The sequence below is a fragment of the Delftia sp. PE138 genome, from assembly GCF_018320755.1.
Classification (GTDB): domain Bacteria; phylum Pseudomonadota; class Gammaproteobacteria; order Burkholderiales; family Burkholderiaceae_C; genus Comamonas; species Comamonas tsuruhatensis.
This window is the reverse complement of sequence record NZ_JABEPN010000004.1, coordinates 504,911-551,270: the sequence shown is the minus strand read 5'-3', so window position 1 is coordinate 551,270 and position 46,360 is coordinate 504,911. Positions and strand designations below refer to the sequence as shown.

General features: G+C 61.0%; 49 protein-coding genes and 3 pseudogenes (1 of these 52 only partly in view). 19 read left to right on the top strand and 33 right to left on the bottom strand.

The genetic code is table 11. The features are described 5' to 3' along the window. On the top strand, window positions 1-393 hold a 393-nt coding region (locus HFGMBDPB_RS17485; RefSeq protein WP_212645893.1), incomplete at its 5' end, for an IS30 family transposase. 128 nt (window positions 394-521) lie between these two features. Here HFGMBDPB_RS17485 and HFGMBDPB_RS30075 read toward each other — a convergent pair. Together HFGMBDPB_RS30075 and HFGMBDPB_RS17480 are read right to left on the bottom strand one after the other, a co-directional pair. Beyond that, window positions 522-596 (bottom strand): DUF1010 domain-containing protein, encoded by a 75-nt coding sequence (locus HFGMBDPB_RS30075; protein ID WP_442874099.1) that lies wholly within the window; start codon window positions 594-596, stop codon window positions 522-524. A gap of 202 nt (window positions 597-798) precedes the next feature. Beyond that, entirely contained in the window at window positions 799-1,596 is a 798-nt protein-coding gene (locus tag HFGMBDPB_RS17480; protein WP_212645892.1) for a hypothetical protein, read from the bottom strand. 274 nt (window positions 1,597-1,870) lie between these two features. On the opposite strand from HFGMBDPB_RS17480, the gene HFGMBDPB_RS29775 reads away from it, so the two are divergent. Continuing rightward, window positions 1,871-1,972: a hypothetical protein gene (locus HFGMBDPB_RS29775; RefSeq protein WP_237426798.1), complete on the top strand. Its 102-nt coding sequence runs from the start codon at window positions 1,871-1,873 to the stop codon at window positions 1,970-1,972. Between the two features lie 58 nt (window positions 1,973-2,030). On the opposite strand, the gene HFGMBDPB_RS17470 is transcribed toward HFGMBDPB_RS29775, so the two are convergent. Next, window positions 2,031-2,966 (bottom strand): restriction endonuclease, encoded by a 936-nt coding sequence (locus HFGMBDPB_RS17470; RefSeq protein ID WP_212645891.1) that lies wholly within the window; start codon window positions 2,964-2,966, stop codon window positions 2,031-2,033. A 489-nt stretch (window positions 2,967-3,455) separates the two neighbouring features. Between HFGMBDPB_RS17470 and HFGMBDPB_RS17465 the strand changes: the two genes are divergently transcribed. From HFGMBDPB_RS17465 to HFGMBDPB_RS17435, 7 genes are all read left to right on the top strand, one after another. Next, entirely contained in the window at window positions 3,456-4,694 is a 1,239-nt protein-coding gene (locus HFGMBDPB_RS17465; RefSeq protein ID WP_212645890.1) for an alpha-xenorhabdolysin family binary toxin subunit A, read from the top strand. A gap of 106 nt (window positions 4,695-4,800) precedes the next feature. After that, entirely contained in the window at window positions 4,801-6,174 is a 1,374-nt protein-coding gene (locus HFGMBDPB_RS17460) for a hypothetical protein (protein ID WP_249343491.1), read from the top strand. Beyond that, the gene (locus HFGMBDPB_RS17455) at window positions 6,171-7,469 is read left to right on the top strand and encodes an RICIN domain-containing protein (protein ID WP_212645889.1); all 1,299 of its coding nucleotides are present in this window, start codon (window positions 6,171-6,173) and stop codon (window positions 7,467-7,469) included. The genes HFGMBDPB_RS17460 and HFGMBDPB_RS17455 overlap by 4 nt, the downstream gene beginning before the upstream one ends. Before the next feature lie 120 nt (window positions 7,470-7,589). Continuing rightward, on the top strand, window positions 7,590-8,993 hold the full coding sequence (locus HFGMBDPB_RS17450) for an MFS transporter (RefSeq protein ID WP_212645888.1): 1,404 nt from the start codon (window positions 7,590-7,592) through the stop codon (window positions 8,991-8,993). A gap of 240 nt (window positions 8,994-9,233) precedes the next feature. After that, window positions 9,234-9,497: a plasmid stabilization protein gene (locus HFGMBDPB_RS17445; RefSeq protein ID WP_209801772.1), complete on the top strand. Its 264-nt coding sequence runs from the start codon at window positions 9,234-9,236 to the stop codon at window positions 9,495-9,497. After that, on the top strand, window positions 9,487-9,789 hold the full coding sequence (locus HFGMBDPB_RS17440; RefSeq protein ID WP_212645887.1) for a type II toxin-antitoxin system RelE/ParE family toxin: 303 nt from the start codon (window positions 9,487-9,489) through the stop codon (window positions 9,787-9,789). The genes HFGMBDPB_RS17445 and HFGMBDPB_RS17440 overlap by 11 nt, the downstream gene beginning before the upstream one ends. 244 nt (window positions 9,790-10,033) lie before the next feature. Further along, window positions 10,034-10,471 (top strand): OsmC family protein, encoded by a 438-nt coding sequence (locus HFGMBDPB_RS17435; RefSeq protein WP_016447025.1) that lies wholly within the window; start codon window positions 10,034-10,036, stop codon window positions 10,469-10,471. 42 nt (window positions 10,472-10,513) lie between these two features. Here HFGMBDPB_RS17435 and azu read toward each other — a convergent pair whose 3' ends face one another. From azu to HFGMBDPB_RS17410, 5 genes are read right to left on the bottom strand one after another with little or no spacing between them, the layout of a single operon-like run. Beyond that, window positions 10,514-11,005, bottom strand: coding sequence for an azurin (gene azu, locus HFGMBDPB_RS17430; protein ID WP_212645886.1), 492 nt, complete (start codon window positions 11,003-11,005; stop codon window positions 10,514-10,516). 46 nt (window positions 11,006-11,051) lie between these two features. After that, the gene (locus HFGMBDPB_RS17425) at window positions 11,052-11,918 is read right to left on the bottom strand and encodes an ABC transporter ATP-binding protein (protein WP_249343489.1); all 867 of its coding nucleotides are present in this window, start codon (window positions 11,916-11,918) and stop codon (window positions 11,052-11,054) included. Continuing rightward, window positions 11,915-13,003, bottom strand: coding sequence for a FecCD family ABC transporter permease (locus HFGMBDPB_RS17420; protein WP_212645885.1), 1,089 nt, complete (start codon window positions 13,001-13,003; stop codon window positions 11,915-11,917). The genes HFGMBDPB_RS17425 and HFGMBDPB_RS17420 overlap by 4 nt, the downstream gene beginning before the upstream one ends. Next, the gene (locus tag HFGMBDPB_RS17415) at window positions 13,000-14,211 is read right to left on the bottom strand and encodes an ABC transporter substrate-binding protein (RefSeq protein WP_047219738.1); all 1,212 of its coding nucleotides are present in this window, start codon (window positions 14,209-14,211) and stop codon (window positions 13,000-13,002) included. Before HFGMBDPB_RS17415 ends, HFGMBDPB_RS17420 begins: the two co-directional genes overlap by 4 nt. A gap of 14 nt (window positions 14,212-14,225) precedes the next feature. Beyond that, the gene (locus HFGMBDPB_RS17410; protein ID WP_212645884.1) at window positions 14,226-16,541 is read right to left on the bottom strand and encodes a TonB-dependent receptor; all 2,316 of its coding nucleotides are present in this window, start codon (window positions 16,539-16,541) and stop codon (window positions 14,226-14,228) included. A 152-nt stretch (window positions 16,542-16,693) separates the two neighbouring features. Between HFGMBDPB_RS17410 and HFGMBDPB_RS17405 the strand changes: the two genes are divergently transcribed. The 5 genes and pseudogenes from HFGMBDPB_RS17405 to HFGMBDPB_RS30070 all read left to right on the top strand — a co-directional run. Further along, window positions 16,694-17,458 carry a response regulator gene (locus HFGMBDPB_RS17405; protein ID WP_212645883.1) on the top strand — a complete coding sequence of 255 codons (765 nt, stop codon included), beginning with the start codon at window positions 16,694-16,696 and terminating at the stop codon, window positions 17,456-17,458. Further along, window positions 17,458-18,900, top strand: a complete 1,443-nt coding sequence (locus tag HFGMBDPB_RS17400; protein ID WP_212645882.1) for an ATP-binding protein — start codon at window positions 17,458-17,460, stop codon at window positions 18,898-18,900. Before HFGMBDPB_RS17405 ends, HFGMBDPB_RS17400 begins: the two co-directional genes overlap by 1 nt. A gap of 22 nt (window positions 18,901-18,922) precedes the next feature. After that, on the top strand, window positions 18,923-20,515 hold the full coding sequence (locus HFGMBDPB_RS17395; protein ID WP_160855809.1) for a hypothetical protein: 1,593 nt from the start codon (window positions 18,923-18,925) through the stop codon (window positions 20,513-20,515). 130 nt (window positions 20,516-20,645) lie between these two features. Then, on the top strand, window positions 20,646-22,280 hold the full coding sequence (locus tag HFGMBDPB_RS17390; protein WP_212645881.1) for a hypothetical protein: 1,635 nt from the start codon (window positions 20,646-20,648) through the stop codon (window positions 22,278-22,280). A 22-nt stretch (window positions 22,281-22,302) separates the two neighbouring features. Further along, window positions 22,303-22,533, top strand: a pseudogene (locus HFGMBDPB_RS30070) (integrase core domain-containing protein); the annotation flags it as partial. 258 nt (window positions 22,534-22,791) lie between these two features. Here the strand turns inward: HFGMBDPB_RS30070 and HFGMBDPB_RS17385 are convergent. Further along, complete coding sequence (locus HFGMBDPB_RS17385) at window positions 22,792-23,589, bottom strand: SprT-like domain-containing protein (protein WP_212645880.1); 798 nt, start codon at window positions 23,587-23,589, stop codon at window positions 22,792-22,794. A gap of 118 nt (window positions 23,590-23,707) precedes the next feature. Here HFGMBDPB_RS17385 and HFGMBDPB_RS17380 point away from each other — a divergent pair, with 118 nt between their 5' ends. Together HFGMBDPB_RS17380 and HFGMBDPB_RS17375 are read left to right on the top strand one after the other, a co-directional pair. Next, on the top strand, window positions 23,708-24,847 hold the full coding sequence (locus tag HFGMBDPB_RS17380; protein ID WP_154834242.1) for a helix-turn-helix transcriptional regulator: 1,140 nt from the start codon (window positions 23,708-23,710) through the stop codon (window positions 24,845-24,847). Window positions 24,848-24,851: 4 nt separating this feature from the next. Further along, window positions 24,852-25,973 carry a helix-turn-helix transcriptional regulator gene (locus HFGMBDPB_RS17375; protein ID WP_212645879.1) on the top strand — a complete coding sequence of 374 codons (1,122 nt, stop codon included), beginning with the start codon at window positions 24,852-24,854 and terminating at the stop codon, window positions 25,971-25,973. A gap of 72 nt (window positions 25,974-26,045) precedes the next feature. Here the strand turns inward: HFGMBDPB_RS17375 and HFGMBDPB_RS17370 are convergent, their stop codons facing one another. From HFGMBDPB_RS17370 to HFGMBDPB_RS17340, 7 genes are all read right to left on the bottom strand, one after another. Then, the gene (locus HFGMBDPB_RS17370; RefSeq protein ID WP_212645878.1) at window positions 26,046-27,542 is read right to left on the bottom strand and encodes a hypothetical protein; all 1,497 of its coding nucleotides are present in this window, start codon (window positions 27,540-27,542) and stop codon (window positions 26,046-26,048) included. 320 nt (window positions 27,543-27,862) lie between these two features. After that, window positions 27,863-28,630 carry a hypothetical protein gene (locus HFGMBDPB_RS17365; RefSeq protein ID WP_154834245.1) on the bottom strand — a complete coding sequence of 256 codons (768 nt, stop codon included), beginning with the start codon at window positions 28,628-28,630 and terminating at the stop codon, window positions 27,863-27,865. Window positions 28,631-28,788: 158 nt separating this feature from the next. Next, the gene (locus HFGMBDPB_RS17360) at window positions 28,789-29,373 is read right to left on the bottom strand and encodes a flavin reductase family protein (protein WP_047327288.1); all 585 of its coding nucleotides are present in this window, start codon (window positions 29,371-29,373) and stop codon (window positions 28,789-28,791) included. 47 nt (window positions 29,374-29,420) lie between these two features. After that, complete coding sequence (locus HFGMBDPB_RS17355) at window positions 29,421-30,053, bottom strand: Rossmann-fold NAD(P)-binding domain-containing protein (protein ID WP_154834246.1); 633 nt, start codon at window positions 30,051-30,053, stop codon at window positions 29,421-29,423. A gap of 78 nt (window positions 30,054-30,131) precedes the next feature. Beyond that, a complete protein-coding gene (locus HFGMBDPB_RS17350; protein ID WP_212645877.1) occupies window positions 30,132-31,232 on the bottom strand; it encodes an alkene reductase in 1,101 nt (366 codons plus the stop codon). A gap of 115 nt (window positions 31,233-31,347) precedes the next feature. Next, complete coding sequence (locus tag HFGMBDPB_RS17345) at window positions 31,348-31,929, bottom strand: TetR/AcrR family transcriptional regulator (protein WP_016447017.1); 582 nt, start codon at window positions 31,927-31,929, stop codon at window positions 31,348-31,350. A gap of 35 nt (window positions 31,930-31,964) precedes the next feature. Further along, window positions 31,965-32,933 (bottom strand): LysR family transcriptional regulator, encoded by a 969-nt coding sequence (locus HFGMBDPB_RS17340; RefSeq protein WP_070080423.1) that lies wholly within the window; start codon window positions 32,931-32,933, stop codon window positions 31,965-31,967. A 123-nt stretch (window positions 32,934-33,056) separates the two neighbouring features. Between HFGMBDPB_RS17340 and HFGMBDPB_RS17335 the strand changes: the two genes are divergently transcribed. From HFGMBDPB_RS17335 to HFGMBDPB_RS17325, 3 genes are all read left to right on the top strand, one after another. Continuing rightward, the gene (locus HFGMBDPB_RS17335) at window positions 33,057-34,073 is read left to right on the top strand and encodes a Bug family tripartite tricarboxylate transporter substrate binding protein (protein WP_212645876.1); all 1,017 of its coding nucleotides are present in this window, start codon (window positions 33,057-33,059) and stop codon (window positions 34,071-34,073) included. Window positions 34,074-34,077: 4 nt separating this feature from the next. After that, window positions 34,078-35,994, top strand: a complete 1,917-nt coding sequence (locus HFGMBDPB_RS17330; protein ID WP_212645875.1) for an AMP-binding protein — start codon at window positions 34,078-34,080, stop codon at window positions 35,992-35,994. A gap of 194 nt (window positions 35,995-36,188) precedes the next feature. Beyond that, on the top strand, window positions 36,189-36,917 hold the full coding sequence (locus tag HFGMBDPB_RS17325; protein ID WP_046239311.1) for a DUF4198 domain-containing protein: 729 nt from the start codon (window positions 36,189-36,191) through the stop codon (window positions 36,915-36,917). A 116-nt stretch (window positions 36,918-37,033) separates the two neighbouring features. Here HFGMBDPB_RS17325 and HFGMBDPB_RS17320 read toward each other — a convergent pair whose 3' ends face one another. From HFGMBDPB_RS17320 to HFGMBDPB_RS17245, 17 genes and pseudogenes are all read right to left on the bottom strand, one after another. Further along, the gene (locus HFGMBDPB_RS17320) at window positions 37,034-37,747 is read right to left on the bottom strand and encodes a PA4824 family protein (RefSeq protein ID WP_047327284.1); all 714 of its coding nucleotides are present in this window, start codon (window positions 37,745-37,747) and stop codon (window positions 37,034-37,036) included. Window positions 37,748-38,054: 307 nt separating this feature from the next. Beyond that, window positions 38,055-38,372 (bottom strand): DUF7716 domain-containing protein, encoded by a 318-nt coding sequence (locus HFGMBDPB_RS17315; protein WP_212645874.1) that lies wholly within the window; start codon window positions 38,370-38,372, stop codon window positions 38,055-38,057. A 118-nt stretch (window positions 38,373-38,490) separates the two neighbouring features. Beyond that, a complete protein-coding gene (locus HFGMBDPB_RS17310; protein WP_212645873.1) occupies window positions 38,491-38,850 on the bottom strand; it encodes a hypothetical protein in 360 nt (119 codons plus the stop codon). Between the two features lie 488 nt (window positions 38,851-39,338). Further along, window positions 39,339-39,998 carry a hypothetical protein gene (locus HFGMBDPB_RS17305; RefSeq protein WP_212645872.1) on the bottom strand — a complete coding sequence of 220 codons (660 nt, stop codon included), beginning with the start codon at window positions 39,996-39,998 and terminating at the stop codon, window positions 39,339-39,341. A gap of 101 nt (window positions 39,999-40,099) precedes the next feature. Continuing rightward, the gene (locus tag HFGMBDPB_RS17300; RefSeq protein ID WP_183021430.1) at window positions 40,100-40,261 is read right to left on the bottom strand and encodes a hypothetical protein; all 162 of its coding nucleotides are present in this window, start codon (window positions 40,259-40,261) and stop codon (window positions 40,100-40,102) included. A gap of 77 nt (window positions 40,262-40,338) precedes the next feature. After that, the gene (locus tag HFGMBDPB_RS17295; protein WP_183021429.1) at window positions 40,339-40,806 is read right to left on the bottom strand and encodes a hypothetical protein; all 468 of its coding nucleotides are present in this window, start codon (window positions 40,804-40,806) and stop codon (window positions 40,339-40,341) included. Between the two features lie 261 nt (window positions 40,807-41,067). Beyond that, complete coding sequence (locus tag HFGMBDPB_RS17290; RefSeq protein WP_212645907.1) at window positions 41,068-41,244, bottom strand: hypothetical protein; 177 nt, start codon at window positions 41,242-41,244, stop codon at window positions 41,068-41,070. Next, entirely contained in the window at window positions 41,171-41,419 is a 249-nt protein-coding gene (locus HFGMBDPB_RS30065) for an RHS domain-containing protein (protein ID WP_212645871.1), read from the bottom strand. The genes HFGMBDPB_RS17290 and HFGMBDPB_RS30065 overlap by 74 nt, the downstream gene beginning before the upstream one ends. Window positions 41,420-41,497: 78 nt before the next feature. Further along, the gene (locus HFGMBDPB_RS17280) at window positions 41,498-41,866 is read right to left on the bottom strand and encodes a DUF7668 domain-containing protein (RefSeq protein ID WP_197956190.1); all 369 of its coding nucleotides are present in this window, start codon (window positions 41,864-41,866) and stop codon (window positions 41,498-41,500) included. A gap of 15 nt (window positions 41,867-41,881) precedes the next feature. Next, window positions 41,882-42,655 (bottom strand): annotated as a pseudogene (locus HFGMBDPB_RS17275) (integrase core domain-containing protein). 62 nt (window positions 42,656-42,717) lie between these two features. Further along, window positions 42,718-43,083 (bottom strand): hypothetical protein, encoded by a 366-nt coding sequence (locus HFGMBDPB_RS17270; protein ID WP_212645870.1) that lies wholly within the window; start codon window positions 43,081-43,083, stop codon window positions 42,718-42,720. 106 nt (window positions 43,084-43,189) lie between these two features. Continuing rightward, window positions 43,190-43,726: a hypothetical protein gene (locus HFGMBDPB_RS17265; RefSeq protein WP_249343487.1), complete on the bottom strand. Its 537-nt coding sequence runs from the start codon at window positions 43,724-43,726 to the stop codon at window positions 43,190-43,192. Between the two features lie 287 nt (window positions 43,727-44,013). After that, window positions 44,014-44,427: a hypothetical protein gene (locus HFGMBDPB_RS17260; protein WP_209669179.1), complete on the bottom strand. Its 414-nt coding sequence runs from the start codon at window positions 44,425-44,427 to the stop codon at window positions 44,014-44,016. Window positions 44,428-44,541: 114 nt separating this feature from the next. Then, window positions 44,542-44,748, bottom strand: coding sequence for an RHS repeat-associated core domain-containing protein (locus tag HFGMBDPB_RS29770; RefSeq protein WP_209669393.1), 207 nt, complete (start codon window positions 44,746-44,748; stop codon window positions 44,542-44,544). 137 nt (window positions 44,749-44,885) lie between these two features. Then, window positions 44,886-45,443: pseudogene (locus HFGMBDPB_RS29765) on the bottom strand (RHS repeat-associated core domain-containing protein); the annotation flags it as partial. A gap of 478 nt (window positions 45,444-45,921) precedes the next feature. Next, on the bottom strand, window positions 45,922-46,341 hold the full coding sequence (locus HFGMBDPB_RS30060; protein WP_160856197.1) for a DUF4259 domain-containing protein: 420 nt from the start codon (window positions 46,339-46,341) through the stop codon (window positions 45,922-45,924). 5 nt (window positions 46,342-46,346) lie between these two features. Further along, window positions 46,347-46,360: the 3' portion of a hypothetical protein gene (locus tag HFGMBDPB_RS17245; RefSeq protein ID WP_212645869.1), read on the bottom strand. 352 nt of this gene lie beyond the right edge of the window; only the last 14 of its 366 coding nucleotides appear in the window; its start codon lies off the right edge, out of view; it ends in the stop codon at window positions 46,347-46,349.

The window sequence follows — 46,360 nt, the reverse complement described above, 5'->3', positions numbered from 1 at the left end:
CACACGCGCTATGTGATGCTGGTCAAGCTGGTGGACAAAGACTCGTACACCGTGGCTGCGGCCCTAGCCAGACATGCCAGGAGCCTGCCGCATGAGCTCTACCGCTCCTTGACCTGGGATCGCGGCTCGGAAATGGCGGGGCACAAGCGCTTCACGTTGGCGACCGACATCCAGGTCTACTTCTGCGACCCGCACCATCCATGGCAACGGGGCACCAACGAGAACACGAACGGGTTACTCAGGCAGTACCTTCCCAAAGGCCTGGATCTGTCGGGCTACTCACAGGAGAGCTTGGATGCNATTGCAAGGCAGTTGAACCAGCGTCCCAGGAAGACGCTGGGGTTCAGAACACCTGCTGAAATGTTTGATGAGTGTGTTGCGTTGACCGGTTGAATCCACCGCCAGGAGCGGCCAATGGCCCCAGATGAAAACAGACGCTCAACGTTTGAATTCAGCGGCAGCCGAAGGCTGTCCGCTGGAATTAGTAACGACACCAGCGCGTCCATCGGCTTCTGTGAGGTTCAACGGCCAAAGTAAGCGGCTTGCCTTAGGCAAGTCCGCTTGACTGCTGAGTTATACCCGAAGGCCGGAAGCAAACCAGTGCTACCACAACGATAGTTGGTGGTGCTTGCTGGTAAAGCGCTAGAAACAAAAATGGCTTGAAACCGGCGAAGAGAATGCAGGATCTGTCATTTTTGGACTTCAAATTCTTCAAGTGTCATAGTAATTAGGCCTAACGAAAAAGCTAAGCCGACCGCCGAAGGATGCTCGGCTTGAGCGCCATGTTAGAGCCGGTGGTCACTTGATCTGCGACTTGATTTTGATAAGCAAATCGCTTGGAGCTCCCCAAGACCACTTGCTAACAATGTTGCGCAAGAGAGCCTGCTTTTCCGTCTCATCGACCTTGCCGTCGGCAAGAGCACCTTTCAGAGCATTTCGAATCTCAAAGGCATTGTGGTAGCCTGGGTACAGGTCTTCTACGTTTGAAAAATCAGTCAATGCGGCCGAGAAATTTCCATTTGCGATGTTCTCGAATCCACTACGCTCTGTGTCTTTTGCAGTCACAAATGCATTACTGTTGGGAGAATGCGACGTTATTGACTTGATGACAGCTTCCGTAGTTGCGGCTGATTTCGCTGCATCCGCTTCCGCATATTGAGTTATTGCAATAATAACTTTGTTGAAAGCGTTCATTAAATCTGATGCAGGGATGTCAGGTCGATTGATGGATAATTCGCACAAGCGATAGAGAGATTCCCGGAGGCTAAGGACGTTGGAACTGCGCCCTGGGAGAATAATGACGCTTTGCCCTGCCTGTGCTGATGCTTCACCAACGGCATCCTTTTTCAAAGTACCCTGAAGCTCAAAGTTGTTGCTTGTATCTGGCGCTGGCTCCGCACATACCTTGATTGAGCCAGAATCTGTAGCATCATTCGATGTTCGTACTATGGCTCCTCGTCTGTCTGAACTGTAATTGAGCCAGTACGTACCAGTTTCTTTGATCTGCTCCATCTGGGCAGGTGGAGTAAAGGTACTACAACCTGTCTGCATAGAAATTGCAGCGATCAAGAACAAGAACCCGGTCAGTGTGCGCATTGTGTTCCTCCTTGGTGTGGTAAGGCGCTAACGTAATCTAGACCGCACCAAGCCGCCGGCCATCTCTGGCGTTTGCGGTCTAAATTGGCACGAAAAAACGCGGGAATGGGCTTATAGCCTAGCTTGACGGTGCATATTATGTATGGAAGCACAGTACTAAATTCAACCATGAGACAAGCCTCCTCTCCTGTATTGCGCGCAACACGGTTGCTGAGACCAGGTCCGTGAGCAAATTCGTTACAAACAGTATGACCTACTCACCGAGCAGGCCTATATGCAATGGGTGCGCATGTTCGTGAAATGGCACGGTTTGCGGCATCCACGCGACATGGGGCAGATGGAGATTGGAGGTTTTCTGGCCATCATGGCTGGATGACGCCTTTGGAGCTTCTAGCTGGACGGCAGCTCAGGGTCGAAAACAGGCCATCTCCAAACTAAACTCCATTCCCAGCCATCTCCCGAGTCCCCCGACACCCCGCACCAAACGCCGAACACCCCCAAAACGCCTTCCCAGCCGCAGGCCCTCGCTTGGCAACACGCTGAACCATGGCTTTCCCGCATTGAGGACAGCCGGGTATTGGGGAAGCGGCCGGTCGCATTGTGTGAAAAGTGGGTTCCGTCTTGATGGGCCCGGATACAGGCACGGGGCTCGCCAAAGGGCCAGAAGTCCGGGCCTTGATGGTTGAAGCCGCTCCTGTCTGGGCCTTTGCCTCCTTGAGCAATTTCATGAGCGCGGCGCCGTCCATGAGGTGGATATTCCTCCCTGCAGCAAACGCCACAGCCTCCTGAGTAAATCGGCCAGAAGTCACCACAAAGCCGGCAGCGGCCCCATCAGCCGCCATGACTCCATATAGCTCGCGCACCGTGCAAACGCCCACCTTGAAGGCTTTCCACTGCTTGCATTGCACCAGTGTCTTTTCGCCATCCTTCGAGAGGACCAGGTCCACGCCACCATCGGGACCGTCGCCACCGGTTTCCCTGACGCTGTAGCCGCGCCGCCGAAATTCCTCACCCACCAGCGTTTCAAATTCCCGCCAGGACATGTTCTGCAGCGCATCCGCACTGGAACTGGCCGAGGTGGTTTCGACCAACTGGCTGCGGCGGCGCTTGCGCACGGCGGAAATGGCCGCGCCGCTCAAGCAGATGATGGGCAGGATGTACTGACCACCGGTAGCCAGGCCCTGCCATATGGCTGTTGTGGCCAATTGGCCGATTTGCTGCGGGCTTTGTGCTGCAGGCAGGGGGCGGATGGCAATGGAGCGCAACACCATGTAGCAGGAAACTGCCAATGCAATGCCGACCCACCAGGGCAGCATGGTGATCAGATCCATGAGGTCTTCTGCCGTGCTGGACTTGCTTTTTCTTGCCACTCCTGCGCCTCCCTTGCTTCAATTGCAAAGCATTTTGCGACATTTGAGGACTGAATGCATTCTCTAGTCAATGGGTGTGATGAAATCCATAGAAATTGACAATGGCAATTTTTTCTGAAATAGCAGTCAATTCTTGCTATTTGCTATTGATTGAGTAGCGGGCAATGCAAGCCTGGCCTATGCAACTGCGGAGTCTTGCCGTTTGAGGCAATGGCGCGACCGTGCTCATTGCCGTGAGTCGCGCAGGGGACAGGCTCCTCGGGGTGTGAGGTGGCAATCCGGCGCTGTCCTTATTCCCAGTGCTGTATGAATTTGTGTCACTTGTTTGGGGGACATACAGGGCCATGGCGGCTACCTAGCATCCGGTCGACTGGAGCGCAAAAAGGGGGGCGGGCGATGACTGCGGTGCGGTCATTTCTTCAACGCCGCCGCTTGTTTGCACACCGATTCGAGGCCGAATCCGGCCTTTCACCATCAGGAGCCTTCGCCATGTCCAACCCCGCAAATTCAACGAATGCCTTTACCCCGTCTGCCGATATCTACAAGGGAATCTCCATTCTCAGTTCAGAGGACTGGATCGGGCTGACGACGTTCTTCGAGTCTGCAGTCACCGACAACCCGACCACCACGGAGCTGATGCGCGCCATGCTGGGCATGCAGAAGCAGGATGCTTTCAGGCCGGAGTTTTCCGAAGCGGTGGAGCTGTTCGGCACGCTCAAGGGTGTCGGCCAGAAGTTCAAGGCCGATGTGCAGGACAAGATGCTGACCCTTGCCGACGATATCGTTCAGTACAACGATGTGGCGGCAACCACCTATGAACGGCTGATCGAGCTGGTGGACCGTTTTGATCTGGAGGGGGCACCCACCCCATCGGCGGAGCCGGCAGTGGAAGCGAAATGGAAGGCCCTGGTCAAGGTTTGGGAAAGCGATACGCCCAGCGGGCGTTCGGAGCAGATCAAGCGCAATTTCAGCAGCGCGCTGGAGCAGTTGATTGAAGACGCCAATGCGCGTTCGGTACGTGCCTTCGCGCTGCAGAACTCCATTCTTGACAACGGCAACGGAATACTGATGCGCCTGAATGCCTGCAAGACCGCATTCAATGGACAAAAGCAGAAGTTCACGACCACTCTGGGCGCCGAGGGTGCTGCCAACCAGAAGCTGAAGGCCGCCGTGGAGAAGCTGGAGAACGACTTGAAGGCCCTGCGCCGCAAGGAAAAGGATGAAGTCATCGTGCTGTCCACGTCTCCGGCCTATCTGGCGATTCCGCTTTTCGGGCCGCTGATTCTGGCGGGGGTGGATATCGGTGTGGGTGCGGACCTTGCGGTCACGCGCAGGAAGATTGCCGAGAAGGTGGATGAGGTGAGAACCATCCAGGCCACGATGGCCACGAACGAGCGATTCATCGGCTACTACAACCGAAGCAATGATCGCTTTGACAGCATCAGCAAGAGCATCGAAGACCTGGGTCCCAAGCTCAAGACGCTGGGCGAGGCATGGCGCGCGATTTCTGCCGATCTGGGCAACCTACACAAGGTCTTGAGCACCACCGGACGCAAGTCCCTGCAAGGGGAAAACTGGTTCAGCCTGACGGTGGTGCTGGGCACGGCCAAGAAGGGCTGGGCGCGTGTCGCCGGACAGGCAGACCATTTCCGCCGCTTTGGCGGCACGCCGAAGAAGGCGCAGAGCGTGGACCAACTGGTGGAGCTTGCCAGCAAGAAGGCAGCCTGAGCGATCTGCTCCGGCCTTTGTCCAACCGCTGCACAGGTGCAGTGCCTTACCTGGAATCACCCGCCATGACTTCAGCAATGACTCCCGCGCTCACTGCCGCGACGCCATGCGGCTGAAGCTGGCGAGCGACGTTGCCCAGATCGTGCGCACCGTGAAGATGAGCCTGGAAATCGCCTTTGGCGTCATCGCAGTCGCGGGCAGTGTGGCCGCCCTGTGCGTGGGCGTGCCGCCCGACCCGAAGGCGCTGACCGAGACCGGTCAGAAAGGCGTGCTCGGCCTGAAGGACTTGTACGGGCAGGCCAAGACGCTTGGCGGCAGCATAGACGGCCCGCTCAAGGCGCTGAAGGCCCTGGGCCAGTCGTTTGCCATTCCGCTGCAATGGGCCAGACACAACTCCAGCACGCTCAAGAATCTGGTGGATCCCGCCAAGGGCGCATTGAATGCGGTGCTGCCGGTGATCCGCGGGCCGCTGGGCGGGCTGGATGTCGAGGGGATTTCCCGGGAGCTGGGCGACACCATGCGTGCACTTGCGCTCATGCCGGATGCCAATGAAGCCAAGGCCGCCTGGACGGTGCTGGAGAACGATGCAGTCAACCGGCTGGATCTGGTGCTTGCCACGGAAGGCACCGAGGCGGCCGTGCGCAACGCTGCCAACACCCTCAAGACACAGGTGCAGAAAGTGGCCGTCTATGGCCGCCTGCTGGCTGAGCAAAGCGCATCCAAGAATGCCATTGCCCGTGAGCTTGCCACGCTCAAGCTGGAGTACGTTGCGGTGATCGGCAAGCGCAAGCGCCTGCAGGCGCTGGAGCAGCAGGCGCTGACAGAGCTGGAGCGCAGCTCGCGGCTGCAGGGGGAAATCACCCTCAGGGCAGAAAGTGCGCGCCGCGGCTTCTTCGTGGACTGCTTCGGGGTCCGTGCCGCACAGGCCTACGAGACAGGCAAGCAGCCCGGCCACCGTCTGTCGATGCCGGGCACGGCCGCCGCCATGGCAGATGCACACGCCACCCTGCTGGCAGACCACGCCAGCGCGCAGGCGGCCGATGCCAGGACCCAAGGGGATCTGCGGCGGGAATTGCGGGTCACTGACGCCGCGCTGCTGCAGCAGCTGGCGCATGGGCAGCCCATCAGCCTGTCCATTGCCACCAGCCATCCGGCACTGGCCAGCTACCGCCGCATCCGCCTTTCGTCGGTGCAGGCCTGGCTGGAGTTTGCCGATGCCTCGGCCCAGCGCATCGATATCGACATGGTGACCGGCAGCGACTTTCACGACAGCACGGGCAACGGAGACGAGAGGCTTTTCTGCTCGCCCCTGAAGATCAACTTCACCTACGCCGGCGACCAGATCGAGTTCTCGCAGCATCTGGGAGATGTCTGCCCGACGCCGTTCACGACGTGGCTGATCGAAGTGCTGGAGCCCCGACAGATGCCGGCAGCGCCTCGGGCCCTGCGCCTGTTGATGGCCGGCACTGCCGCCAGATGAGCCGGCTTTTGTGGCTGCCCGCCGCTGCCACGGCGCTGTGCTGCGGTGGCGCCATGGCAGCGAGCTGCCGCGTCGAAGCCGAGCCGGCGCGTGAGCCAGTCGCAAGGCAGGTATGGACCGATATCGCCGAGTTCTCGTTCGTGACCGGGCTTGATCTGGACGATGCCAGCGGCCGCATGACGCTGGTAAGGAGCCTGGAGAGCATGCAGTCGTTCCCTTCGCTGAAGGCGGCATCGGCCGCTTGGGGCACGCTGCGTACCCGTATCGACGGGCTGGCCGATACGGTGCAAAAGCTGGGGCAGGCCGTCGGGCGTTTGCAGCAGCTGTGCGACCAGCTGGATGCCGTTTCGCTGGCTCCCGACGCACCGCTGGACGAGGCCCGATGGAATGCGGGTGTCGCAGCCGTCGAGACGGAGATGGATGCGGCCATTGCGGCGGCTGCACCCGTCGTGGCGCAGCTGGAAAGTCATGCCACGCTGCTTCGCGTGGCCGCCGCGCACCATGCCAGGCAGCCGCCACCGGCAAACGCGGTGGTCCGCCTTGGGCCCGCGCCGCAGGCGATGGCAACGGAATTCAGCACCCTGGCATTGCGCTGGCGGGCCGTGGCCTCCGACCTTGCAAATGCTCGCCGCATCTTGCCGGTGAGGCCGGTGCGTGGTTCATCCGCGCCCTTGATCGCCATGACGGCCGCCATGCGGGAACTGGAACGGATCTCCGCCGAGGCGCACGCACTCTCGGCCCAGCGGCTCAGCAATGCGGAATTTGGGCGCTACGAGACGGGCGACTACCTGTACGACCAATGCCCCATGCTCAAGGACCGCCAATGGGTCGGGCTGCAGAACCTGTATTGGAGCGAAAGGCGCAACGCGGTAGCGCTGCTGCAGGGCACGGGCCTTGTGTCGCCCCCGGGGCTGTACAACGTCAAGCCATGGCAGATTTCCTTCCCGGCCATGATTCTGGGCGCCGACAGATGGAGGTTCATGCGCACCGGCAAGGGCTACTGGCTGGTCCAGAATGCGGCGTTCGGACCGGGCACCATGGCGCTCGATGTCACCAGCGTGGCGGGGAAACCGCATCTTGAACTGAAGATGACGGCGTCGGCGGGAGACTCGCCACGCTTCAGCGGCCAGCAATGGCGCTGTGCGCCCAGTGACCTGCCGGGTCAGTTCCATCTCTACAACCGCTTCCTGTCGGATGCCGTCGTGCTGGATACGGCCAATAACAATGGCATTGCCGTCATGCTGCCGGCCACCAGCCGCTCCTCTGGCCAGTATTGGCGTGTGATTGATCGGTAAGAGGCGCTTGGGGGCAGGACCCCCTTGATCTCAACCGCACTTGAGGTTGCATGCTCCAGGCTTCTCGTCGCCATGGCACTGCGCCATGGCCGGCGCAGACCCTGCAACCAAGAAGCATCCATGCCCCATCAAGATTCCCTCACGCTGGACGATCAGGTCCGGCCGACGACCACCGAGAGCTGGTCCATCCTGTCCTCCCCCTACCGCCTGACGACGATCGGCATCGTCTCGCTGGTGGCCTTGATTGCCTTTGAGGCCCTGGCCGTGGCCACCGCCATGCCGGCCGTGGCCCGCGCGCTCGATGGGGTGCCGCTGTATGCGGTTGCGTTTGGCGTGACCCTGGCCACCAGCGTAGTGGGCATGACGGTGGCCGGCGGCTGGTGCGACGCGCGCGGGCCGGCGGCGCCGCTGTGGTCTGGCATGGCGTGTTTTGTGGCGGGGTTGCTGCTGGCGGGCTTTGCGCCTTCCATGCCGGTGTTTCTGGCGGGGCGGCTGGTTCAGGGGCTGGGGGCCGGTGGCATGTCGGTGGCGCTGTACGTGCTGGTGGGCCGGCGGTATCCCGAGGCACTGCGGCGGCGCATTTTTGCGGCGTTTGCCACGGCCTGGGTGGTGCCCGCGCTGGTGGGGCCGGCGTTGAGCGGCCTGGTGGTGGAGCACCTGGGCTGGCGCTGGGTGTTCCTGGGCGTGCCCCTGCTGGCCTTGCCGGCCGGGGCGATGCTGCGCCCGGCGCTCCAGGGCCTGGGCGGCCATGGCCGGGGCATGCAGGGCGGTGTGCGGCGCGGGCTGTGGGCCCTGGGCGCGGCCACGGGCATCTGCCTTCTGTATGTGGGCGGGCAGAGGCAATCGGCGGGCGCCTTGGGGGCGGTGGCGGTGGCCGCGGCCTTGTCACTGGTCTGCACCTGGAAGCTCTTGCCGGCCGGCACGCTGCGCGCCGGGCGCGGGCTGCCCAGCGTGATCGCCTTGCGCGGGCTGGTGTTTGCAGCGTTCTTCGGGGCCGAGGCGTTCCTGCCGCTGGTGCTGGCGCGCGAGCACGGGCTGTCAGCGCCCATGGCGGGGCTGGTGCTGAGCGCGGGTGCGCTGGGCTGGTGTTCCGCTTCCTGGTACCAGGGACACAGCCGCAACGGCTGGAGCCGCCACCGCTTCCTGCGTGTGGGCACCAGCGCGGTGCTGGCGGGCGTGCTGCTGACGGCATCCGTGGCCTGGCCGGCCGTGCCCGTGTGGGTGGCGGTGGTGGGCTGGATCGTGTCGGGGCTGGGCATGGGCCTGCTCTCGGCAAGCCTGTCGGTGCTCACGCTGTCCATGTCCGCGCCCGGCGAGCAGGGCGCCAACAGCTCGGCCCTGCAGCTGTGCGAGGCCATTGCCGTGGCAGCCACCCTGGCGATTGGTGGATCGCTGTTCGCGGCCTTGCTGGAGACTTCGGCCCATGCGGCCTATCTGGCGAATTTTGGGGTTGCGGCCGGGGCGGCGGTGCTGGCGGCGGTGATCGTGGGGCGAACGGGTACGCGGCAGGTGTTTGTGGGGTGAGTTGGCAGGAGGCTGATCCAGCCGCAGGCGGGGGTATCCACAGTCTTTTTAGTGCCATGGGGGCGAGGTCTGGGCTCGGGTTTGGCGCAGGCACCGCTGCGCGGACGGGGTGCCGATTGCTCACGCGATGGAGCGGCAGAAGGAGCGACAAACCGTGGGCTATCATCATCCGTCAGGTCCATCCGCGTAACAGCCGTCTGTTGCGCTGGCAGTGCGGCCTGCAACGTCTGGAGAGCGGCTATGACCACCACTACGCACTATGAGAACGCCAATTTTCTGCGTGAACTTGCGGAGAACCTGCCACGTATCCTCCCCACCAGTGGCTCCGACAAGATGGAGCTGCTGCAGCGCCTGGCGGATGAGGAACTGGCCCAGGCGGAATATGACGATTGGGTGCGCGCGAAGGTGGCAGTCGCCCGTTCGGACAAACAGACCGGGATGAGTACGGATCAGGTGCGGCAACTCCTGCGGGATCGTGCCGAGGAGTTGCGTGGTGGCGCATAGGGTCGACTGGCGTCCGCCTGCAATTGAGGATATGCGGGCGCTTTTTGAATATTTGCTCGAGCATGCTTCGCTGTGGGACGCGGAGAACGTCACGGAGCAAGTGCTGCGCTCCACAGACCGCCTTGCCGAGTTTCCGCGTTTGTATGAAGCTGATCCGCGCTATGGCGATGGTGTCCGCCGCGTCAGTGTTGCCGGTCAGAACCTTTTGTATGAGGTGGAGGACCAAACGCAAACTGTCAATATCCTCGCCGTAGTTGGGCAACGCCAACAACCTCGGCTGAAGAAGTGCTGATCGCCCGAACGGGGTCGGCAATGCACCCGGCCGACTGGATGCCGCATTCCTCCGCCCCGTCTCCTCACCGCAATTTGAAGATGGCTTTGTTCGTGTCGAATAGGGAGGAATGCCCGGGACAGGGTCGTCGATTCTGTCTCTGTAGGACGTGCGCGCAGGGGCTGGCGCGCCACGGGACCACGCCTTGCCCTGTGGCGCCTGTGCTGTGATGGCGGCTTGTCCAACCAACGCACAGGAGAAACACATGTCCGAGAAAACCGCTTCCGTCCATTGGGAAGGTGCAGGCAAGACCGGCCAGGGCCGCATCAGCACGGAGACCGGCGCGCTCAAGGACCATCCCTACGGGTTCGGCAGCCGCTTCGGGGATGACCGCAAGGGAACGAATCCCGAGGAGATCGTGGGCGCCGCACATGCGGCGTGTTTCACGATGGCCTTTGCCTTTGCCTGCGAGAAGGCGGGCATCGCCACCGAGATGCTGGACACCACGGCCAAGGTCCGGCTTGCCAAGGATGGCGAAGGCTTCAAGATCGACCGCATTGCCCTCACGCTGCAGGCCAAGGTGCCCGGCATCGACGATGCGCAGTTCCAGAAAATCGCACAGGAGGCCAAGTCCCAGTGCCCGCTGTCCAAGGCACTGGCAGGCGTGCCCGAGGTGACCCTGGTGGCCACGCTGCTGCATTGAACGCGCAGGCCCTTTGGGCCTTTGCCGCGCGGTGACGCGGCTTCAATCCTCCAGTACCAGCCTTCCCCGCATGGGCAGCGCATGCGAGGGATACGAGCAGAAGTAGGTATAGCTCTCGCCCTTGCGCAGGCGCGCCACGGGGAAGGTGACCGAGGCATGCTCACCGCCCGACAGCATTTGCGTGGCGGCGATGACGCGTGCGTCGGCGTGGTCCACCCAGGCCCGGTCGGGGCCGGCGCGCATGCCGTCGGCGATCACGGCGTCGATGTCGGCGCTGCGGGCCAGCACCCAGTTGTGCCCGGCTTCCTGCCAGGGCTTCCTGCCTGTGTGGACCAGGTGGACGGTGAAGTTCTCGCAGCGCACGCTGACGCGGATTTCGGCCAGGCTGAAGCGTTTGCCGGGCTGGCCTTCAATGGTGGTTTCGCAGGCGGGATGGGCCACGCTGGATGCGGGCGTGGGGTGGGCATGCTGGGCCTGGGCGTTCAGGCAGAAGGCGGCCAGCAAGGCAGCGGCGGCGGTGATGCGGGTATGCATTCGGAATCTCCAAAAAAGCGGATGGATCTGGAATCGGGGACCGGGCTCAGGCCGCAGCCGTCAGCCCGTCTACGATGACCTGGGGAAGGCCCTGGGAGCAGGGCTCCACCCGGGCCTGCACGCCGTAGACGTGGGCCAGCAGGGCGGGGGTGATGGCCTGGGCGGGCGGGCCGTCGGCCAGCAGCTGGCCTTGCTTGAGCACGATGACGCGGTCGGCGTGGCGCAGGGCGGCGCCCAGGTCGTGCAGCACGACCAGGGTGGTCATGCCGTGGCGGCGCGTTTGCTCGCGCACCAGCTGCATGACGTGGAACTGGTGGTTGAGGTCCAGGGCGGACAAGGGTTCGTCCAGCAGCAGCACGCGCGGTTCGCGGATCAGGGCCTGGGCCAGGCCTGCAAGCTGGGACTGGCCGCCAGACAGCTCATCCAGGTGGCGCATGGCCAGGTGGGCGATGCCCAGGTGCTCAAGCAGGGCGGCAGCCTGGGTGACCGCATCCGGGGAGCCGGCCTGCTGCGGGCGCGTGGTGTGTGGCGAGGCCTTGCGCGCGGCCAGCAGTGATTCGATGACGCGCAGGTGCACGGCGGCCGGCAGGGCCTGGGGCAGGTAGACGATGCGGCGCGCGCGCTCGGCCAGGCTGGCGTGCTGCAGTTCCTGGCCTTCCAGCGTGATGCTGCCCTGGGCGCGCACCAGGCCGGCCAGGGCACGCAGCAGGGTGGATTTGCCGCTGCCGTTGGGCCCCAGCACCACGGTGAGCGTGCCGGCGCGCAGCGGGGCGATGTCCAGCGATTCGATGACGCGTCGGCGCCCGTAGGCGACGCTGAGACCCTCGATCTGCAGACCATCTTGCGTGAGAGGTGGCAGATAGGTGGGTGCGAAGTGCGGGGTATTCAGGGAGGTGTTCAGGGTGGTGCTCATGTCTGCCCCCGCGTGCGCAACACGATGGCCAGAAAGAAGGGAATGCCCACCAGCGAGGTGACGATGCCCACCGGGATGATCACGCCCGGGATCAGCGTCTTGGACGCCACCGAGGCCAGCGACAGCACCAGCGCGCCGATGAGGGCGGCGGCGGGCAGGTAGAAGCGGTGGTCATCCCCCACCATGCGGCGCGCGATGTGCGGTGCCACCAGGCCGATGAAGCCGATGCTGCCCACAAAGGCCACGGACAGCGCGGCCAGCAGGCTGATGCGCAGCAGGGCGCCCAGGCGCAGTCGGCGCACGTCCACGCCAAAGCTGGCGGCACGGTCCTCGCCCAGGCGCAAGGCGGTGAGGCGCCAGGCGTTGAGCAGCGAGAACGGCAGCACCAGGGCCAGCGCGGCGGCCAGCCCGGCCACCTTGGGCCAGGTGGCGCGCGAGAGGCTTCCCATGGTCCAGAAGACCAGGCCCTGCAGTGCCTCGGCCGTGGCCACGAACTGGAGCAAAGAGACCAGGGCGTTGAAGCTGAACACCAGGGCAATGCCGAACAGCACCACGCCCGATGCGCTCATGCCGCCCCAGCGCGCCACCAGGTCCAGCAGCAGGGCCGAGGCCATGGCGAACAGGAAGGCGTTGGCAGGCACTGCCCAGGCCGTGGGCACGCCGGGCAGGCTCCAGTCCAGCACGATGGCCAGGGCCGCGCCAAAGGCGGCGGCCGAGGACAGGCCCAGCGTGAACGGGCTGGCCAGCGGGTTGGCCAGCACGGTCTGCATCTCGGCGCCGGCCAGGCCCAGGGACAGGCCCACGGCCACGGCCATCAAGGCGTAGGGCAGGCGAATGTCCCAGACGATGACGCGCAGCGCAGGCGGCGCCTGGTCGGCATGGCCCAGGGTGGCGATCAACTGGTCCAGCGCCAGCCCGGAGGGGCCGGTGGTGAAGTCCAGCAGCAGCGCGCCCACGATGGCCGCAGCCAGCAGGGCCAGCACCAGCACGCGCATGGCGGTCAGGCGCCGGTAGCCCCTGGCCAGCGGTGCTGCATTGGCGGCCGGGCTGGCGAGCTCCACGGGCAGGTCGGCGGCCATGTTCATCGCGCGGCTCCGCTGGCCGCTGTGGCCGCTGCCTTGGCAGGTGCATCGCCCCAGAAGGCGCCGTGCATGGGCAGGACGGGCAGGAAGCGGCGGTTGATCTCGTCCAGTGTGGCCTGGGGATCGATGTCGCCAAAGCGCTCTGGGTAGAACCACTTGGCCATGGCCTCGATGGCCAGGATGTTGGTGGGCGCGTCGTAGAAGTTGTGCCACAGGCCGTGGGCGCGGCCCTGGCGAACGGCGCTCAGCACCTCGAAACCGGGGCGCGCGGTCAGCGTCTGCAGGCTGGCCGAAAGGTCGGCCGGCGCCACGCCGCTGCCGGCCTTGAGCATGAGGCGGTTGCTCTGCGGGCGGCTGCCGGTGGCGATGTAGACCTCGGGGTCGGCGGCGATCAGGGCTTCCTGGTGCATGTCGCCTATGGCGCCGGGCACCTTGCCGGCCGCGACGTTGATGCCGCCGGCCGCCTCGATGAATTCGCCCATGTTGCCCTTGCCCACGGTGTGGCAGCAGCCGTCCCAGACGCCGGCCAGCAGCTCGGCGAAGACGCGCGGGCGCTGGCTGGTGGGAATGCCCTCCACCCGCTGGCGCACCTGCTGCAGGTGCTGCTCGTAGAAGCGCGCATAGGCCTCGGCCTGTTCCTCGCGGTGCACGGCCTTGCCCAGGATGCGCATGCTGGCCAGGGTGTTGCGCACGGGCTGGGCGCGAAAGTCGATGAAGACCACGGGCACGCCGGCCTTCTTGAGATCGTTGACCAGGCCGCTCTGGCGCCCCGGACCATGTCCGCCCAGGCCGAAGATGGCGATGTCGGGCCGGGTGGAGACCGATTGCTCGGCGCTGACGCTGTCTTCCGAGGTGCGGCCGATGACCGGGATGCGGTCTATGGCCGGGAAGCGGCGCCGGTAGTCGGCATAGCCGTTGGGGTCGGCGAAGGGCAGCTCGCCCTGCCACCCGGCGATGCGGGCCAGCGGCTGGTCACCCTCGATCAGGGCCAGGGCGTAGAGGAAGCGGCCCTCGCCCAGCAGGATGCGCTCCACCTTGGCGGGGATTTCGACCGTGCGGCCGACGATGTCGACCACGGTGGCGGCCGGTGCATTGGCAGCGGTGCCGGCAGGCGAGGCCGCAAGCGCGGAGGCGGACAGCAGGGCGGCGGCGCAGGCTGCGGCCAGCGCCAGCAGGGCGCGGCGTGTGGTGAGACGTTGGATGGATGTCATGGTGTGGCCCCTGCTCAGAAGGACAGGTCCAGGCCCGCCGTGTAGGTGCGGCCCGCGCCCGGCACGCCGTAGAGCTGGAAGCCGTCCAGCGAGGCGCCGATGCGGCTCCAGTAGAAGCGGTTGGTGAGGTTGTTGATGTTGAAGCGGGCCGTGAGCTGGCGGTTGATGCGCCAGCTCAGCGCCAGGTTCTGCACGAAGTAGCTGGGCGCTTTCTCGTGGTCGGCCACATAGATGAGGTGCACGCCGTTGGGACCGTTGACGGTGCTGGACGTATTGTTCTGGCCGCCCACCATGACGTTGTCCGTATAGCGGCGCTCGCCCACGTACTGCGCGCCCCAGCTCAGGGTGACGGCGGGCGTGACCAGGAAGGAGGTCCAGACGCTGCCGCTCCAGTCGGGCACGTTCCTGGCCTCGGCACCTTCGTTCGCGCCCTTGGTGAGGCGGCTCTTCAAGTGGGACAGGCCGGCGTACACCGACCAGCGCGGCGTGATCTCGCTCTGGGCGCCCAGCTCGAAACCCTGCACCCGCTTGGCGGGCAGGGCGCGCACGGGCGAGACGCTGTCGGGGCTGTACTCCCACGATTCGCTCAGCTCGGTGCGGAACACGGCGCCGGTCAGCGACAGGCGCCCGCCCAGCACGTCCCACTTGCTGCCTGCCTCCCAGGTTCGTGACAGGGCCGGCGCATAGGCCAGCTGGGCGGCCGTGCCGTAGACGCCGTTGTTCGTGGTCACGCCCATGGCCGAGGGCTGGGCCGCGCGGCTGTAGGAGACATAGATGGAGCCCTCGCTGGCCGGCTTGTAGACCAGGCCCAGGCGGCCGCTGAGCGCGCCGTCCGTGCGGCTGGCGCCGCCGTTGTTCGCCTGCCAGCGGTCGTAGCGCAGCGCCGTCTGGGCCTGCCAGCGCGGCGAGAAGGTGATGGTGTCGTTCACATACACGCCCGCGTTCTGCACCGTGGCGCGCGCGCTGCCCGCGCCCACCACCGTGGGCGTGCCCGGGAAGATGGTGGCCGGGTCGGCCATGTCGAAGCCCAGCGTCCCGGTGGGCAGGTCCATGCTGCGCTCGCGGTCGCCATAGGTCTCGCGGTACAGCTCCAGCCCTGCCGTGAGGTCGTGCTTGAAACCTGCCGTCTCGAAACTGGTGCGCACATCGGTCTGGTTGTTGGCGATGGTGTAGCGCTTGGACACGGACACCGAGGCCAGGCGCAGCGAGGCATTGGCGCCCGTGGTGTCCACCAGGCCGTAGTCGCCATAGGACAGGATGCCGCCCGGCGCCGTCACCAGCCCGCCCAGGCCCACATAGCCCAGCGAGTTCTTGCTGCTGCCGCTGTTGAAGCGCGCGGGCGCCAGCACGCTCCAGTTGTCCGAGCGCTCGTAGCGGAACTGGTTGCGCACCGTGGTCGTGGGCGAGAGGTCATGCTCCACGCGGGCCGTCGCCATATCCGTGCGCGACTGCTGGGTGTAGAGGTTGGAGGCGCCGTACCAGGCATTGCGCGGCACGCCCGGCATCAACTGGCCGCCCGTGCCGCGCTGAATGGGCAGGCCGCCATCGGGCATGTTGTCGTCCACCTGGTGGAAGACGTTGACCACGGTGCGCGTGGAAGTGCCCAGGCCGTGGGCGAACGAGGCTGCCACGCCGTAGCGGTCATAGTCCACCACGTTGCGGCCGGCCACGTCGTTCTGATGCTTCATGAGGTTCAGGCGCACGGCGCCGGTCTCGCCCACGCTGCGGTTCAGGTCGGCCGTGGCGCGGCGGTAGCCATCGCTGCCCACGCCCACCGAGCTGTTGTAGAACGTGTCGCGCCTGGCTTCCTTGCTGACCAGGTTGACGCTGCCGCCCACGGCGGACACGCCAGACTCCACCGAGCCTGTGCCCTTGTAGACCTCGGCCTGCTCCAGGTTGAAGGTGTCGGTGCGGCTGGCCATGCCGCCGTCGCGCACGCCGTCGATGGTGATGGCCTGCTCGGCCGAGAAGCCCCGGATGGTGAAGAAATCTCCCCAGCCCAGATTGCCCTCGCCCGAGGTGAAGGTGATGCCGGGCACGTTCTGCAGCACCTCCTGCAGGCTCTGGGCGTTTTGCTCGCGGATCAGCTCGGCCGGCACCACGTTGATGCTTTGCGGCGTGTCGCGCAGCGGCTGGGTGAGCTTGGGCGACTGCACGGCGGCGGGCTGGTAGGCAGGCGCCTCACGCGTGGAGCGGACCTCGACCGTGCCCAGGGGCGATGCCGGAGCGGCCGCAGTCTGGGCCACGGCCAGGGTGGAGAAGGCGCCCAGCGTCAGCGCAAGGTTGGTGGACAGGGCCGGAGGGAAACTGTTGGAGTGCTGAGAAGACATGGCGACGAATCACTAGAATGAAAATCGTTCTTATTGACGAGCAGGACTCTAGTGACGCGACAGCGCAGACAGGGCAGCGACCGCCGGGCAAATGCAATGCTCCATTGCACAGGCTGCCGCCACAACATTCCATTACAAAACGCCGTGCGCCAATGCAATCCATGAGCGCACCAGCCGCCGCATCCCCGGCCGCCCAGGGTCCGCGCATCCTGGTGGTGGACGACGATCCCGACATCCGCGAGCTGCTGTGCGACTACCTGCGCGCCTCGGGCATGCGCCCGGCCGCCGTGGGTGACGGCCAGGCCATGTGGGGCTGGCTGGGCCGGCATGCGGCCGACCTCATCGTGCTGGACCTGATGCTGCCCGGCACCGACGGCCTGGCCCTGTGCCGCAGCCTGCGCGAACGCACCCACATCCCCGTGGTCATGCTCACGGCGCGCGGCGCCTTGCTGGACCGAATCCTGGGCCTGGAGATGGGGGCCGACGACTACCTGCCCAAGCCCTTCGATCCGCGCGAGCTGCTGGCGCGCATCAAGGTGGTGCTGCGCCGCGTGGCCCAGGCACCGGCGCCGGCCAGCGAGCCGGAGCATCTGCCCGTGCTGCGCTTTGCCGGCTGGACGCTGGACATGCGCGCGCGCGAGCTGCGCTCGCCCCAGGCCGTGCTGGTGCCGCTGGCCCAGTCCGACTACCGCGTGCTCTGTGCCCTGGCCAGCAACCCGCACCGCACGCTGAGCCGCGACTACCTGGCCGACCATGTGTTCGGTCGCGAGCGCCAGGCCCAGGACCGCGCCATCGACGTCTGCGTCAGCCGACTGCGCCAGCACCTGGAAGACCCCGCGCGCCAGGCCAGCCTGATCCGCACCGTGCGCAACGCCGGCTACGTGCTGACCTGCGATGTGGTGCCGCAGGCATCGTGATGGCTTGGGCACAGACCGGCGCGCTGCTGCGACGCCTGTGGCCGCAGACGCTGTCGGGGCGCATGGCCCTTATCCTGGTGGCCGGCATGCTGGCCGCCCAGGCGCTCACGGGCACCATCTGGTGGGAAAGCCGGCGCAGCCAGCTCCTGGAAGTGCCGTTGCGCCTGCTGGGCGCGCGCGCCGCTGATTCGCTGCTGCTGCTGTCCTCGCTGCCGCCCGAGGCGCGCGCCGCCGCCGTGGGCACGCTGAGCACGCAGGGCTACCAACTGGCCCTGCTGGACGGCGCCCAGGCGCGGCACCTCATGGACCGCCAGCAGACCGACGCTGCCGATGCAGCCGACGTCATGGCCGGCGAGTTGCTGGCCGATGTGCTGGCGCGGCGCGTGGGCGCTGTCGTGCCTTTTCACCTGCTGGCGCTGGAGCTGCATGGCGGCGCAGAGACCCTGCTCACTGCCCATGAGCCCGAAGCCCATGTGCGCATGCTGCTGGGCCTGGGCAACGGCCAGTGGCTGCAGGTGCAGGCGGTGGAGGGCGAGGCTGGCTACCCCGTCAGGCCCTATTGGGCGTTGGCCGACTATGTGCTGCGCATCTACCTGCTGCGCATCATCGTGGTCGTGGTGGTGGCCCTGCTGGCCGTGCGCCTGGCCATGCGCCCGCTGGCGCGCATGGCCAGCGCGGCCGACGCGCTGGGCAAGGACCTCAAAAGCCCGCCCCTGCCGCTGGACGGCCCGCGCGAGGTGCGCCAGGCGGCCCAGGCCTTCAATGCCATGCAGCAGCGCATCGCCGATGGCGTGGCCGAGCGCACGCGTTTCTTTGCAGCCGTCTCGCACGACCTGCGCACGCCCATCACGCGGCTGCGCCTGCGCTCGGAAATGCTGGAGCCCGAAGCCCTGCGCGACAAATTCCGCCGCGATCTGCAGGAGATGGAAGCCATGGTCACCGCCACGCTGGACATGCTCACCGGCGCCGACGCGCGCGGCGAGCACCAGGCGCTGGACATCAACGCCCTGGTACAGGGCGTGGCCCAGGACCTGGGCGAGGCGCATGGAGTGCACATCCCCATCACGGGCCGCGCCCTGGGCCCGCTCGATTGCTATCCCCACAGCCTGCGCCGCTGCCTGCAGAACCTGCTGGAGAACGCGCTGCGCTATGGCCGCGACGCCGAACTGCGCATCAGCGACAGCGACAGCGACGATTTGCTGCGCATCGACGTGCTGGACCGGGGGCCGGGCATTGCCCAGGAGCAACTGGCCCAGGTGCTGGAGCCGTTCTACCGCATGGAGGCCTCGCGCAACGCGGGCTCTGGCGGGTTTGGCCTGGGCCTGTCCATTGCCGATGCCGTTGCCAAGGCGCACGGCGGGCGCATTGTGCTGGCCAACCGCGAAGGAGGTGGTTTGAAAGCGGTGTTACATTTACCGCGCTCCAATGGGCGGGCGTACTGACCGACACGCAACAAACCTCTTTATGTGCTTCCTGAAACGGGCCTTTTATGGCCTTTTGCTCTTGTGCGCCTGTGCCGGCAACGGCTTTGCGACACCGCTATTCATTCAAAGCGGTACCTGGATTGTGGATTCCGAGCTCAATGGCCTGCCGGGCAGGGGCATGGCTATCGACGTGCAAAACCAGCACTTGGTCATGCAGGTCTACAACTACAACCGCGCGGGTCGGCCCACGTTCCATCTGGCTTCCGGTCCGCTCAATGGTCTGCAATTCAAGGGCCCCCTGAGCCAGTACCGGGGAGGCCGGTTCTTTGGCAGCGGTGAACGCGTAGGCTGGGAGGATGAGGTGGCCGGCGAGGTGCGTATCCGGTTCGAAAGCTCCACCTCGGGCTTTATCCAGTTTCCCGGCGAGCCGGAGGTGGCCATGTCTCGCTTTCGTTTCGACGCCGTGCCCGAGGGATTTGCTCTGAAACCGGGCTCGTTAGAGGGTTGGCTGGCCATGGAGTACGACGAACAGGGTAGCCCGTATGCCGCATGGCATTTGGAACTGAGGCAGGGCGCCGGTCCTGATAAAAAACTGTCGCTGACAGTGGCATCCGCCCCGGTGATCGAAAAATCCATGTCCACCGTCAACCCTTGTACCCTGAAGAAGGACGGCTGGATACGGTGCGATGTCATGTTCGAGCAGGGAGAGTCTTGGCAAAGGCCTGCGGTATTTGAAATCAGAAGATCCGTGAATGGACTGGAGGGTTTCATTACCCGCACTGCATTGCCAAATTTGATCAGAAAGCTGCGCGGGAATAAATATCATTTCTACGATGACGCTAATTCTGTAGACCATCGGCTGGTACATACAAAGAATCTGCATGGCAAGTACACCTATGTGCCGGAGCCCGGCACTTGGATCGTTAGCAGCGAACTCAACGGCAAGCCTGGGCGTGGAATGGCGCTGGACTGGCAAAACGGAGTAATTGTCATGCAGGTCTACAACTATGAAGAAAATGGTGACCCCAGTTTCCATCTGGGGGTTGGCAAGGTTTCCGATAATCCATCATCTGGGACCGGCACTATGGATGTCACGACTCGGCTGAAACGCTACGCCGGTGGGCGTTACTTTGGTAGTGATGGCATGAGCGGTCATGAGGACGCCGATGTGGGCGAAGTACAAATGGTCTTTCTGTCGCCTCTGAAGGGTCGGGTGAAATTTCCTGGGGAGTCTTGGAAGGATATGGAAAAATTTCAGTTTGGCTATGGAGAAAAAAATCCGCAGGCGCTTCTCGGGATATGGGCTTTGCAAAATGTGTTGGACCAAAGATGGTGGCTGGAATTGTTCAAGGTTGAAGGAAAATATGCCTTGGGTCAAAGTGTGATGTGCCATTTTGATGACCCCGATGAGAAAATTTTAGAATATCGTGGAACCGTTCGTTGTGTGACGAATTATCAAAATGAAGATTTTCAGCAAATTTTCACTTTTGATTTTTCACCCGAGTACCGGGCAGTTCCCGCATTCTCGTATCAAAGATCTTATGGAAAAACTCATTTCCCCGAGAAAGGATTTGCTGTGCAGGTTTTCGATAAAAATCGTACTCCCATAGGATTTGACAGTATTCTCCATTGAGAAAATCAGGGCATCTAAAGTCATCTGCGATGCCTGGATTTGGCGGACTTCCGGTCAACCCACCATTTGGTGGACAAAGGCACCAGCTGCCAAAATTTAATGGGCAGATTTAGGCCATAAAAGAATCATCATGAATTTTTTGAAACAGGCATTTTATGGCTTCGTACTTTTGTGCGCCTGTGCCACTAACGGCTTTGCGACCCCCATTTTCATCCAAAGCGGCACCTGGATCGTGGACTCCGAGGTCAATGGCCTGCCGGGCCGAGGCATGGCCATTGACGTGCAGAACCAGCATCTGGTCATGCAGGTCTATAACTACAACCGCGCAGGCCAGCCCACGTTCCACCTAGCCTCCGGTCCTCTCAATGGAGTGCAATTCCAGGGCCGGCTGGTTCAATATCGTGGTGGCCGCTTTTTTGGTAGCGGCGAACGCGTAGGCCGGGAGGATGAGGTGGCCGGCGAGGTGCGTATCCGGTTCGAAAGCTCCACCTCGGGCTTTATCCAGTTTCCCGGCGAGCCGGAGGTGGCCATGTCCCGCTTCCGGTTCGATGGAGTGGCCGATGGGTTTTTGCTCAAGCCAGATTTCCGCGAGAGCTGGGTGGCCATGGAGTTCGATGAGGCCGATCGACCCACATCGGCATGGCATATTGACATGTACCGCGATCCTGCGAACGGGGACGTGGAGTCTCTGCTGCTGGCGTCCTCCCCCTGGTATGAAAGCTCTCTGGCCACCTCCAATCCTTGTACCTCCATGGGCTCCGGCGGATGGGTGCGGTGCAACGTCACCTTCGAGCGCGGCGCATCCGAGCAGCAGCGCGCCGTCTTTGAAATCCGCAAGTCTGTGCACGGCCTTGAAGGTTTTGTTACACGAGCGGCCTCGCCACAGACGCGCACCAGGCTGCGTGGCAGCAAATACGCCAGCTACGACGCCGCCGCTGATGTGAGCTACAGGATGTTGCACCAAAGGTTCCAGGGAATCCGCTTTAGCGAAATGCGCGATTCCGGCATGCACTTTTATGTGCCAGAGCCTGGCACCTGGATCGTCAGCCAGGAGCTCAACGGCAAGCCTGGACGCGGAATGGCCATCGATGTCCAAAATGGCAACTTTGTCATGCAGGTCTACAACTATGAAAGCAATGGAACCCCCAGTTTTCACTTGGCTGTGGGGAAGATGACGTACGACCTCCGAATGGGTGTCGGAACCACGGCCAGTCCCGATGTCAAGGCCCGGCTCAAGCGTTATGCGGGAGGCCGCTATTTTGGGGGCCCTGCCCTGACCGGGCGGGAAGTGGCCGACGTGGGCGAGGTCCAGCTCGCCTTTCAATCCCCTTTGCGGGGCCAGATCAAGTTTCCTGGGGAAGACTGGGTGGCCATCGAGAAATTCCAGTTCGGTTATGGCGCGGCCAACCCGGAGGCGCTTTTGGGACTCTGGGCTTTCCAGGCCATGGGTGAAGGAAATCTGATGTTCGAGCTGAGTCGGGTGGAAGGGGAGTTTGCCAAAGGCGACAGCGCGAGCTGCCACTACTATCAACGTGAGCCTGGCGACTCGGAGTATCCCGGAATCGTGCGCTGCTACCTCCGGTTCCTGGGATCGCCGACCAGCCAGTTCATCTTCAACTTTGATGCATCTGTCGAGAACCGTGCCGTGCCGGCCTTTTCCACCTACCAATCCATGGGGTTCACCTACTATCCCCACAAGGGATTTGCGGTCCAGGTGCGGGACAAAAATGGCACGCCCATAGGATTCGATCGCGTTCGCCATTGAAGGGCGCCCGGGCTGCTGCACCCACCTGGCAATTGCGCTGCGCAAGCAAGTGCATCTATCGCTGGGCGACCTCATGAGGCAGTTCCTGGAGATCGCCCCCAAGCTCAGCCGCAGCGCTCTGCATCGATGCCTGCAGTGGCATGGAATCAGCCGACAGCCGGCAATGCCGATGCTACGAAGGCGCGGAAAGTTCGAAGAAACGACGTTGGGCTCCGCGCATATCGATAGTGCAGGAATGAAGATCTCCAGCGGCAACTGGATCGCCACTGCCAGGCGGCCATCATCGCTGCGCGCGGTGCCATCGCGTTCGCCTGTGGTGCGGATCTTGCCGGGGTAGTGTGCTTGTTAGCCATGAGGACATGGAGATTCCTTGGATCGTGGGTGGAAAGCTAGAGGCTGGTGCGATTGTGGCGACGGCATGCCGGGCCATCGCGGCCTTGCGTGCGGTTTTGTATGGTCTCGGCCGGTATACACCTGCGATACAAATGCCCTGCCGGGCAAGGTGTGCCAGCTATTGCGCGGCGAAGCTTTGCTGGCATTCCCCGCAGATCAGGCTCAGCCCCGGCTTGCCCCAGACATTGACAGGCGCCGCGCAACCGCCGCACCGGTACTTGACGCGCAGGGACTTGTTGACGGGCTGCACGGTGGTCTCGCCGGTGGTGGAGCCCGGCACAGCCACCGAGGTGCCCACGGGCCGCACGGCTTCGGCCAGGGCGGGCACGGATGACATGGGCGGCTGGGTGCCCTGCATGCCCTGGAGCTGCGTGGCCATGCTCCACTGGCCCGTGACCACATGCTCGATGGCCGGGAAGCGGTCGTACCAGCTCAGCTGGAAGCGCGTGGTCAGCAAGGCATCGCAGGCCGCCAGGAAGGGGCCGCCCGCCATGGCGTAGTCGGCCATCATGTCGCCCGTGCGCCGCCCGCCGGGCCGGCCCGTGGAAGAGGGCATGAGGCCCAGCGATTCCAGCTTGTCCGCCCATTCCTCGTTGTGGTAACGCGCACGGCCCGGCTTGCCGAAGTGGTGCTGCCACAGGTGCGTCATCTCATGCACCAGGGTCTGCAGCGTCTCGATGATGGGCACCGCCGCGAAGTAGGCGGGGTTGAGCGCAATCTCGTCGGTGGTGCTGCCGTCCAGCGAGGCAAAGCGCGCGGCAGAGAAATAACCGCAGGTGCGTTTCTCGCGCTGCAGCGTGATCAGGCAATGGGGCAGGGCATCGTCAAAAAGGCGCTGGTTGAAGTGCTCGTAGGCCTGCTGCAGTTCGGAATAGGTTTCGCGCGTGGGTGCGGAGCGGACGGGGGCGGCGGGCATTAATGGATTGTGCAATACAACCGTGTGAACATTGCCCCAAATCGACGTGGCAAGACCGGTATCGAAATTCAGAGCTGTCTGATTGAAAATAGCTATAAAGAATCAATAATTCATTTCCATGAAATTTATTGATCGACAGGGTGCCAGTTGCCATATACCGGGACTGCTGTACGACGGAGTACTTTCCGCTGAGGACTGGCAGTCTGCGCTGGACGCCATGCGGCAGGCGCTGGGCGCGTCCGTTTTCCATTTCTTCACGCTGGGCAGCACTGGTGGCGGGGTGGTCGAGAGCGTGCACAACCACGACCTGGCGGGCATCGATGCCGATAAATTGCGTGAATACGAAACCCACTACGTTGGCGAGGACCTGCGCATGTCCGTCGTGGCGAGCCTGCCCCAGGGCCAGTTCATGCTCGACCATGAGCACTTCAGCGCATGGGAGATGTCGCGCAATGCGGTCTACGTCGATGTGCTGGCGCCCCACGGACTTCGCAACACGCTGGGTGTCAAGGTGCGCGACGAGGGGGGGACGCAGGACTTCCTGGGTTTCATGCGTCCTACGGATCGTGGAATCTATGGCGTACAGGAGCGGGTCTTCATGCAGCAGTGGATGCCCGATCTGGCGCGTGCCGCCCGCCTGCGCATGCACATGGGCGGACTGGCGCGGCAGGCGGCTTTGGGATTCACAGCCCTGGACAACTTGCCGCAAGGCATTGCACTTGTGGATTCAAATTGCCGCATCCACTACTGCAACCCCTCGGCCGACTGCCTGCTGGCAGCTTTTTGCGAAGCCTTGTCTGTGCGCCACGGCCTGCTGCGCTGCGTTGACGGGCAGGCCCAGGCGCAACTGCTACATCTTGTGGCCCAGGCTTGCGGCCATCATGCACAGGGCCTGGCCGGGGCGCTGTGCCTGACGGCAGGCTCTGCGTTGCGGTTGATGGTGACGGTCCTGCCGCTCAAGCCCAGCCATGCCGCTGCGTTCCGCCAGCGGCCCATGGCTTTGCTGGTAATGGCGGATGCCGGTACGCCATTTTCTGGCCCGAGTCCCGGACTCGTGCAGGAAGCGCTGGGTTTGTCGCCCTCGGAAGCGCGTCTGGCGGTGCTGCTTGCCACGGGCAGGACCGTCAAGGACTACGCCCGGATAGAGGGGTGCAGCTGGCATACGGCGCGCACCCACATGAAGAACCTGATGCGCAAGACAGGTTGCCACCGGCAGGTGGAATTGGTGGGGCTGCTGCAATCCCTGCAGCCGAGGTGAGTCCGTGCAACAACGCATCGATGCCATCGCCGGTCAGCTGTATGAGGGGGTGCTCGCTCCCCAGGCCTGGAGCGAGGCGCTCGCGGGAATGTGCGCGCAATTGCAGGCGGGCGTCTTTCACTATTTCACGCTGAATGCTGGCGAGGCAGCCGTTCCGCAAAGCGCAAGCAATCTGGAAAGCTTCGGTCTGCATCACGGCTTGATGCAGGAGTACGAGACACACCACGCGCACAACGACCTGCGGATGGCAACCGTGCAGCGGCTGCCCGTGGCCCAGGTCATGCTGGACCATGAGCACATCAGTGCCAGGCAGGCGTCACAGAACAGCGTCTATACGGATTGGCTGGTTCCGCTGGGACTGCGGCATACCGCCGCTGCCACCGTTCGCGTGGAAGGCAATGCGCGTGATTTCATCAGTTTCATGCGCCCCAGGGATGCCGGCGTCTATGGTGCACAGGACAAGGCATTCCTAGAGCATTTGATGCCGCACATCGAGCGGGCCGGCCGCTTGCGCGCGCGCATGGGCCAGCTATGCGGCCAGGCAGCATGGGGACTCGCGGCACTGGATGCGCTGGCGCAGGCACTGCTCGTCGTGGATGCTCGGTGCCGGCTGCAGCATTCCAATCCGGCGGCAGAGCGCCTGGTCGCAACATTCGGCACGTTGCAATGTGTGCACGGCGGGCTGCGATGCACATCGGGCGAGGCGCATGCACGCTTGCAGAGCTTGGTCTCCGCCGCTTGCGCCAATCCCGCAAAGGCGGCTGCCTTGGTGCTCCAAGGCAGCCGGCCCAGCCAGTCCCTGCTCAGGCTGACTGCGTTGCCTCTGGCGGCCAACCATGCGTTTGCCGCGCCGTGGCAACAGCCCCTGGCCCTGATCTTTCTGACGTTGCCCGGCTCCATGGTTTTGCAGAATCAAGGCCTGGTGGGCGAGATGCTGGGCCTGTCACCCAGCGAGACCCGCCTTCTGTTGCTTCTGGCAGGCGGAAAGACCGTGAAGGACTATGCCTTGATGGAAGGATGCAGTTGGCATACGGCGCGCACCCACATGAAGAACCTGATGCGCAAGACGGGCTGCCATCGGCAGGTGGAATTGGTGCAACTGCTGCAGGGGTGGGGAATGGTGTGAACAGTCCCTGCCCATCGCGCAGCGCCTTGCGGGCTGGGCGATGGATTGGGCGCTGGTCACGCAGCCCTTGCTTCAGGGGGTGTATTGCAGGTTGTAGTACATCTCCCTGCCGTTGCGGTCAGCGTAGACGAGGAGGAACTCGGCATAGTTCGTGGCCGATGCACCGTCCGGCTTGCCTCCAAAAGGTATGGTGGCCGAGGTGGCTCCTTTGGGAACAGGCACGGTCAGGTTGGGCGTGCGTACCGTGGGCAGGCCGGAGGCAGACCCCGCCGCAGCGCCCTGCCGATAGGAACTGAGTACTGAAAGTGCCATGGGCATGCTGCCCGCTGGCGGTTGCGCAGCCGACCAGACAACCTGCGCGCTGCCGCCGCCGGCCTTGAAGCCGGCCACGATCTCGCCCTCTGAGGGCGAGATGGTGTTGAACTGGGGATAGGCATTGACAGGTATCTGCGCAAACGCATAAGACCCGCTCTTCAGCGTGACCTGATAGGTGGCGATGGGTGTTTTGCCTTGCTGTCCGTTGACGGCTTTCCAGCCATCGTCGGCATGGATATCGAAGCGCACCTCGGTTCCCGCTGCCAGGCCCAGCGCTGCGAAACGGTTGTCACCGTCTGCCATGGCGGCAGCATCGAACCCGCTGCGCACGGTGGAGCCCCACGAGTCGTTGGCCACACCCAGTTGCGCGTTGGTGCAATCTGCCGTGCCGGCGTTGGCCACGTCGTTGCTGGCGTTCGATCGACACTGCCGGAAGTTGTTGGTGTCCGCATAGCTGGCGTTGCCCCGCACGCCTTGCATTTCGGGTGCATCGCGCATGATGCGTGGCGACAGCAGCTTGAGCGAGTTGCGCGCACCGCCTGCCTGCGCCGACGGCCAACTGACAATGGCGTAAGTTGCCAGCCGAGCAGGATCGGAAATGCCAAACTGCACCTCGCGCCGCAAGTGGAACGGACTGGCGGACGGTTCGCCGTCGGACAGCTGGCGTACCACATTGGCGCGGTTGCGCGACACCAGTCCCACGCTTACCACGCGCTGATTGCCCAGGCTGCGCATCTCGGCTGCATTGCGGGGAGTGGCGCAGGTGCCGCTGCTGCTTCCTGCGATCAGCGTTTCTCGCTGGTCCCTTGTGCTGGTCCCGTCCGTGAATTTTTCGTCGTAGCTGATATCCACCTCATGCCGTGCGGATCCGTCGGCATTGGTGGCTTTGCGCTCTGCCAGGATTTGCAGATTTTCGAAGCTCCGACCAATCTGGTAGGCATTGGAGGTCTGGACCTGGGTCTGGTTTTCGTCCCAATTGGTGATCAGGCGCTCCTTGCTGCTGCCGTTGCCCAGGTAGCAGTCGTCGAGGTGCGCAAAGCGCTCGGCGCCTTTGGCGGGCAACTGGGTGGCGGTCAGAGCCTGTCTGGCATCCATGTACTTCTGCACCAACTCCTGGGTCGTTTGTGTTGGTGGTGCAACCGGTGGCGTCACTTCGTTGTCTCCGCCACCGCCACTGCCACCTCCGCAAGCCGTAAGCGCGAGCACGGCACCGGCGATGAGGGTGGGGCGCAATTTGGGGGTCTGCTTGGTCATTGGGTATCTGCCTTTCAAACGATTGGGAATGGGCGGCGCAAGGATTCGATGGTTTCCCTCATCCGCCTAGACAGCAGTCTTCCCAGCCATGGTGCGCAAGGCCATACCGCATTTGCGGGATGGCTTCGGCACTGGCTCTGGGATGAAATATTTTTTGAGCGGAGTTTTCAGGAGCTGCAGGCACTATTCGCTTTATTTTGCGATTGGCCCTTTGTAAACATCAAAGCCCGCAGGACTGTTGCAGCACCCAGGAGTTCATCGAACGAATTTTCTATTGAGCTGGTCAATATGCGGTCATATCCTCTTCCAGGATGCGAAAACTAATTGACGATGGTGAGTGATCCATAGGAGCCCTGGCCGCCACGCACGCTATAGAGCTGCGTGCGTCCCGCGCCTGTGGCCCCGCTTACCGTCACTTCCCCTGTATTTCGATCCGCATAGGAGCACGCTCCCTTGTTGCCGCTGCCATTGATGGCCCGTATGCCAAGATAGCTGACTCCTGAGCTGACGGGCACCTCAAAACAACTTGGCTGGTTGAAAAGTTCGGAACGAGCAACTTCCCTTTCATTCAATGTGATGGCTAGAATGTCTCCATCCTCGCATTCATTGTCTTTCATGCAGACATCGATATATTTTTGGCCTGCCATATTTGTATTTGCGCTGAAATTCCCCCAATCTGCCAATTGCTGATTGATGGCGTCAGAAACGAACTGGTCCCAGGAAATGGTTTCGTAAGGTGATATCCGATAGCTGCATGACCGGTTGTCCTCGATTTCCTTGTTGACAGTCGTTTTCTTGTCGGGTGTGCCACTATCCCAACGGATGGACTTGAACAGGTATTTGTCAATTTCTCTTTGCAATTCGGCCGGTGCCACGCGTGGTGGACTATCAATGCAGATCATGCGCTGATCGCCCATGACAGGACCGGTGAGCTTGACACGCTTGCCACCATCTCCTGTGGCGACTGCGATGGCATCCAAGACTTCCTCTGCACCACTGCACCCTGTCATCAAGACCGCGATGGGACACGCGATCAAGGAAAAGACAAGCTGACGCGTCCACTGGTTTCTTGTTGAGTTCCATTCCATTTTGATTCCCTTCAGTTGATGTGAAAAATAACAACCACGGGAAGGAATAATGAATTGTTTGTCCCAGTGAAAATATACCGCAGATGCGGTATTGATCTTCAGGACGCAGCAAGCATTGCAGTAGAAGTACTGCCAGATTTCTGAAATGGAAAAAGAAACTATTCCTTGCTTTCCTGCACCCTCAACGCCTGCCCAATCGCATAGAACTGCCCACCCGCCACGTAGTGCAGGCTGCGCAGCGCGGGGTCGGCGCTCTCGAAGTGCCAGTGGCCGTTGCGGAATACGCGGGTGTCGGACCACGCGCCCACGATCTCGCCGATGAACAGGTCGTAGGCCTGCTGGTTGTGGGGTTCCGGGATCAGCCTGCAGGCCAGCCAGCCGGCGCAGCCGTCCACGAAGGGCAGGTCGAACCCGTCCATGCCGAACAACTGAACGCCGCTGGTGGCGAGCTTGCCGGCATCGGTGGACAGGCTGAGCGTGCCGACCTGGTGCGTGAGCTGCAACTGGGCGGCCGTGGGCACCTGGATCACGAACATGCCGCTGTGCTCGACCAAGGCGCGCGTGGCCGTGGCCTTGTCCAGCACCACGGTGAGCTTCGGGGGCGCAAAGTCCAGCGCGCAGCACCAGGCTGCGGCCATGACGTTGTCCACGCCGCCGTGGCGTGCCGAGACCAGGACGGTGGGGCCGTGGTTGATCAGTCGGTAGGACTTGGCGAGATCGACCGGGGCAATATGCGGGTTCATGCAGGGGTTCCTGAATGGTTCTGTTTTTGCGCGTGCGGGCGCCGGGTTCATTCGGCCAGTGCCTCGGAGCCCACGATATGGACGCCGGGTCTGGCGTTGACAGCAGCCTCTATCAAAGCCTGGGCAATGCGGTGCGCGGGGTTGAGCCGCCAGCGCCGGGGCAGCAGCGGGCCCAGGGCGCCAAGAAGGCTGACCATGAAGCGCTCGCCCGCCCGGTGCTCGGTGCGCGGGCCGCTGATCAGGCCGGGGCGCACGAAGGTGAGGGAGGCAAAGCCTTGCGCCTGCAGGTCGCGCTCGAGCTCACCCTTGACGCGGTTGTAGAAGATGCGCGAGCCGGCGTCGGCGCCCATGGCCGAGTTCAGCACATAGGTGGGCGTGCCGTGCCGATGGGCCAGGCGGGCGGCCAGCAGCGGGTAGTCATGGTCCACGCGCCGAAAAGCCGGCTGGCTGCCGGCTGTCTTGATGGTGGTGCCCAGAGTGCAGACCAGGGCATCGGCGCTCCACCAGTTGGCATCTTCGGACAGGTGCTCGAAATCGACGATGGGGGCGAGCAGCCTGGGATGCGCCGGCAGCGCCCGGCGTACCGGGGCCACGACGCGGGTGATGCGGCTGTCGGCCAGGGCCTGTTGCAGCACCTGGCTGCCCACCAGCCCCGTGGCGCCTACGATCAGCAGTTGCATGGCTTGGTCTTTCGCTTGGTCATTCGATGAGGACGCAGATCAGCCAGTGTGCCGCAGATCGTGGGGCGGATGGCCGGCTCAGGCGGCCACTGGCCAGTCCGTGTAGCCCTGGGCGCCGCCGCCGTAGTAGGCCTCGTGCGGGGCCACGGCCAGCTCCTTGCCGTGGCGCAGGCGGGCCACCAGATCGGGGTTGGCGATGAAGGGGCGGCCGATGGCCACGGTATCGACCAAGCCCTTGGCGCGGCGATCCATGGCCAGTTCCAGGTCATAGCCGTTGTTGCCCATGTAGGCGCCGTCAAAGAGCTTGCGCAGCGCGTCCAGGTCCACGCCGGGCGGCAGTTCGCGCGAGCCGCCGGTGGCGCCTTCCACGACGTGCAGGTAGGCCAGGCCGAAGCGGTTGAGCTGGGGGATGAGGTAGCTGTAGAGGGCCATCACGTCGCTGTCCAGCGGCGTGTTGCCGGCGTTGGGCGTGACGGGCGACAGGCGGATGCCCACGCGGTCGGCGCCCCAGACCTTGGCCACGGTGTCGGTGACTTCCAGCGTCAGGCGGGCGCGGTTTTCGATGCTGCCGCCATAGGCGTCGCTGCGGTGGTTGGTGGAGTCGCGCAGGAACTGGTCGAGCAGGTAGCCGTTGGCCGAGTGCACTTCCACGCCGTCAAAGCCTGCACGCTTGGCGCATTCGGCCGCATGGCGGTATTGCTCGACGATGCCGGGGATTTCGCTGGTTTCCAGGGCGCGGGGCATGGACACCTCGGCTACGCCGTTGGGCGTGAAGGTGACGCCTTCGGCCTTGATGGCAGAGGGGGCGACAGGGGCCACGCCACCGGGCTGCAGGTCTACGTGCGAGTAGCGGCCCACGTGCCACAGCTGGGCCACGATCTTGCCGCCGGCCGCATGTACGGCGTCGGTGACCTTCTTCCAGCCGGCGACCTGTTCCTCGGTCCAGATGCCGGGGGTCAGGTTGTAGCCGCGGCCCTGGGCCGAGATGTTGACGGCTTCGCTGATCAGAAGGCCTGCGCTGGCACGCTGGGCGTAGTAGGTGGCGTGCAGTTCGGTGGGCACGCCGTCGTCACCGGCGCGGCTGCGGGTCAGCGGGGCCATGACGAAGCGGTTGGCGAGCGACAGGCCGCCCAGTTGGGTGGGGGAGAACAGATCAGTGTGAAGGCTGTGGTCGGTCATGGTGTGCAGTAGTGGTGGTTGAACAAAAAGGAGGAGGGATGGGCGAAGGGGGAAAGGTTTGAAGTTGACCAGTCGTCTACAAACAAGGCAAATAAAAAGCAGCGGCCAGGCCTGCTCAGCCCAGCAGCCGCTTCGTGGAAACAAGGGCTGCGGCAAAGGGCTCCTCATGCCGGCCCAGCTTGGACAGCAGGGAGGCACCCAGCCACAGCTGGTACAGCGATTCGGCCAGCGTGGGGGCATCCATGGTGGAGGTGATGGAGCCGTCGGCCTGGCCTGCGCGCACGCAGTCGGTCAGGCGGGTGATGATGGCGTCGGTGCCGGTGCGCAGCACCGAGCGCATGTCGTCGGACAGGTCGCAGACCTCGGGACCCAGCTTGACCACCAGGCACTGGCCTCCTGCATGGGCCGAGCATTGTTTCTGTGTCCAATGGCGGAAGTAGGTCATCAGCCGGGAGATGGCCGGATCGGGCGTCTCCATGAGCGCATCGATCTTGGCCAGGTACTCGTCGAAGTACTCCTGCAGCAGGGCCTGGCCGAACTCTTCCTTGGACTTGAAGTAGTAGTAGAAGGAGCCCTTGGGCACGCCCGCGGCCGCGACGACCTCGGCCAGGCCGACGGCCGTGTAGCCTTTCTGGGTCATCAACGCCTTGGCCACATCAAGGATGTGCTGGCGTGTTTCCTGTGCGGGTTTCTTCATGGGATCGAAGTCTAACGCAAAAACCGACCAGTCGTCTACAAACTTTGTTCCAGCGTCATTCCGGCGGTCGCAACGCCTGTGCCGTCGGCCAAGTCACCCGGCCGGATGATGCGCGCAAGGCCCATCCTGTCGCTCAGAAAGTCGATCAAGGCCCGGGCGGCGCCGGACTGGAAGCGGTTGGGCATGTACAGCATGAACATGCGGCCCTGGTTGATGCTGAATTCGTAGTCCTGCATGGCCAGCACGACGCGGCCATCTTCCACCTGGCGGCGCACCATGTAGTCGGGCACCAGCCCCACGCCCAGGCCGCCGGTGATGCAGTCGCACAGGAAAGGGTAGCTGCGCGACATCAGCGTGGGCGTGATGTCCAGCTCCTCCAGCGGCTGGCCGTTCCGCGCAATCTGCAGGCGCACCTTGCCGCTTTCGCCGCCCGATGTGATGAGCGGCGTGCGCGACAGCTCGGACGGGGTCTCCGGCAGGCGGTGGCTGCGCAGCCAGTCGCTGGAGGCGCACAGGCTGTAGCGCACCGGCCCCATGTCGCGCGCCACCAGCATGGGTGGCGGGTCGGACATGACGCGGATCGCGATGTCCACGCTGTCCTTGAGCAGGTTGTCGATGAAGTTCTCCAGGCGGATGTCCAGCACCACCTGCGGATGGGCGCGCTTAAACTCGATCAGCCACGGCGCCATGACCAGGTGGCCGTAGCCGGTGGGCACGCTCAGCCCGATCTTTCCCGAGATGTCGTCCGTGCTGCTTTGGGCCAGCTCGCGCACCAGCTCGGTCTCGTTGAGGATATTGCGTGCATGGCGGTAGATGCGCTGGCCGACCTCGGTGGCCTCCACGCCCTGGGGCGTTCTGCGCAGCAGCGATGCGCCAAGGGACTTCTCCAGCCGGGCCAGGTGGTAGCTCACATTGGCCCGCGACATGTTCAAGAACTTTGCCGCCTGGCTCAGGTTTCCGTGTTCGATGATCTGGACAAGGATGTTGAATGCCAGGAGATCCATGCGCTGCAGTCCAAGGGAGTGTCAATATTGTTTGACATGATGTCAACCGCCGCCGCCATTGTCAAAGAGGGTGCGCTGGGCAGAATGGGCCAGCCAGAACACATAAGCATTCAAGGAGACAAGATGGCAGGCATCACAAAAAGACAGGCGCTGGCCAAGGGCATGGCGCTGGGCGCCATCGGCGTGGCTGCGTTCGCATCGCTGTGCGGCGCGGCGCAGGCCAATACCGATACCGGCGCCTGGCCCGACAGGCCGATTCGCCTGGTCGTTCCCTTCCCGCCGGGCGGACCCACCGATGGCGCGGCGCGCGTCTACGCCGAGGCGCTGGCGCGCCAGCTGGGCCAGCCCGTGGTGATAGAGAACAAGCCCGGCGCATCGGGCGCGGTGGCGGCAGGCCAGTTCCGCACGGCGGCGCCTGACGGCTATACGCTGATGATGATGGTCACCCCCACCATCATGGCGCCGCATTTCTTCAAGAACGTCAAGTTCCACCCGGCCACGGATTTCGCCCCGGTCACCAAGATCTATGACTTGCCCAATGTGATTGCGGTCAATGCGCAGTCCTTGCCCAAGGTGACGGACCTCAAATCGCTGTTCCAGTACGCCAAGGCGCAGCCCGCCACGCTGGACTACACCAGCTCCGGGGCGGGCAGCTCGGGCCACCTGAGCATGGAGCTGATGAAATCCGCCAGGCTGCACACCATGCAGCACGTGGCCTACAAGGGCAGCGCGCCCGCCATGAACGACACGCTGGGCGGCGTGGTGCCGGTGATCTATGCGGACATGGTGTCTGCGCTGCCCCATATCCGCAGCGGTCGGCTGAGGGCCCTGGCGGTGGGCACGCCGCAGCGCGTGAAGGCGCTGGACGGCGTGCAGACCATGGCCGAGCAGGGCTTTGGCGGCTATGAGGCATCGTCCTGGGGCGGCCTGGTGGCACCCAGGGACACACCGCGCGCCATCATCGACAAACTCAGCGCCACCTCGCGCCAGCTGCTGGCCACCGACGAGGTGCGCGACCGTTTCGAGAAGATCGGCGTGACGGCCGCCTACCTCAACCCCCAGGACACCGAGGCCCTGATCCGCAGCGACTACACGCGCTGGGGCGAGGTGGTGCGTACCAACGGCCTGGGCGCGGAGTGAGCCCATGGCCATGAGTCCTATTCCTGCGCAATCCATGTTCCGGCCCCTGCGGGCCGTGCGTTCCCTGGCCGATGTGGAGGCCATCGAAAGCCAACCCATGGCCGGGCTGATCACGGCGCAAACGGTCTACGACCTCTTTTGCAACTCCGCGCGTGAGCACGGCCAGGGCAGGGCGCTGAGCTTTCTGCCCCAGGCCGGCAGCGTGGATGGCGCCCGGCACCTGAGCTATGCCGAACTGCTGGGCAAGATCCACCAGACGGCCAACGCCCTGCATGCGCTGGGCATGGGCGCCAGCGACACGGTGGCCATCCTGCTGCCAGGCTGCATGGAGTACCACTTTGCGCTGTGGGGCGGCGAGGCGGCGGGCATCGTGCAGCCCATCAATCCGCTGCTGAGTGCCGAGAAGATCTCTGCCCTGATGCGGACCACGGGCGCGCGCTTTCTGATCGCCTGGGCGGACGAGGACGATGCCGGCATCCGCGAGAAAGTCACGGCGCTGGATGCGGATCTGGCGCATGTGCTCTGGGTCTCGCATGAAGGCCGGGTTCCCCAGGGGGATGGACAGCGCTGGCCCGCCAGCGATCTGAACGCCGCCCTGGCCGCCCAGCCCTCCGACCGGTTGGTGAGCGGGCGCCAGCCCCAGGCCGGCGACGTGGCGGCCTACTTTCATACCGGGGGCACCACGGGTGCGCCCAAGATCGCCGTGCAAACGCATGGCGCCCAGGTCTACACCGCCTGGGCCAGCGTGCAGATGCAGGGCCTGAACACGGCCGACCGCACCATCAACGGCTACCCGCTGTTCCATGTGGCGGGCGTGCTGCCGGGCTCGCTGGCCTGCTTCTCGGCCGGGGCCCACGTCATCATTCCGACCACGGGGCTGTTTCGCAACAAGGCCGTGATTGCCGGCTTCTGGCGCATGGCGGCACAGTGGAAGCCCACGCTGATGTCGGCCGTGCCCACGGTGCTGGCCGCGCTGGTGGAGGTGCCGCTGCAGGGGGCCGATGTGTCCTCCATCCGCTACTTCCGCACGGGCGCCGCGCCGCTGTCGCCCGAGGTGGCGGCGCGCTTCAAGGCGCACAGCGGCTTCCATGTGCACGAGAGCCTGGGCATGACCGAGATGACGGGCATCTCCACCATCACGCCGCCTGGCCTGCACGCGGCAGCGGGCCATGTGGGCCTGCGCCTGCCGTTTGCGCGCCTGGCCGTGCGCCGCATGGGGCCGGACGGCAGGCCATCGGACCAGGAAGCCGCGCCTGGCGAAACCGGCATGGTGGTGTTCCAGTCGCCCAACCTGTTTTCCGGATACCTGGGCGGCATTGAGCCGTCCAGCTACCTCACCGACGACGGCTGGCTGATCACGGGCGACCTGGGCTCGGTCGGCGACGATGGCCTGCTGCGGCTGCGCGGGCGTTCCAAGGACGTCATCATCCGCAGCGGCCACAACATCGATCCGCAGGTGATAGAGCAGGCGCTGGAGCGCCATCCCGCCGTCAAGGCCTGCGCCGCCGTGGGCGCACCCGATGCCTATGCGGGCGAGGTGCCTGTGGCCTTTGTCGCGCTCCACCCCGGCGCCCAGGCCGATGAGACCGAACTGCTGGCCTTTGCCGCAGCCGGCGTGGACGAAGCGCCTGCGCGCCCGCGCTATGTGCGCATCATCGATGCGCTCCCCACCACCAACGTGGGCAAGGTCTACAAGCCGCGCCTGCGCAGCATGGCTGCGGAAATCTACGCCCGCACCCTGGTGGCCCAGGCGCATGAGCGCATGGGCCTGCCGCTGCCGCCCGCGGCCAGCACCACGCATGCGGAAGGCGAGGGCTTTGTGCTGCGCCCGGCCCGGGCGGCTGACCGGAGCCCTTGGGAGCAGGCCGCCGAGGCGCTGGCCTTCACGGGCGAGCCGGTGCGCATCGAGGATGCCGCCTGAGCGCTGGGCCGAACCCCATTGCAGCCACCTGGTGAACTGCGCCGGGGCGGTGTGCAATGCACATAGAATGCAAACCATTCGCATTCAATAACCAATGCGGCGCCATGCGGCCGCACCCCACTGCCCAAGCACGTTCATGCCGTCGGCCCGTTGTGGCGCCGATGGCTGTTTTTTTGTCCTTTGAGGAAGCTGCAATGAAGAAACACTGGATTCTTGTCTCCGCACTCCTGGCCGCCAGCGGCGCCAGCCAGGCCCACCAGATCTGGCTGGAACAGCCGGCCGGCGAAACCGCCGTGATCCGCTTTGGCGAATTCGGCGACAACCTGCGCGAGACATCGCCGGGCCTGCTCGACAAGTTCGGCAAGCCCGTGGCCACCCTGGTGTCTGCCCAGGGCGAGAAGGCGGCCGATGGCCGAAAGACCGGCACCGGCTTTGCGCTGCCCTTCAAGGCCGGCCAGGGCGACAGCATCGTGGCCGAGGATGCCGGCTACCCGCTGTACACCAGCAAGAAGGGCGAGCAGGAACTGCGCAACTGGTACCACCCGGCCGCGCGCCTGATCACCGGCTTTGCCGCCCAGGCCCCGCGCCTGACGCTGGATGTGGTGCCCTCGGGCAAGGCCGGCGAATTCAAGGTTATCTACAAGGGCCAGCCCCTGCCCAAGGCCAAGGTGGTGCTGACCGTGCAATCGGGCTGGAGCAAGGAAGCCCATGCCGACGAGCAGGGCCTGGTGCAGTTCGACATGCCCTGGAAGGGCACCTACGTGGCCGAAGCCACGCACGACGAGCGCAGCGGCGGCGAGCGCACCGGCCCGAACGGTGCAGAAAAATACGACGGCGTGCACTATGTGACCTCGGTCACCTACGTCAAGCCTGATGGCGTCGCCGCCATCCCGGCCGGCCCTGCAGCCAAGCCCAACAAATAGGCACTGCGGCAGGCACTGCGGTCCTGCACGGTCCGCACCGGCCGGTGCGGGGCACCGGTTTCCATGGCGTCCGGGCCTGCAGGCATACGGGCGCGACGCCAGCCACCAGGCAGTGCTCAGGGCAGGAACGGTGACGACAGCAGCCGCAAGCCGATGGAAAACCACCGCTCCTGCGTGCTGCTGCCCGCGCGGTTGCCGTAGGTGGCATCGACCTGCACATGATTGGGAACCAGCCAGTAGCGCAGGCCCATCTGGTAGAAGGGCTTGCCCTGGTTCTGGCCGAATGTCTCGGCAATCAGCCAGGTGCTCTGGCTCAATTGGGCCTCGGTGGCTAGGCCCCAGGTCATGAGGTTGCGATGCGTCTGCGCCGTGCGCAGCCAGCCCACGTTGGTGTGGAAGAACAGCCGGTCATCGCGCAGCGAGAACGTGACGGGCACATAGGCGTACAGATCCCCCCGGCCCTGGCCCTCGTCATTCGGATGCCGGGCATTGCCCACGGCCAGGCCCCAGCCCCAGCCATTGGGCTGCAGTTCCTTGAACAGGGTCTTGCCCTGGATCACCACATCCGTGGTCCGGCTGCTGCCGTCCTCTCGCGTGCGTGCCGCGCCCAGCGTCAGCTCCAGATTGCCCGTGAAATTGCAGGCCGGCTGGGCCCAGAACTCCGTGCTGTCCTTCTTGGACTTGACCCAGCTTTCCAGCTGGCAGGACTTGGCATCGACGATGCGGGCATCATCCGTGATCATGGGCCGGGCTGCATGGGCCGGGCTGGTGCCGAGACAGGCTGCCAGGCCCAGGGCTGCCGCCGTCCAAAGGGAGTGGGAATTGCGCATGGCCCGCCATCCTAAAGCCGAAAAATGACGCCACCAGAACATTGTTGTGCCAGGAGCGCCACAACAACGGCTGTGCACGGATTGGCCCATATGGCCCTGTCCATCGCCAAACTGGGTCAGGCACACATCCCCGGACGGATCGCGCTGGGGAACCACGTCCCCGCATACATACAGCCGCTCCGTGCCCGCCTTCGCAACGTACTTCCACTCATGGTCCCAAGGCAGGCGATAGCCCGTGGCAGCCAGAAAGCGCTGCGCTTCCTCTTGCTGCCATCACTTGTCATTCCGTGGGGTTTTTTGCTCATTTTTACATAACGATAAATGCATCATGCTTTTTATAAAACCGTATCGCATTTATATAGTCAACGATGGTGGGGGATTCCACTTGCTGTTCCAGATTTTCGATTATATCCTCCACATCTTCTTTTGAAAGATAGGGGGAAAATCCTGCCCTGAAAAATAATTCTCTAACTTGTAATTCATCCTGGGGACTCTGATTTAAATCCGCGCTATAGAAAAATACCTTGGCATCATCTTCTATATCGATATCAGTCTTTGCGTAGAGCCATCCTTCATTAATGGAAATTTCCTCAATGACTTTCTTGAGATTGATGAGATTTTTCATGGATGAATAATGAGTTGATTAATGAGGGGCGCTGTCATCTTGCTCATGAAAATCAAATTTCGAATAATGCGATCGCAAAAGTATGCGGCACATTTTCCTGTGTTGTACGATTGAATATCTATAATACCTTCAAGTCATAAAGCAATACAGTGGATTCACCAGTGCATGCCGATGTTTTTATTCTGAATACAACAGTTAAATCAGATGGCTCTCCATCAATCCAGAGATCAATGTCTGAAAGCTTGTCAAATGGCCCCAATCCTTCCCGTGTTTCCATTTCTGCCACACTTGATTCTGGAGGCATCGTGTACCTCTGCCTCTTGTGCTTTGGGTTGGAAATGTAGTTTTCTAAGACACGTGAAATTTCGAATGAGTTATCTTCGTCCAAAATTTGCTTGTTTTGGGTAATTTGATGATTGCAGATGATCTTCAATAGATCCATGATCTGTATTTTTGCATTTGGAATATCTTTGACCATTGACATAGATTCCGTGACAACACTTCAAATAGCAGAACGTCATTGATGTCGATAGTTATTTCGCATAGACAACAAAATCTCCACTTCTCCAGTTATTACCACCAGTCCAGGCACAGGGATGGCCTTATCGATGATATACGCTGAGCATTTTTTCAAAATAAGAATGTGAATCCTGCACTGGCAGTCTTGCTTCTGCACACAGCATAAGATCTTCATATATGGACTCGGAAAGATCCATGATTTCTTGAGGATCAAGAAGGGTGCTGATCTTGTGCTTGGAAAAATACTCAACAAGACAATCGAAGTAATTAATGTGCCGCATAGCTCAATGAGTTTGCTTCTTCTTTCGTCGAAAGGTGGTGATTCTATTCTTTCTATGGGGTGTTGGTTTCTTCAAATCCTGTGCATATTTTCAAAAGAAATTTTAGACGAGCCAATGCTCATATCGATACTCTACTTTAATCAAATAGCCAGCGAAAATTGAATTTTCATACCGGATCATAAAATCCAACGGGTTTGTATAGCTCACTCATATGCGATTGCATGCTTGCGTTTATATCACTTATGGGTATGTATTTCACACATCGTATGCCATGATCTTCGAATATCTTTTTTGCCTTCTCTGAACAAATTAGACTTGCCTGACTGGACGAGATATTCACAATGTCGAAAATGTCAAAATCCAAGTCCTCCTTGAAATGGAGGCTTTCATATTCAACGCCTCTTGGGGATATTTGTTTGCTCTTTGTAATATCCAAGCAGTTTTCGGCTTTGAACTTCTTTGGTATTGCAATAAAAACATCCCTGGTATTTCTAGCAATACCTTTGCTATCGACGCAATCAACACGCTTGATTTCGGAAAAATTATGTTTGATTTCTGGAAGGCATCTTGCGAATCCAGCACTTATGACATAAAAGTAATCTGCACCCTTGCGAACATCATAGTTATATTCATTTTTCTCCATCAAAATAAGTTTCTCAGGAAGCAATGGTAGTGTTCCTCCGTATCTTTTGGGGCCAGCATACCAGGGGTTATAACCATAGTCCGCTTTTACCTCTTCAAAATCTTTAGCAAGTACGGAATGATAAAATCCAGCAGGACATCCAAATTCCTCGTTGATGGCCATGATGTAATATTTTTTATTCATTCAAATATTCCTTGTAAGTGGCTAATATCACTTTGTTGAGTTGCTCCAGTTCGTTCAGCGACCAGAACGTCAGGTATAGGTCGCCAAAATTTCCTGCGCCTTCATTGGACCGGCGCATCCAATTCGCGTTCATCTGCCTCAGAGAATTTTCTGCCGATGGATGAAATTGATTCCAGTATAAATAAGCCAAACTCTTGGTCGGCGAATTTTGCTTCGGTTTCTCCAAAATACTGAATGTCTTCCAATTTAAAAGGCGTGCTCATCTTCTGTTAGATCCAGCTCATGCAATATATGGTGATTATTGTTCTTCAAGAGTTTTCATCCCTTGGAACAGGAGGGCCTATTTGAGGCTGAGATTGTTTTCGTCAAATTTGTTCATCTTCCTTATTCTTATTGTTTCTATGCCTTTCCATTTATTTTTATAGAATAGAATAACTATATAGGTTTCTTTTTGATATATTTGGACAAGGTCTTCCTTATTTTTGCTGACCGATTTACCCAATTTTTCTTCGACTTGGCTCTTATCCATTGTGAAGTCGAGCTTGAATGGTATTTCTTCTTCGAAGCCTTTGTTGATGTCGATGGATTCAAAAGTGAACCCGCCATCCCCAATGGGTTGAGAAAGATATTTCTCCTTGTATGAATCCGTGGGATCAAATTCCATGGAAATCAATTTGTCTTTGGTTTTTATTCTTGTTGTGAAATCTCCTTTTGGTAATTTATTTATGCCATTTTCTAGAAGAAAATACTTAAAACTATCGCTTGTAGAAGTATGGCCCAAGAGCGATAGCAATTTTTCGATGTTCATTGTGATTGCTTATGTTGATGTTAGTTTTGGTTTGACGGCTCTATGAGATAGAACCATGTCTTCCACGTATTTATCAAAATCAAGACTATTTAACTCTTGAAAACGATTGCATGTACTCATCAAAAGCATCGTCGATTTTTTACCGAAATCCTTGTGATTCGTGGGATTGACTTTATCTTTTACACCCCCTTGGTCATCTGCTTTCTCCGCTACAGCGCCTTTAGCCTATGGGGCAGCTTTTATGAACCAGTTTCTGCTGCTTCACGCCAAACTTCTTTCCTGGGTTTCTGTGGTCGCCGCAGCTGCGGTGGCCACCATGCCGGCCCTCAAGATCATGACAGCTGCATTCAAGGCTGTGTTGACTTTATAGCCCTCGGCAAGATAGATCAACGCGCTGGCGCCGCCGGCAATTTCGCCAACGCCGGAGATGAGGCCCACGACATACAGACCTGTGCGCACAACGTCGCTGCTCCAGCGCTGCCACCTTGTAGTCCGCAGCCCACGCCACCTTGCCCTGTGCGTCGGCCAGCTCCAGCGGCGTGCCGATCTGGTCGCATTGGCACCAGTAGGTGCTGGGTTCTTCGCCTGCGTCCTGAATGTTGGCCGGTGGCACAAAACTTCCCAGCTCATGGGCTTCCCTGGAAGGGCAGACTGGCGAGAATGCGGTCGGTGGGGCGTATATCCGGACGTGTTATGGAGTTTTTAGATCATAAAGATAAACTGCTTGAGCATTGGACTTCGGATTTCTTCTTACGCAAAAGGTCGCCACGGCGTCACTTTCTTCGCCGTTGCTCCATAGAAATACATCGATGGCGTATTTATCATTTGGATCTCCTGGAAGATCAAATATGTATGATTTCTGCAATGCATCGTCGGGTGGCATTGTAATTAATCTTCCGCGAAAGATGTCACGAGAACGCTCAGTATATTCCTGTGGCGATGCATTGCCTAGCAGTTTTTCTGTATGCAATACGTCGTAATTTTCATTGGCCATTTCTTTTATTATTGATTTTATATTAGAAATGATTTTAGGATTATTTTCCAAGTATGATTCAGTCATTTCATTTCCTGTTTGCTACAGTTGGATGTTCAGTCCCACAGTGAGATGGTGCTGATGAAGTCTAAAGCGGCCTGGATCTTTCTCCCATGCCTCGCAAGTCGCTCGGAATGGCGTCTTCCACCTGAGCGCCTTCGAGTGCTTGCCGAAGTTGTAGCCTTGAACGAATGTCTGGACATGCTCCCGTAGCTGCTCCAGGCCCTCCTACCCATACGCCTTGATCGTGGACTCCTTGATGGTCCGGTTCATGCACTCGACCATGCCGTTCGTCCAGGGGCGGTACGGCTTGGTATGCCTTTTCTCGACATGCGTGAAATTTGTGACGCGGTCTATGGCAACAAACATGTGCTGTTTGCCGCTGGAGATCTTCATTTCGGCGCTGTCGATGTGCACGAAGCCGAGCGTCGTTTCTTCAAACTTTCCATGCCTTCGTTGCAGGTGTGTTGCGGGCTGTCGGCTGATTCCGTGACGCTGCAGGCATCGATGCAAGGCGCTGCGGCTGAGCTTGGGCGCCGTCTCCAGGAGTTGCTCCATGAGATCGTCCAGCGACAGATGCCCTTGCTTGCGCAAAGCAATCGCCAAGTGTTCTTGCTCTTGGGAAAGATGCTTGCTTTCTCTGCCCCGAGGACCCATGGGCTCATCGAGCACCGAGGTGCGCGCGCGCCACTTGGCCACGGCCTTGGGGTTGATGCCGTAGAGCTGGGCCAAGGACCGATGGGAGCCGGTCGCTAGCTGGAGCTCTGCGCGGATACGCGGCGTCGTGCGGGCGCTGCCATGCAGGCGGATTGCCATAGTGCTTTCTCCTGTTCCAGGCTGAAGAATGCACCATGACTTCCTGGGACCGTACATCTCAATCAGGGGCAAAGTCCATGTTTTCTTTTGACATTTGTAGGAACACCAAGCTGAAAGAATTCCAATTTATCCTCTTCAAAAGCGACTGTCCATACAATGCTGTCAAGAAAATAGTTATCAATCTCCGGCATTCTGCGCTTGAGCTGTCCCAGTTTTTTCTCTATAGCATTTCTGCTGTCATTTGCGCTTAAACCATAAGGTAAAGGTCCGGTGTAAATTCCATTCCTTCCGTCATCTCCAGATATTAGAATTTCAAGTTGACTAAATATGAAAGCACCTTCGCTTTTGGGTGCTATCCCAGTTCCTTTTGCATCTATTTCAAATGACATTGAAAGACCTTGTCCTTTTATGGGGATAAGTGTTTCCAATGACCGGCCTATTTTCGGTCGACTCTTAATGCCATTTTTGGTTAAAAATTCGTCGAGCGGCTCATGCGTGCTGCTATGGCCTAAAAAAACATCAGTTCTGTTGCATTCATTCCTTTGCCTTTGTTACGTTGGTGATGGCGTTCTTAATATGTTGATCACAATCCAGGTTTCTCAACTCTTGCGCAGCTTTGTCATAGGTATTCTTGCATCCGTGATCCTCATTTTCCATAATCATTGGAGATGGCATCTGTATCCGTTTTACAGCTTCATTGAGGTTTTCCGTATCCTGAGAGATTCTTCCAGGAGTGTTTTTATACCGCCAATTTTGTCCTTCGGCATGAATATCTGGGGGAACAGCAATTGTGGGGGCATTGTTTCGGACAGATTTCCTGATTTCTGAAGCTTGAGCATCGCTAATTTTTACAACAGAATCCCTTAATTCATTGATCTTGTTTTCGGCAGATTTTTCGAGAGATGCACCTGAAGGGGGATGTTCTTTCTCTAGCCCGCTGCCTTTGAGTGATTTTTTGTCGTTGTTCTTCGCACTTTTTTCCTTGGCAGCTTTCCCTGCGGCTTTTTCGTTTGCTTCCCGTCCCATTTTTTTCGGAAGCCTCTGTTGCCGCTGCTGCGGCCTTCTTCCCATACTTGACTCCGGTAGCCGCCATCCCAGCGCCCGGGACCATGGCTGCCTCGCTCAAGGCTGCGTTGACTTTATCGCCCTCGGCAAGATAAATTAAAGCGTTGGCGCCGTCGGCAATTTCGCCTACGCAAGGCAATTGAACCGACGTCCCAGGCAGACGTTGGGGTTCAGAACGCCTGCTGAGATGTTTGATGAAGGTGTTGCGTTGACAGATTGAATCCACCGCCGCTGCCGGTCCGAGTTTGTAAGGATTAATTTGATTTTTGAGCATGCCTAACAAACTTACACATTCACCTAATTCTAAGAAAATATCCTTTATCAAAAAAATCACGATTAAAATTGTTTCTTGCATCGTCAATATTTATTGAAAACTCTTTCGCATTTAAATTAATAGCCGATTGATTGTTAAAGATGAATTTTGCGATATTTGGGATAATGCAATCATTGGATAATCTATTTTCAATAAAATTGAACAATATTTTTATATTATCTTCGCGCTCACTATTCTTTTGAAAAAAATTGTTGCAACTTTGATGCGTCTTATCTGAAATCATTGCCGCATTAAAACTGCGTCCGTTAATGGTTGCACGGATACTTCCGGCAAATATTGTTTCAGGTATCCGAAATAATCCAACTTCAGTAAATTCCTTGTAATTTTTAGATTCTTGATTTCTCTCTTCAAAATACAATAAAAATGATGACATAATTATTTAGGATGAATTGTGTGAATCGCCTACGGTTTCTTCATGATTATTCGGATGAACATGTGGTAGACGACCTTCTGTACTGCCTGTTTTTTTGTTAGGGTGGGCGGGATGCTACATAGGCGCACCACAAGCACACCTTTTTGCAAGACTGATTACCTCACTGCGGCTATCTGCATATACATTTTGTCCTCGCTGTATCCCGATAGCATCTTGACTATCAAATCGCCCCACCACCGGATCGTAATACCGAAGTCGGTTGTAGTGCAGCCCTGTCTCTTCACCAAGCTGCTGCCCGTGTAACCGGAAGGGCTGCTCAATCGGCGGCGGTGGAGGTGGTGCAACAGGCTTTGAACCCCAAGCCCGCTGACGGGCCGATCATCGGTGCCGGTTCGCAACACGCTGCGCATGACCGCCTCGCCCCAGACCTTGTAATCCGCCGCCCAGGCTACTTCGCCTTCCTCGTCGGTCAGCTCCAACGGGGCACCGATCTGGTCGCATTGGTACCAGTAGGTGCTGTGTTCCTCGCCCGCTCCCTGGATTGTGGCCAGTGGCACAAAGCTTCCTGGCTCGTAGATGTAGAGCGCCTGTCTTGCGCCCCGCTGGCTGTGCACCATGAGGTCGCCATCCCACAGGTAGTGGGTGCTGCCGAAGGCATCGCTTTTGGCGACACGTCGGCCCAGGGGGTCGTAGGCATAGCGCGTGGCCTGGGTGACGCCATGGCGCGTGGTGTTCGATTCGATGAGCTGGTGGTCTGCGTTCCAGGTCAGGTCCAGCACTTCCTGGGTGCCGGCCTTCTGGTTGCCCCGGGTGCGCTTTGTGACGTTGCCGTGCACGTCGTATTCAAAGTGCAGATCCTGGTAGAAGCGCAGGCGGTTGTCGCCGACGACGCCCAGGGTGGTGTCCACGGGCTGGCCGTCTTTGCCGGGGATGGAGTCCAGCAGGTTGCCTGCGGGGTCGAAGGCAAACAGTTCGCGGGCCAGCGGGCTGCCTTGTGCCGGGAGGCTGGCGAGGATGCGGCCCGTGGGGTCGTAGCGGAAGTCCTGGCGGCCGCGCAGGGAGTCGGCTCGGGCGATGAGCTGACCTGCGGCGTCGTAGGCGTAGCCACGCCGCGGTGCAGGGCGTCGCGTTCCATGTCGGCAATGACCTGGTGGGCGGCGGGAGGCTGGTCAGGGCCTTGCGCTGCAGCGATGTTGATCTGGTGCAGGTGGCCCGAGCCATAGAACAGCCAGTGCAGGGTGCGGCCGTCAGGCATGCGGGTGTGGATGCGGTTGCCCAGTTCGTCATAGCCGTGCAAGAGGCTGCGCTGCAGTTTCTGGTGGGCCTGGCCTGTGGCATTGCCCAGAGCCTGCAGGGTCTGGGTCTCGCTGAGCAACTGGCCCACGGGGTCATAGGCAAAGGCCAGGTGGGAGGCGGCGTTGCTGGCCTGGGTCAGGCGGCCCAGGGTGTCGTAGCGGTAGCAGGTGCTCTAGATGAATGTGGTGGTGCCTTTGATCAGTTAACCAGATGCAATCGAGCTTGTAGCTGTCTCACATGCAGACACCACTCTTCCAAATCTTCCACTGACTGCCATCCCTCCAAGGCTTCGCATGGTGGTCGCAATACGCGCTCTACAGCAAGGCGCGCCTTAAGCAGTAGATCAGGTGGCGTTGGCTCGCTGCAATCGAATTCCAGCCATTCCGCAATTCGCTCCGCTATAGCTTTTGATGGTCCAGGGTACCCATAAGATTGGGCAATAACCTCCGCTGCGGCTAACGCCCCAGAGGCTAGGTCAATCTCAACGTAGTTGTCTTGGGCTGCTATAAGTTCCTCAAGAGACTCTCGGGCTAGAGAGTAATTATCAGTTTTCTCTAGCTGGCTTAGCCAATTAAATGATTCATCATTTCCAAATATCTCAGTGCTCCAGGTTCCCATATGATTTAATCCTGTTTTT

What these genes read in the sequence shown, in the direction of transcription:
- HFGMBDPB_RS17450 (WP_212645888.1), top strand. Translation starts at nt 7,590, where the DNA reads ATGCCCCATCAAGATTCCCTCACGCTGGACGATCAGGTCCGGCCGACG.
- HFGMBDPB_RS17465 (WP_212645890.1), top strand. Translation starts at nt 3,456, where the DNA reads ATGTCCAACCCCGCAAATTCAACGAATGCCTTTACCCCGTCTGCCGAT.
- HFGMBDPB_RS17280 (WP_197956190.1), bottom strand. Translation starts at nt 41,866, where the DNA reads ATGACTGAATCATACTTGGAAAATAATCCTAAAATCATTTCTAATATA.
- HFGMBDPB_RS17395 (WP_160855809.1), top strand. Translation starts at nt 18,923, where the DNA reads ATGTGCTTCCTGAAACGGGCCTTTTATGGCCTTTTGCTCTTGTGCGCC.
- azu (WP_212645886.1), bottom strand. Translation starts at nt 11,005, where the DNA reads ATGCATACCCGCATCACCGCCGCCGCTGCCTTGCTGGCCGCCTTCTGC.
- HFGMBDPB_RS17350 (WP_212645877.1), bottom strand. Translation starts at nt 31,232, where the DNA reads ATGACCGACCACAGCCTTCACACTGATCTGTTCTCCCCCACCCAACTG.
- HFGMBDPB_RS17425 (WP_249343489.1), bottom strand. Translation starts at nt 11,918, where the DNA reads ATGAGCACCACCCTGAACACCTCCCTGAATACCCCGCACTTCGCACCC.
- HFGMBDPB_RS17315 (WP_212645874.1), bottom strand. Translation starts at nt 38,372, where the DNA reads ATGAAAAATCTCATCAATCTCAAGAAAGTCATTGAGGAAATTTCCATT.
- HFGMBDPB_RS17405 (WP_212645883.1), top strand. Translation starts at nt 16,694, where the DNA reads ATGCAATCCATGAGCGCACCAGCCGCCGCATCCCCGGCCGCCCAGGGT.
- HFGMBDPB_RS17305 (WP_212645872.1), bottom strand. Translation starts at nt 39,998, where the DNA reads ATGAATAAAAAATATTACATCATGGCCATCAACGAGGAATTTGGATGT.
- HFGMBDPB_RS17330 (WP_212645875.1), top strand. Translation starts at nt 34,078, where the DNA reads ATGGCCATGAGTCCTATTCCTGCGCAATCCATGTTCCGGCCCCTGCGG.
- HFGMBDPB_RS17435 (WP_016447025.1), top strand. Translation starts at nt 10,034, where the DNA reads ATGTCCGAGAAAACCGCTTCCGTCCATTGGGAAGGTGCAGGCAAGACC.
- HFGMBDPB_RS17260 (WP_209669179.1), bottom strand. Translation starts at nt 44,427, where the DNA reads ATGTCATCATTTTTATTGTATTTTGAAGAGAGAAATCAAGAATCTAAA.
- HFGMBDPB_RS17335 (WP_212645876.1), top strand. Translation starts at nt 33,057, where the DNA reads ATGGCAGGCATCACAAAAAGACAGGCGCTGGCCAAGGGCATGGCGCTG.
- HFGMBDPB_RS17400 (WP_212645882.1), top strand. Translation starts at nt 17,458, where the DNA reads ATGGCTTGGGCACAGACCGGCGCGCTGCTGCGACGCCTGTGGCCGCAG.
- HFGMBDPB_RS17300 (WP_183021430.1), bottom strand. Translation starts at nt 40,261, where the DNA reads ATGAGCACGCCTTTTAAATTGGAAGACATTCAGTATTTTGGAGAAACC.
- HFGMBDPB_RS17445 (WP_209801772.1), top strand. Translation starts at nt 9,234, where the DNA reads ATGACCACCACTACGCACTATGAGAACGCCAATTTTCTGCGTGAACTT.
- HFGMBDPB_RS29775 (WP_237426798.1), top strand. Translation starts at nt 1,871, where the DNA reads ATGCAATGGGTGCGCATGTTCGTGAAATGGCACGGTTTGCGGCATCCA.
- HFGMBDPB_RS17410 (WP_212645884.1), bottom strand. Translation starts at nt 16,541, where the DNA reads ATGTCTTCTCAGCACTCCAACAGTTTCCCTCCGGCCCTGTCCACCAAC.
- HFGMBDPB_RS17380 (WP_154834242.1), top strand. Translation starts at nt 23,708, where the DNA reads ATGAAATTTATTGATCGACAGGGTGCCAGTTGCCATATACCGGGACTG.
- HFGMBDPB_RS17355 (WP_154834246.1), bottom strand. Translation starts at nt 30,053, where the DNA reads ATGCAACTGCTGATCGTAGGCGCCACGGGGCTGGTGGGCAGCCAGGTG.
- HFGMBDPB_RS17360 (WP_047327288.1), bottom strand. Translation starts at nt 29,373, where the DNA reads ATGAACCCGCATATTGCCCCGGTCGATCTCGCCAAGTCCTACCGACTG.
- HFGMBDPB_RS17460 (WP_249343491.1), top strand. Translation starts at nt 4,801, where the DNA reads ATGCGGCTGAAGCTGGCGAGCGACGTTGCCCAGATCGTGCGCACCGTG.
- HFGMBDPB_RS30060 (WP_160856197.1), bottom strand. Translation starts at nt 46,341, where the DNA reads ATGGGAACCTGGAGCACTGAGATATTTGGAAATGATGAATCATTTAAT.
- HFGMBDPB_RS17385 (WP_212645880.1), bottom strand. Translation starts at nt 23,589, where the DNA reads ATGCCCGCCGCCCCCGTCCGCTCCGCACCCACGCGCGAAACCTATTCC.
- HFGMBDPB_RS17320 (WP_047327284.1), bottom strand. Translation starts at nt 37,747, where the DNA reads ATGCGCAATTCCCACTCCCTTTGGACGGCGGCAGCCCTGGGCCTGGCA.
- HFGMBDPB_RS17420 (WP_212645885.1), bottom strand. Translation starts at nt 13,003, where the DNA reads ATGAACATGGCCGCCGACCTGCCCGTGGAGCTCGCCAGCCCGGCCGCC.
- HFGMBDPB_RS17480 (WP_212645892.1), bottom strand. Translation starts at nt 1,596, where the DNA reads ATGCGCACACTGACCGGGTTCTTGTTCTTGATCGCTGCAATTTCTATG.
- HFGMBDPB_RS17370 (WP_212645878.1), bottom strand. Translation starts at nt 27,542, where the DNA reads ATGACCAAGCAGACCCCCAAATTGCGCCCCACCCTCATCGCCGGTGCC.
- HFGMBDPB_RS17340 (WP_070080423.1), bottom strand. Translation starts at nt 32,933, where the DNA reads ATGGATCTCCTGGCATTCAACATCCTTGTCCAGATCATCGAACACGGA.
- HFGMBDPB_RS17325 (WP_046239311.1), top strand. Translation starts at nt 36,189, where the DNA reads ATGAAGAAACACTGGATTCTTGTCTCCGCACTCCTGGCCGCCAGCGGC.
- HFGMBDPB_RS17310 (WP_212645873.1), bottom strand. Translation starts at nt 38,850, where the DNA reads ATGGTCAAAGATATTCCAAATGCAAAAATACAGATCATGGATCTATTG.
- HFGMBDPB_RS17365 (WP_154834245.1), bottom strand. Translation starts at nt 28,630, where the DNA reads ATGGAATGGAACTCAACAAGAAACCAGTGGACGCGTCAGCTTGTCTTT.
- HFGMBDPB_RS17295 (WP_183021429.1), bottom strand. Translation starts at nt 40,806, where the DNA reads ATGAACATCGAAAAATTGCTATCGCTCTTGGGCCATACTTCTACAAGC.
- HFGMBDPB_RS17415 (WP_047219738.1), bottom strand. Translation starts at nt 14,211, where the DNA reads ATGACATCCATCCAACGTCTCACCACACGCCGCGCCCTGCTGGCGCTG.
- HFGMBDPB_RS17345 (WP_016447017.1), bottom strand. Translation starts at nt 31,929, where the DNA reads ATGAAGAAACCCGCACAGGAAACACGCCAGCACATCCTTGATGTGGCC.
- HFGMBDPB_RS17390 (WP_212645881.1), top strand. Translation starts at nt 20,646, where the DNA reads ATGAATTTTTTGAAACAGGCATTTTATGGCTTCGTACTTTTGTGCGCC.
- HFGMBDPB_RS17455 (WP_212645889.1), top strand. Translation starts at nt 6,171, where the DNA reads ATGAGCCGGCTTTTGTGGCTGCCCGCCGCTGCCACGGCGCTGTGCTGC.
- HFGMBDPB_RS17265 (WP_249343487.1), bottom strand. Translation starts at nt 43,726, where the DNA reads ATGGGAAGAAGGCCGCAGCAGCGGCAACAGAGGCTTCCGAAAAAAATG.